Genomic DNA, 56,922 nt, shown 5'->3' with positions numbered 1-56,922 from the left:
TATTTTAAGTTCCATCGAATTTTCCTCTTCTGTTAAGGAAATAATGCGTCAATTTCTTTGTAAGAAAAGTGGTATTTTTGTCCGCAAAATTCGCATTTTACTTTGATTCTGCCGTTAGCTTCGAGAGCGGCGCGGGCTTCGTTTTCACCAAGTCCTTGCAACATTGCGGCGACTTTTTCGCGTGAACAGGAGCAGCCAAAGCGGAGCTGACGTTTTTCTAGTTGTTGTGGATTTTCTTTGTGAAACAAACGATGTAACAGAACTTGTCCGGAGAGTTCGAGCAGTTCAGATGCTTGCAGGGTGTCGAATAGGTCGCAAATGCGTGGCCAGCCATCCACATCGTCAGTATGACTAGGCAATTTTTGCAATAATAGCCCCGCCGCCCGCTTTCCTTCGGCTCCCAGTAAGATCCTGATTGGCGTCTGTTCAGAATCGCGGCAATAAATTTCGAATGCTTCAGTCAAGTTGGCTGCATCCAGTGCGATGAGGCTTTGGTGACGCTGTAGCTCATCTGGATTGAGTCCTGAACTTTCGACAGTGATTGCCAGCAGGGCATTGTGATCTAATTCGCGTAAACTGGTTGGTGCTTCGGAGTGAGAAATGTCCTCGGCCATATGGACAGTGCCGCGCAAGGTGCCGGATGTCGTGCATTCGGCAAACAATGTGCGTAACGCTGTTTTGCTGTGTAATGCCACTGAGAGGCGTCCATTTACCTTGGTGTGATTGGCAAATAGCGCCGCCGCTACTACAGCTTCACCAAGTAGCCTGCTTACAAATGCAGGATAGTGGTTTTTTTCCTGGATATTGCTCCAAGTTTCGTTAAGACTGACATGGATACCGCGCACTACGGCATGAGGTAACAGAAAGCGCGTCAGGGAGTCGTGATCGGTCATGAGTTGATTGTCGAGAACGCCTGCTTGGAGATAGAAAGAGCAGATTTAAGTGTTCAATGGATGATGGGGAAGCATGGGGATGTATCAGTGGATTCAAAGAGATAGTGACGTCCATCAACGGTGGATCTGGTGCCGTCGTCTGCTCATAGTGTCGCTAGTGTCAGCGTTAATGAGTGTGTTACAGGTGATTGTTTTTCGGTTTGTCGATCCACCGTTGAGTATGACGATGGTGGGGCGTTACTTGGAAGCCTGGAGCGATAGGCAGTGGAATTTTCGTCTGCATTATGTCTGGTGTGATTTGGAGCAGATTGCACCAAGTGTACCCATCTCGTTGGTTGCCGCTGAGGATCAGAGATTCCCTTTTCACCACGGTTTCGACTTTGATGCAATCAAGAAGGCACTTGGCCGTCACTCGCGTGGTGGGCATCTGCGTGGCGCCAGCACAATCAGTCAGCAGGTAGCAAAGAATCTGTTTCTCTGGAGTGGCCGCAGTTTCGTACGTAAGGGATTGGAAGGTTGGTACACGTTTTGGATCGAACTTTTTTGGCCTAAGCGTCGTATTTTAGAGATCTATGCCAACATTGCTGAGTTTGGTGATGGTGTGTATGGCGTGCAGGCTGCAGCACGGCGTTACTTAGGCAAGGGCGCTGCTGATTTGGATGAGAGCGATGCGGCTCAACTGGCTGCGGTGTTGCCTTCGCCGCGACATTATAATATTCAGCATCCCGGCCCTTATATACGGTGGCGAAGTTCATGGATTCAACGTCAAGCAAAACAGCTTGGCGGGTCGGCATACCTTGATATGCATTAGGATGCACTGGCGTTCGTTTTCTATATGCTTTGATGATGTGTCGCCGATTCCAAATTGGGCCATTGTTGGCCCTTGGTCGCTATACAACAGTTACGCAGCACCGTAGCGTGGTTGGCGCTGTTTGGTCATGCCTGCAAATAGATGTTGATGGATTTCTGGAAACATAGAGAGCAGCAATGTTTCGATCTCTTCGTGAATTCAATCTGAAGGCGGCCATGCTTTGTATAAGACATGGCAATCTGATAGAAAACACGCCAATTTACGGAAGCTGATCAAGGGCAAGCCCCTACGCATAATAGTTCCGAAAGCGCCTTAATATTTATAAGGTTGCATATCGAGTCTAGCCACGACTATCTGATTCAAACCCAAAGCACCTCCTAGACATTCGTGACGGTTCATACTCTGGAAGGACGTTTCTTGCAAAACATTGACATGAGAGAAAAGCCCGAAGGTGGGAAGGGCATGGCAGAACATACCCCACTGATGAAGCAATACTTCGCCGCCAAGGCTGAGTATCCAGACTTACTTTTGTTCTTCCGTATGGGAGATTTTTACGAGCTTTTTCATCAAGATGCCCGCAAGGCAGCGCGGTTACTCGATATCACTTTGACTCAGCGGGGTAGTTCCGGTGGTACTCCTATCCCAATGGCCGGTGTACCCGTTCATGCCTATGAAGGCTATTTGGCGCGGCTCATTGCCCTGGGTGAATCCGTTGCGATTTGCGAACAAATTGGAGATCCAGGGCTTGCTAAAGGGTTGGTTGAACGTAAGGTGGTACGCATCGTCACTCCAGGTACGATCACTGAGGAGGCGTTACTGGAGGAGCGTCGCGACACTCTATTGATGGCCTTATCACGCACTAAAAACTGTTATGGCTTGGCTTGGGCTGACTTAGCCGGTGGCCGTTTCCTGGTGAACGAAGTCGATAGCGAGGAGGCATTAGAAGCCGAACTCGCACGTCTGGAGCCAGCTGAGCTGTTACTCCCTGACGAGGATGCCTGGCCAGAGTATCTACAGCAGCGCAACGGTGTGCGTCGCCGTCCCCCATGGTTGTTTGATGCTGACAGCGGCCGCCGTAAATTACTAGCGTTTTTCAAACTGCACGATTTATCCGGCTTCGGTATCGAAAATAATCCACAAGCTACTGCGGCGGCGGGTGCACTTCTTGGCTACATTGAGGAGACACAGAAGCAGCGTCTGCCGCATCTGACTTCAATTACGATGGAGACTGTTGGCGAAGCGATTACGATGAACGCTGCCACACGTCGCCATTTGGAGCTGGACACCCGTGTGGATGGGGAGAGCCGCCACACCCTGCTTGGGGTGCTCGATAGTACGGTGACCCCGATGGGCGGACGGTTGCTGCGGCGGTGGCTGCATCGGCCGCTGCGGCTGCGCGAGGTGGTAAGACAACGTCATGCCGCCGTTGGGAGCATGATCGATAGCGATCTCGATAACAAACTCAGGGAGACTTTCCGTAGGCTTGGCGACATGGAGCGGATTTTGACCCGCGTGGCATTGCGCTCAGCACGTCCACGTGACATCTCCACATTACGGGATAGCCTCAGCCTCCTGCCACGTTTACGTGAGCTTCTCAATGCATCGGATTCGCCGCGCTTGCGCGTGTTGTACGCCGAGCTGGGTGAGCATGACAGCACCGCGTCTTTATTGGTAAAAGCCGTCGCAGAACAGCCACCCTTAAAGCTGACTGATGGCGGTGTGATTGCCCCAGAATACGATGTTGAATTGGACGAACTGCGTAAGCTCTCCAACAACGCGGATCAGTTCTTGATTGATCTTGAGACACGCGAGCGTGAATCCAGTGGTATTTCTACGCTGAAAGTCGGTTACAACCGTGTGCATGGTTACTATATTGAGATCAGCAAGGGCCAAGCCGACAAAGCACCGGTGCATTACACGCGGCGCCAGACACTGACTAACGCCGAGCGCTACATCACGGAGGAACTGAAAGCGTTCGAAGACAAAGTATTATCCGCGCGTGATCGTGCGTTGGCGCGGGAAAAATTGTTGTACGAACAGCTGCTGGACACCGTCGGGGCGCAACTGGAACCGCTGAAGCGTTGTGCCGCTGCGCTATCTGAGCTAGATGTACTTGTCTGCTTTGCCGAGCGCGCACAGACATTGGATTGGGTGCGTCCGGAGTTGGAGCACACATCATGCTTGCATATTGAGGGTGGCCGTCACCCGGTTGTGGAAGCTGTGCGTGAACAGCGATTCGAGCCGAATGACCTCTATCTTCACCCTGAGCGTCGCATGTTGGTTATCACCGGCCCCAATATGGGAGGCAAGTCGACCTACATGCGCCAGAATGCCTTGATTGTCCTGCTTGCTTATATCGGCAGCTACGTTCCGGCCAGCCGCGCGCTGATTGGACCGATTGACCGCATCATGACCCGTATCGGTGCTGGTGATGACCTGGCCCGAGGTCAGTCTACATTTATGCTTGAGATGACAGAGACCAGCTACATTCTGCACCATGCGACCGCGCAGTCGCTGGTACTGATGGACGAAATTGGTCGGGGGACCTCGACTTACGATGGCTTGGCGTTGGCGGATGCAGTCGCACGCCACTTAGCTCATATCAACCGTTGTTATACGCTGTTTGCCACGCATTATTTTGAGCTGACTGCACTAGCCGAGGAAACATATGAGGGAGGTCTGAGCGGTATCGCTAACGTGCATTTCGATGCTGTTGAGCATAGTGAACGCTTGGTCTTCATGCACACAGTGAAGGATGGTCCGGCCAATCGCAGTTTTGGCCTACAGGTGGCTGCTTTGGCTGGTCTACCAGCTGCGACCGTCGCACAGGCACGGCGGCGTTTAGCTGAACTGGAGCAGCGAGGCCGCGAAAGTCATGTTTCAGAAATAACACAGCTGGAATTGGATGCACCGCAGCAGTGCAATTTATTTGCGTCGGCGCCCTCAGCAGCTCAGGAAGCATTGGTTGCATTGCATCCTGATGAGTTGACCCCTAAGCAAGCATTAGAAGCGCTCTACCGACTCAAAGCGCTGCTATAACCAACACCAGTTTCAGAGAGGAGTTAATCGCGGCGCTTAAACAGTATGGTGAAAGTGGAGGTTGGGTAGGGCACGTGCACCGTAGATTGCCTGTCCTACACGTACCACCGTCGCCCCTTCTTCTATAGCTATTTCCAAATCTCCTGACATGCCCATGGATAGCTCGGTTATGTGGTGGCCCTGGGGTGATGCTTGTTGGATGCGATCTCGTAGGATGCGCAGCTGTGTAAAGCATTGCCGCACCCGCGAGGTGTCACCAGAGAGCATTGCCAACGTCATCAAACCGCGTACCCGAAGCGCTGGATATGCGGAGAGTGCCTGTACGAAACGGACAACTTCTTCGGGAGGTAATCCGTATTTGTTTGTTTCGCCAGAGGTATTGACTTGAATCAACACGTCGAGGCTACGTCCCTCTATCTGAAGACGTCGCTCCAATGCTTCTGCAACACGAAAACTATCGAGTGCCTGGAATTCCGAGGCAAACCGTGCAACTAGCTTGGCTTTATTGGTTTGCAGGTGCCCAATGACCGACCAATACAGATCAGTGAGATCGCTCATCGCTTCCCACTTGTGGTAAGCATCCTGAGCTTTGTTCTCTCCGAGCTTCCTGCATCCGGCTTCGTAGGATAATCGGATATGCACTTCATCCGCGGTTTTGCTGACTGGCAACAGCGTCACGCTGCTGGGATCGCGGTCAACACTTTGGCAGGCAGCAACGATACGGCTATACACCTTGGTTAGATTGCTGCGAATATCTTCCACGGTCAGTGTTTGCAAGCCGCGTATTGGATCGGCAGCATGTTTCACAGATAAGGCAGTCATTTGATTCCCCCTCACAGAATTTGTCCGACATAGTGCGCGTTTATTGCCTTGCTCAGATTATCTGAAACTCCGCTAAGGATATTCTGTATGTGCTTAAGCTAATTGTGTTTCGAATTTCAATCTCAATATTCAATTCTTTCTGCAATGCCATATGGAGCTGCATCGCAGGCATAAGAAACGAGTAGCTCTTCAGTTGGACTAGAGACAGTAGCCCTATCCGTGAATGTGTCTCAAAGGCTTGGCAAATCCTAAATGTGGTCTACAATACCTAACACAACGTGCAATGTGCGGGAATAGCTCAGTTGGTAGAGCGCAACCTTGCCAAGGTTGAGGTCGCGAGTTCGAGCCTCGTTTCCCGCTCCAATACAATCAATAGGTTGCGCAATTTTCTCAATATTTGATTTATTAATTGGCGCGCAGCTTGCCCATATAGGCGTCAATAACGCGAACAGCATCGGCCATATTATTAGGCGGGTGCTTGGCGTAAACGTCCGTAATCCCACTATATGCACGGTGCCCAAGCATCCCTTGAATGTTCTCCGCAGCCATGCCCTCCGAGCGTAGCTCGGTAGCCATATCGGCGGTGTAGGCGATCACTACTTTAATGGCCATCTGCATGGCCTAGGCTTTTTCAATTGATCGCGGCACAGTACGAATTATTAACAAAAAGAGACCTGGCGGCCATTAACGGCCTTGTGTTTGGCTTGCGATTCGGCACTGTCGGCAAAAACACGGTTCCTAATCTTGTGAACGACCAAATCGCCTGTGTGCTCTCTGGATCGCCAGATTACGCTCAAGCGCGTATCTGAATGTTTCCGGCAGCGGTAGTGAGCGCGATGCCGGAGGCGAATTCCGGAAATTCCCTACATGCGATCACGGGATTTTCTGAGACTTATCTCTCTTTTTTCCTGATACGTTAGAAAAAATAACGCTGCCTGGTTCAAGTGTTTTAGAGATGTCTAATTTATTTATCCTATTAAACCGATTGAATCGTTAGTAGCACACTTTCAAAGATTAGGGGAATTTTTATGGAAAAGAGACAACAAGGCTTCACCCTGTTAGAGGTCATGATCGCGCTTATAGTGGTCCCTGTTCTCGCGGCAATTACGTTACCGCTATATCAGAATTACATCGCTAAAGCGCAAGTGACGGTAGCACTAGCGGATATCACGCCGGGGAGGGTGGGCGTTGAAATGCAGCTCATTAAAGGACAGCGCACCCAAAGCCCAAGCGATATCAGTTTGCACGCGCCTACAACGCGCTGCCGGAGTATTACGGTTGATGTAGAGGCACCGAGAACGCGATCCTTTATTGATCCGAACGGAAAAGAAAGAGTAGTGCCCGCTAATAGCCCAATGCCATCTATCACATGCGTTATCAACGGCACTAGCGCAGTTGATGGCAAATTCATCCAATGGCTGCGTATATCCGATGTAGGTTTGCATGGCTCAAGCGCCGATACCAACGGCAATAACATAGTAGGTAAATGGTTTTGCCTAACAAACGTCGACGAAGAATTAAGGCCGATAGCATGTAAAGACTCATTTCCCGATGTGCCTGCATATTCTTAACCGAACGAGTAATGAGCGCCGATGTGTTCGGCAGTCCCGCGCCGCCGCCACTCCCATATAAAAGGTGTCCACGCGGCGGAGCGTTCGGACAATGGCTAAGTAAGGGCCGCGTGTTCACCTTCTCCGGCGTTGTGTGCCTTGATTTTCTGCGCATAAAACGCCTGGATAAGTGCGTTATCTATCACCAAGCGCTCGGCATCCATCACATTCTCGTTAAGCTCCTTCCATGTCGTCCACCACGGCGAGCCTTCCGCAGGAGTGATCGGCCCCTAATTCAACGTTGTTGTAGTGCCTGTAAGCAGTCCAGACTCTAGCTAAGATGGCTGCTGTGGTTGCCGTCAATCTTCGAAGCAATGCCTCACGAAAACCAACGCACAGTCAGTAACTTGGTAACACCGCTGCTGCCGTACTGTTTAATCGCGTTATACAGTGAGCGAATGACTGGACCCGCCCGCCACGCTTTCAATTAATTGGTGCTTATGAAGTGACTCCGTACCGCTGCCAGTGATGGCACACTTAAACACATGCTACGGAACCGCGGCGCATTGGGCGGAAACTCGCTGCCTTCAGCAATGCACGCCGCCAACTCTTCCACAAACTGAGCCGCCTCCAGCCCAACCAGCATCTTGCGTCAGGTTTCACAGGCCACGGTCAGGGTGACATCTTCGTTCTGGGATGACTGCCCAGCACGTTCACCAAGGCGCCGTCATCCGTTCCCACAAGCGGCGTAGCCAATGCGACGGGATCACCGCGGTTTGCGCAAGCGTGGCGGTGCTACTGCAATCCTTCCTGTCTATCAAATTGTTTATGGAAGGCGGCGGCTTGGTCTGCAAGGCAGTATCGCATAGGTCTGTGATGGTATTTATGGGGTTGATATCCGTGCTTCATGGAGCTGATTTTGTCTTCGGCAGTGCGGCGAATCCAGTTACGCCAGGTGGCCTCCAAATCCTGTTTGCGCGCCTTGGCTTCGGACAGCCTCCCTTTTCCCGATTCTCAAGCGATAAGAGGTTTGTATCGCGCAAGTAGTCGCCTGGATAGCGTCAAAATAATTCACAGCCTACCTCCGAGATGAATGCGCCAGTAAAACAAATGCATCACACCCTGTTGTCTATTGAGCACCGCCTGCCGGATATCTACACCTTCCACGACTTGCAGTTGCTTTGTGGCAGAGGAAAAAAAGTTAAACGTGCGCGCGTCGAAGAATGGGCGCGGCGACAAGGCATCCCCTACAAGTACGACGGAGAGGGTGGAATCTGGACCACACTCCAAGCACTCAATGCCGCACTGGGGATCGGTACAGACTTAGCCGACGCACCATATCGACCAGAAGACATCGTGTAATGCCTCGGCCACGCAAGTATCACCCGTCGATTCCGCCACACATTGATCAATCCAAAATCCCAAAAGGAATCTATTGGGGGGATGGACGCTGGTATACGCTGATACCTCACCCAGAGGGCGGGCGGCACCAGAAACGAACCATCGCAGGTCGCGCAGCGCGCTTATCTGACCTGCACGCCATCATTGAACAGCAACACACGGGCAACGTGAAAGGAACCGTTGGTGACGTGTTTAATCAGTTTCATCACTCAAGCGAGTTTGCAGGGTTGGCGAAAGCCACCCAGAAAGACTATCAATGGTGCGCACAAGCCATCCAAAGTTTTCTACTCAAAGACAACACCACATTAGGAAGCAAAGCCGTTAACAGGCTCAATGTGCCCACGTGGCAGCGTTTGGTTGAAGTCATCGCGCAAGGCCGCCCTGCACAGGGAGACAGTGAAGCGATTCAGCCGGCACCATCCAAGGCAAACCATATGCTGCGTTATGCACGCCGCGCTTTCGCCTGGGGTATTCGGCACGGTCATTGCACGACCAATCCCGCACATGGAGTCAAACAGGCCAAGGAACGCGCCAGATATCGTATGCCAGATTTAAAAACCTTTGCTGCAATACATGCATTTGCCGCCGAACGAGGCCAGCGCCAAGCACATAGCATTGGCTCAGTGGCTCCCTACTTGGCCGCCGCTATGACATTTGCTTACGGCTTACGCCTACGAGGCATTGAGGTATGTACCCTCACCGATGCCCACCACAAACCGGAAGGCATCTTATCCAATCGGAGAAAAGGCAGCCGTGACAACATCACTCGTTGGAATGACGAATTACGCTCAGCGTGGGATTGGCTTGTTCAGTATCGGGCTGCCCGCTGGGCATCTCACAAGCGCGCTACACCCCTACGGCCTGAAAATCGGTTCTTGTTCGTCAACCAATCCGGCGCACGGTTAAGCAAGTCATCACTGGACACTGCATGGCAGCGGATGATTGTCATGGCCATCATGGAAGGTGTCATCACAGAAGAAGAACGCTTCTCGCTGCACGGGCTCAAGCACCGAGGGATCACCGATAGTGAAGATAAGCGCTCCGGCGGACACCGCACTGAAGTGATGCGCGAGCGTTACGACCATGAAATACCTATCGTGGAACCTCCAAAAAAACCAGGGTTTTCCAGATCGCTTCACCGGCGCTATAAATAAATGCTTTTGGCATCATATTAAGGTATTGATTTATATGGTGCCGCTTCACAGATTCGAACTGTGGACCTACTGATTACAAATCAGTTGCTCTACCAACTGAGCTAAAGCGGCAATTTCTTACATGCATGTCTATTGTTGAACGCACATGGAATTTAACACGAACTCTTCAACGTTGCCTTGTCTAGGATCAATCCTACCATTTGTATTTCAAGAGCACTTACCAATTACAACAACATCAAAGCACAATCGGGTATAACGCGATACGGTTCGATTCTAGCGTAAGGTTGCACAATCCAATGATCCAATACCAATATGATACCCGTTCAATCGCACTTGCAAAGCGGCAAATTCAATTGCGCTACGTAGACGAATTTCCCAGCCAGACACATCACCTGATAGTACATTTGCCTGGAAACCAGCATCGGCAAGATCAGCACGCATTCGCTTAGCACCTTCACGGTTGCGATACTGACCTAAGATCACTTCATTCCCTAGCACATAATAGTCGCGAAAACCAGCCCCAACAATGCGTTTGGCGAGTGCTTGTGCTGAGGCATGATCGCTTGCTGACATGACTACTCGATAGTTGTTTGAATCGCCACTTTGGAGTGCACGAATCATTCCCTTGTCTACATCCTTCCCTAACGTGGCCAACACCGTGCGTGCATCAGCTTCACTGGTAAACGGGCCAACGTTATAACAGTAAGTGGAATCCTTATGTATGGGAGTATCCAAGGACTTTGGTTTTTCAACTTGGATCATCGGTAGCAACTCCAGTTGAGGAACGCCAACAGGCGATGACGCTGCCACGGGAACAGGCACCTTTGGTGCCGACTGGTTCCTCCACCAGAGTGCTACGCCAAAATTGAGGACAACCAAAACTAAAATGAGCGCACGCACAAGCATAGAGACGATTCTAAACGTTAGCCGCAACGGCAGCCCAGATCGCCAGGCCATCCAATACTAATTTAGGACGATGTACCACGTCGCCCAACCAAGGCAATAAAGATGCTACACCTCCACCATGCAACAATAATCGAACCGACTGGTCCAAACGTTGATGTGCCTCATACAGGCTACGTTCGATCAATGCCACCGCTGCACCATTGCACCCTGACACCAACGCATCCTCTGTATCTTCCGCAAACTCCAAGTAGTTCCCACCACTGAGGGGGAGTTGCTCGGCGCGTGCATGCAACGCTTGGCGCATCAATGTCGGTGAAGCACTGATACGCCCTCCGAGATGACAACCATTGGCAGCCAACAAATCAATAGTCAATGCTGTCCCCACACCCACTACCAGGACATTGCCCTCACCATACGAACCAAGCAACGCTAAGAACCTATCCACTCCAAAACGTTCCGGGTGAGCATAGGCAATTCGTACTCCAGCACATGCAGCGACGGTTGCTGCCACCTGGACTTTCTCGAAGTGGATTTTTAATACTTCGAGTACATGTGTAGTAATAGCCGGAGCAGCGACACTCGCCAAGTAAGCCACACGACCACGTGGTAGCTCCTGTAACGCAAACGCGTCCATGGTTTCTGTTAAGTACGGCAAAACCGTTACAGGACCAATCACACCCTCCCTGAGAGATGCACATTTAAAACGCGAATTACCTAGATCGAATAACCAATCATTCATATCGGTCTGACCGAAACTTGGCCAGTATGAAAAGGACGCAACACGCCGTTAATTTCTACCAAGAGTGCACCATCGGCGGCCAAACCACGCGCAATACCAACATATTTTAGATTAGCCTCTTCAATCCATACCGCACACCCAACAAGACAATCCAACTTGGCATAGCGCGGCAAAAACGGTGCCAAGCCCTCAAGTTGAAACAAATGTAGTGCAGGCAGCAATGCCGACAACAATAGTGCAACCAATGCATTACGCTCTACTGCACTGCCCGCAAGAGTCTCCAAATCGACCCAAGGCTGGTCAATCTGCTCAGCAAAATTTTTTGGCATCCGCACATTCAACCCTAATCCGATCACTGCACGTGCCACTCCCTGTCGTTCAACTAACACGCCGCCAAGCTTCCGACCATTATCAACGAGATCATTAGGCCATTTTAGTCGGACGTGGGAGAAGCCAGCGGCAATTAATGCTTCAGCAATTGCTACGCCAACCGCCACGCTCAACCCCATCACTTGTGACGCGCCGCCAGAAAAAACTCTTGACAATGACAAATAAATATTTGCTGCTAATGGAGAAATCCAGCTCCTACCACGCTGGCCGCGACCACCCGTCTGACGCTCTGCCAGCAATACTTCTACACCATCGGCCAACGCCGGACGTGCTAACAAGGAAGTATTTGTTGATTCAAGCGTCCAAGCCACATCCAACACACGAAGCTCGGCAGCAATAGAGTGGGATAACTCTGCACGGATACGCTCAGCAGTCAGTAAGGATAACGGTGCAGCTAAAGCATACCCCTGCTCTGCACGTGACTTGATAGGAATGCCGACGGCACGAAGTGCTTGAATACACGACGCAATTGTAGCCTCTGTCATTCCAGTCATGCTGGCCAAAACATTGCCAGAGACATAACTACACCCCAAGCAGGTCAGCAGTACACGCTCGTCCACATTAAATTTCCAACCACGGAATCACCATTATGCGAGATGCTGCCAAGGGTGCTCAAACAAAATTTGAAAACTACATCAAATTAGATATTTTTCGAAAATCCTGTTGATTCAACTTACAAATCCGGACAGCTATAAACGCTTAAACACTTTTAGCAACGACTCGGGAACACTGATTTACACAAAAGAAAATGGAGCGAGAAACGAGACTCGAACTTCTGCGTCCTATACGTCCGCGACGCAGGTTGGTGTCCTTATCAGAACTGATCGACATAAAGCATCATGATTGGGGCGTAGTGCTACAACACAAGAATCTGCTGTATGCAACGCGATTTGTGTAGTCTGTTACTAGTTACCGCATTTGTTAAAGACAAATGGTGAATTGTTAAGGTTATGCGACGTATGTTTCAACTAGAGGACGGATGATATAAACGCAACGCGTTTGCGTAGCATTCTTGTGCATGGACCGTATCACCCTGGGCTGCGTAGTTGTGGCCAAGTTCCTCCCAAGTTTCTGCGTTCGTCTCTTTGTCAATGGCACGGCGCAAAAACGTTTCCGCCTGACTATACTCCTGCTGCCGGAGTGCTAATCGTCCCAAAGTCAGTAATAAATTTGGGCTATCGGGGTGTAGCGTTAGCCAGTGTTCTGCGCGGTTTTGGCGTGTCTGATATTCCTTCAATGGTAAAAAGCCATATAGGCGTATCAAATTCTCGTCCCAGGATCTTTCTAGAGTTTGTTCCAGGCTCAGCATTGCTGCATTTTCCAAGTGCAGTACCGTTGCTCGGATAGCGTATGTGCCGACGATGTTTGGGTGCGTTTTTAGTGCCTGGGGCAACGCTTCCCAATGTTCAGTCAGAACGTTAGCGTCTTTAGCTTGACGTATCACATTCTCAATCGTCTCTTTTTCAAAGCGCACATACTCAGGATCTGAGAGTAATCTCTGTTCGCGCAACGTGCCGAGGTAGCTGTAGGCTTCGTCGGCACGTCCGATCTGTATCAGTGTGCGTGCGCGTATCAGTAAACCTCGTGGGGGTAGGCGGTGTGTTTCTAGAGCATCCAGGACATTAATCGCATCATTAGGGCGCTGTAGTGCCAGCAATCGTTCACTTTGCAGTAGTGCATGTGTAGTTGGATCTTGTTTGGCGAGTTTGTTTGTCAATACGTTGGCTGTATCAAAATCGCCGCGCATATCAGCCATGCGGATTGCTGTTGTTAGTGCGATTGCACTGACTTCTGTGTCTTCGCTGGCTGCTATCAATAACCGTTCGGCAAGTTGCCAATACCCATGATCGACATTGCGCAGGCCTTCGATTAAGTGTGTATGTCCTTGCTTGTATTTGTAGCGCTTCCAAATCCGGATCGGTAGTACCAGCAGTGATCGTAGCGACCACAGTAGCAGTACTATTATCAGTAGTAGGATTGTTGCTTGTGGCACTGTCGTGATGTAATCATTGCCTCCGATCCGGATCACTACATCACCCAAGTCGCGGTTTGGCTGCTGCAATAGCCATTGTGCGCTGAATATGCCCAGGATTAATAGGAAGAACCACAGGGCGAGGTTACGCAAAATATTCATTGGTGGTGACTTCCCAGGCGGATGCTTTGTAATTGCATAAGCGTGGTACCCAGTTCAGACATTGTGGGACGTAATTCCGCTTTAGCGAGTAAAGCGAGTTCTGCATGCCGTGCACGCCGCGCAGCTGAATCTGGCCACAGTCGTTGCATCAGTGCATCAATCCGATGTAATGCTGTGACGTAGCTGCTTGGGTCATTACGTTCGACTGCTGCGCGGACCAAGCTCAATTCAATCTGCAATGCGTCTTGTGCACTCTGGCGTTTAGACTCGGCGAGTAATACCGGGCTATGGGATGGAGTGATAAGCACCAGCGGGGACAGTACCTTATGCCACCATGGCTGTATATTGGTGGCCTTAGGATTACGGTTTTGGGGAAGTTGTTGTAATGCTTTGTCGAAACGTTCCAGTGCCGCATTGACTCGTTTTTGTGGGCTCTCGCCCAGAGTATCCAGTGCATTGCGTTCCTGCATCAATGTTTGGCGCAGATTGAGGTAACCTGGATCGTCGAGGCCTTCCAAGGTGGAGGCGGCTAGCGAATAAGCGTGGCGTGCTCCATCCACATCACTAGCGATTGTCAAAAGCTGTTGGCCCAAGCGTAGTAGGGTCTCGGTTTCATCCAGGCGTAATGCTTGAGTGCCATGTCGGTTCGGATCCGACAATCGCGCCACGGTCTGTTCCAACAGGGCACTGCGTTGGCTTAAGCCAAGTATTTCATCGCGCAACACGCGGTTGGTATCGTCCAAGTCGCGCAGACGTTTGTACGCAAAATCTTGCCCGCTACGTAGTATTTGAAGTGTCTGGTTCAGGCTTTGCCAGTGTTGTTGTTCTTCCAGTTTTGCTTGCTGTGCAGCATTGGACTGAGCCTGCCAGTATCGCCAGCCATACCAGCTCATCATCCCAAGCCCTGTCAGTGTTAGTAGCAGTAGCAGCCAGAGCCAGGGAATACGGCGCAGGGTAGGGGGCGAGGTCTCGTTCATTATTGGTGGCTTCCTTAGGGTACTTTGGCATTGCCGCAAGCTGGATGTCATTGTGCTGTTTTATCGGGTCGAAAAGCCGCTGCTGTTGCTGCTAACTGGCGCGGCAATGGTCCTGTGGCGCGATAAACGCTGATAAATCCTCGCGCGCATGCTAGATCTTCTAGCCGTTTGCTTGTTGCAATCACTGGACGCTGGTACAGGATCCTTCGCAGGTTATCCGGCCATTGTGGCAGTAAGAGTGCTAAAGCTTCGGCACTGCTCAGTGCAAGCAGGCTACGTGTGGCATTACGCTGGAGTGTATCCAATGTGGCTGTGCGCAGACGTAACGGTTGACGTTCGTAGACATCGGCACGATGTAACCGTATGCCATTTTCTAAAAGCTTCTGCTGGAGTAAATCACGTCCTCCTGGTGCGGTAATAAGTCCAACTTCGGTTGGGGGTTGCTGTGCCAGTAATGTGAGTAACCCTTCACTGTTCATTTGTGTTGGGTGCAACACGCGTGTAATACCGCACTGTTGTAGCACGCGTGCAGTGCTTGCGCCAACGCACAACCATACTTGTCCAGGTGAAGTGCGTAGCGTTTGCAGAGCATGTGCCGCACGTACTGCCTCTGGACTGGTGAAAACCAGGGTTGATGCCGTCAATGCTGATGCTAATGCAGAGCGTGTCTCTGGACTGTCTAGACGCTTTAATCGCCACGGGGATAGTGCGATTAATCCTCCTCCGTAACGCGCGACGGCACGGCGCAGTGCGGCGTGGTTGTTTGCCGGACGTAGTGACAACAAATACCATGGGGTGCGGGCTTGGTCTGGTCTTGTCATGGTGTGCATTATGGATCGGATATTCGTTGAATGGCGTTTGTCAATACCTAATGGAGTGAAGATGGCGTGCGAGGCTCGATTTAAATACCCATGGGTATGGTTGCTGCTAGCAGCCCTAGTCTTAGTTGACGATGTCATGGCCATGGATCGTGTGCAGAGACGGTCTTGGGAGGCGACTATAGATGCTTATGTTGTTGCAGTGCGTTGGAGCAACTTTGAGGACGTTGAGGAAATGCTTGATTCAGCTTACCGTCTTACCCATTCGCTGACTGATTTGGAGCGTGCACGCTACGCACAGATAAAGGTCTCTAGCTATCGTGAGTTGCGTAGCAGTCTGCAGGCAGATGGCATGGTGCTACGTGAGGTGGAGATCGGGGTGATTGGGCGCAATAGTCAAGCTGAGCGTACCGTCCGCTGTACTGAACGCTGGCGCTGGGACCCAGGGCGTAAACAATGGTGGCTTGTCTCTGGGTTGCCGGACTTATGGCAGGGGGAGTGAACTTACTTTGACTTCCCCTGATTGCCATTGAGTTATGCGACAATCCCCAGTTCACTTCTCCATTAATCCTGTAGATCCGTGAATTTTGAAGAGCTACAGGCCTTCGCTGGCCGCAACCCGATCCTTTCGCTGGCTTTCGTTGGTCTGACCATTGCGATTGTCGTTACAGAAACTGCACTTCTGTTTCGTCGTTATACCGCGTTGAAGCCGGCTGATCTGACTAGGCTGATCAATAGTGAGAATGCTTTAGTCGTAGATTTGTCGCCTAGCAGCGATTTCGAAAAAGGACATATTGCTGGTAGTCGCAGTGTGGTTGAGAGTAAGTTTGATCCTGAAAGTAATAAGCTGCTACTGAGTGCTAAACAATCCCCATTGGTTGTTGTGTGTCGTAATGGACATATTTCTGCTGCGGCAGCCAAGCGTCTTAAGAATGCTGGCTTTGAGAAAGTCTATTGGCTTGACGGTGGTATCGCTACTTGGAAAATGGCTGAAATGCCGCTCATCAAGGGACGTACCTGAATCCACGGACTTTATTGGCATGGAGTCATCCATCATCAGGTACATCACTCATGTGATACTCACAACGTGTTTGCTAATCCTCACATCTATTTACCCAAATCATCAAATCATTTCTGGAGTTAGAAATGTCCGACGAAATTACCAACGGCGCTGCTAAACCGACTGAAGCAATCTCTGGTCCTACCTTTACTATCGAGAAGATTTACATCAAGGATGTTTCTTTTGAGGCTCCGAATTCACCGGCAGTTTTCAATGAGGCTGGCCAACCGGAATTACAGCTGAATCTGAACCAAAGAGTCCAACGTCTAAATGAAAACGCCTTCGAACTGGTGTTACATGTGACTTTAACCTGTACTGCTGCAGGAAAAACCGCTTATGTAGTTGAAGTACAGCAGGCTGGTGTGTTTGGCTTATTTGGGTTGGATCAACATGCAATCGGTGTGTTACTTGGCACCCAATGTCCGAACATTCTGTTCCCTTATGTACGTTCATTGGTGAGCGATCTTATCCAGATAGGTGGTTTCCCACCATTTTATTTGCAACCAATTAATTTCGACGCGCTGTACGCTGAAACCCTCCGCCAACGTGCTCAAAATGAAAAGGAAGGTTCGCAGATCAGTTCCCAGCCAGCTGGTAACGCTTAGTTTTGGTGAATGTTACAAGGATGATCGATTCTAAGCAGAAAATTGCCGTTCTTGGTGCCGGCTCTTGGGGAACTGCTCTTGCGGCATTGGTTGCGAGGCATGACTATCCGACCATATTGTGGGGTCGTGATGTGCGAGTGATACAGAGCATTGATATCCAGCACCAGAACTTCCGTTATTTACCTAGCATTATGCTTCCTCAGACGCTGCGTGCCACTACCGATTTGGCTGCAGCGGTCTCAGGTGCCGACTGGGTTTTGGTGGCGGTTCCCTCTTACGCCTTCACTGAAACTCTATGTCGATTGGCTCCATTGCTGTCAATCGGCGTTGGTGTTGCTTGGGCAACCAAAGGATTTGAACCGGGGTCTGGTCGTTTCCTACACGAGGTGGCTCGTGAAATCCTGGGAGGTGATGCACCATTGGCAGTGGTGACGGGTCCTTCTTTTGCTAAAGAAGTGACTCTGGGCCTGCCTACAGCGGTCACCGTACATGGTGAAGATGCGTGTTTTACTCAGATGGTGGCCAATGCGATGCATGGCCCGATGTTCCGTGCCTATACCGGCAACGACGTGATTGGTGCTGAGCTTGGTGGGGCAATGAAGAACGTACTGGCAGTGGCTATTGGCGTGGCTGATGGCATGCAGTTAGGCATGAACGCGCGTGCTGGTTTAATTACTCGTGGACTGAATGAAATGTTACGTTTGTCTGCGGTTATCGGTGCTCGGCCGGAAACGCTAATGGGGTTGGCTGGTCTCGGTGATCTAGTATTGACTTGTACTGGTGACTTGTCGCGTAATCGTCGCCTAGGCTTTGCTCTGGGGCGAGGACAGAGTTTGTCGGATGCAATACGTGAGATTGGTCAAGTCGTTGAGTCTGTACAAACTTCCGACGAGGTAATGCGCCATGCTGAACAGAATGGTGTCGAGTTGCCGATTTCCGAAGCTGTGCGTGCTGTTCTACGTGAAGAGATAACTCCATATGCTGGGATGAAAGTCTTGCTTGCACGAGAGCAAAAGCCTGAATATCTTGATATTCTGTTTAAGGCAAACTGTTCTTTATAAGATCTGGTCACTCTAGCTTTAAGCGGCGGATCATGAACCTACACAGCCCGCCTATGGCACAAAAGCCCGATCCATCGGATGGATCGGGCTGTGATATGTGCGAAGACAAGTAGTAGAAATGTACTTACTGATTAAGTTAATAATCAGGTTACCAGGTGAAGCGTGGGCCAATTGACCACTCTTTGGCACCTTGCTTGCCAAGCTTCATTTCTCCGTTCAGTGCCCAATGCCCATCAAAATTTACTTGTCCGCCAAGGAGACCATAGACCTGGCTGTCTCGTTTCACGCTGTCCTTTTTAAAGAATCTCTCATAACCAGCTAGTGTATATACTAATGCATGATCACCAAACGCAGTGTTCAAGCCTACTTCGGGATTGATGCCATTAGAATTCGGGTTTGAGCCGCTGAGATTGATCCTTTTATAGGCGATACGGGCTAAGAGATCACTGTGATCAGCGATGGAATAGTTATAGCCCAAACCCAAGCGCCATTGCTGTTGTTTCAGATCAATGCTACGGAACTTTTGTTTATTGTAGTCACCGAACACGCTCCAATTTGGTTGAAAGGCGAAGGAGCCTTTTAAGGCCCAACCCTTGGCATTTTGATCGGCTTTCGTCCTTACGTAGTCACTCCCGACATAGTTGTAAGACAAACCTTGAGCAGCCGAAGCGACGAACGGAATAGCTGAAAGAAGGCTGAGAGCCAAGAGGGAAGTCTTCATATTGATTACCTGTAATTTAAAAGGTGATGTAGCGAACTAAACTCTTATTTTAACGCCAGCGCCTAAGTGTGATATTTTCTATATAACAGAACGATCACTGAATGCAAGAACGCAAATCCTATAAGTTGAAAATAATTAAGTCAAGTTTTTGATCTCAATGAGATCAAAATTAGATTGGTTGTGATGTGTTGTATACTTTACATACAATTTACTACATCTCAAAATATTAATAATTAAATATTAATGGTACTGTCGACTTGACAGCTAATCGCCATTGTTTTAGAGCGCTGAATTACTTAGAAAGTGAACCTATTTTTCAGATTGTAAGATCCTGTCCAGTAGATATGGAAAATCAAAGGAATCAATCTGGAAGTTTTCTTGTTATCTGTGAGGGGTAACTTATTTCGACTGCATTCTTCCTAGAAACTCTCTACAGCGAAAGTTACCTATTCTTAGTTGCACAAAATAATTACCGTGAAATACAAGTTTTCTAAATAAGAATCGGAATTATCTCAGAAAAAATTATGATCAAAATAATCAGTAATTTCCGCTGTGCCATTAATGCAATAAACGATTTTTTTACAAAATTTATGTTGTGCTTGGAGTTTTGCAACTGAAAAGAAGAACATCCTATTCTGCTGTATCAAAATCATTTCGAGGAATGCGAAGTGATCAGGTAAATCGTATGAAGAATGGTCTGAAGATAAAGATAATGAGGTGCTTGGTTGCTATGAAGTACGTGTATGCTGCGTTTCGAGTGATTGAAATAGATCACATGCTGAGTGCTTCATCAGTCTTGCGCTGTCACTTCTCACTGCGTACTTGCATGTAGAGAAGCGTTCCCTATTGGTTGCTCTGCATTCGTTGTGTCTCGTCTCCACGGCTTAAAGTAAACATATCATTAATTTTAGCTTGATGGACAGATTCGTTTGAACTGATAACAAGACCCGTATGATCTGGAAAATAGGGATGGCAAAGAAGCTCCCTCACCCGATTCCTTATCAAGGTAGCAAGCGAATGCTCGCGCCAATGATCTATCCATTGCTCCCTTCAGATGTCGTCTCGTTTTATGAACCTTTTGCGGGATCAGCGGCAATGATCTTGTTTGTGGCGCATCATGCTTGAGCCCATCGTTGATCCTTGGGCTTCAATTATTGAGCAGACTTCTAAAAGTGTAAAAAGGTATTCGCAGGTTTGGCATGGGCAAACGACTGCTTCAACGGACTATTTCAACTTCAACCGTGTTCGCGAACGTTATAACAATGAGAATGATCCGGTTGATTGGTTGTATTTGGTTTGTCGCTGTGTCAAGAACGCAGTGCGTTTCAATGTAGGAGGGCCGTTTACCCAATCGCACGACAAGCGGCGCCTGGGAATGGCGCCAGATAAAATGGCTTTAGCAGTCGAGGGAGTATAGGCTCTGCTTCGCGGTAAGACGAAGTTTCGGAAAGGAGGTCGGTTAGAAATCACTTCCAATGCGATAGCACGTGATTTCGTTTATATGGACCCACCTTACATGGGTACAAGCATCGGATGCGATAAGTGCTATCACCAGTAGCTTATGCCTGATGATCTAGTCGCTGGTCTCGAACCGATGAATGCGAGAGATATACGTTTTGCGTTCTCTTACGATGGAATGATTGGCAAAAAAGAGTATCGACCAGAACTTCCGGCGACCTTGGGAATGACTCGATTGTTCCTACATGCAGGTAGGTCAAGTTAAGCCACGCTTCAGGGGAAAGTGGAAAAAACCATTGAAAGCCTTTACCTGACAATAAAGTGTTTTGATCGTCAGAAAGATCTGTATCAAGTCCTGGGTGTAGCTTTCTAGCTTGTATTTGCTGATCTCTGTAGATGCGAAGGTCTATTCTAGTTTTGCTGCGCATGGGGCTCATACTGAGAATACATAAATTAGCCTGTCCAGATTGACACGGAGGGCGTATGCCTAAGAGAGTTGCTGAAGGTTTATTGCTTACTGCTGAAGCGGTGCTGGCGCAACTAGGTGCATTTATGTGCAGGTGGCATTAATCATGCCACCTGCACATATAGGTAGGTATTTTCTGCGGCAGAGTATCGTACCCCCGTCAAGGTATCGGCGCGGCCAGGTAAAGGTGCCTTACAGAGCTGCTATAACCACCTTTCTGCTTTGAAGCGCTGCATTTCAAGATATTGAGGCTAGATTGCACTTCTTTGACAATCTAATGAGTGATTTTGAGTTACGACGGGCGTTATAGTCTTTGAAGACGCAGATTCTAAATTTTTATTATTTAAACCGGTCGCTTGAAATCATCATGTAGGCTTTGAAAGTGAATTCTTTGAGGCTTTCGGCTTATCAAGCTTCTTCATCGCTTTATCCACGTTTTTCAGCCGTTTTTGCACTCCTTTGACGTCCTCTTCTAGCGCAAGATGCTCTGGCCCTGCGCCGCTGTTTTCAATCATCATGCGTCGAACCTCTGTACCGACCTGTTGGGCAGTGCTTGAGAGTGGTTGTAGTCCTTATCACATCCTTATTTCTGATGCGGGCCGCTGTTTGTGTCACGCGGAATAGGTTACCTGCCAGCTCTTCTAAGCCCATGAAGTCGTACAGCGTCTTGCCGTTCGGTAGGCGTTTATAGTGCTGCAACTCCCGTAGGCTCATGTTATACATGCCGCGGAAGCCAGCATCCTTGAAGATTCCAAACTCGGCATTTTGTAGTCCGCCATCTTTCGCCGCGCTAGTCATTGCCTTCTCGCCGAACTTAAGATCTTCGCGGGTTTCGAGACGTGCCAAGTCTTCCGACTGAATGCGTTGTTCAATTAGCGTGTTAGCGATGGCAGCAAGAATTGTCTTCGCCCGAGCCACTTCAGGTTTTTTTGAGTCTGCGGTCATGGACACAAGAAGACATGCGAAGCGGCTCAACTGATACGTCTTGATTGCTTTGCCATCTTGCACGATTTCCTCACGAACGAAAGCTTCCGTTGGGTCAAGCCCTAACCGACTACACGCCCCCATCGCCTTGGTGATGACGTTTTAGAATGCTTGCCATGATTCGTAGCCCAACCATTGCATGAGTTGGTGGGCGTACCAAAAACGGGTTTCGCCTTCTTGGCCACCTTTTTCAAATATTTCGATGGAAAGATTGCTCATTTGAAGTCTCGTGATGTGCTGTCTACTCTCTATGAATAGGGGATTACGGCAAGTCAGAAGATGCGGCGTATCAAAATGAGAAAGGCCGCCTCAATAGACGGCCTTCTCGCAATACGCCCACTACATCGGACGTAGCAGGCTTTGGAACAATGTATTTTGAGAATGGCTTAGCCAAAGCCACTACCTATTGGATAACTGGCGGAGAGAGGGGGATTCGAACCCCCGAAGCGCGGTTTAGACGCTTACACACTTTCCAGGCGTGCTCCTTCAACCACTCGGACACCTCTCCTAAATTTTTACCAAGTTGTTACTTGGATAAAGGCGGAGGAATCTTAGCGCCGCTTAGCATTCTTCACAAGTTTAATTACGCTATATATGGGGTCCCTGCATCTGAGCATGGCACAATGGCAAACCACATGAAGATGATCGCCTAATGTCCTATCTTGTTCTTGCTCGCAAATGGCGCCCCAAGCGGTTTGCTGAGCTGGTGGGTCAAGAGCATGTGGTCCGTGCGCTGAGTAATGCATTGGAAAGTGGCCGTCTCCATCACGCCTTTCTGTTTACTGGCACCCGTGGTGTAGGCAAAACGACGATTGCGCGTATCTTCGCTAAATCATTGAACTGCGAGCAGGGTACCAGTGCCGATCCATGTGGCCGGTGTACAGCCTGCTTGGATATTGATGTTGGTCGCTATATTGACTTGCTGGAGATCGACGCTGCCTCCAATACCGGTGTGGATGATGTGCGCGAGATGATAGAAAACGCGCAATACATGCCCTCCAGAGGCAAGTTTAAGGTCTACCTGATTGATGAAGTGCATATGCTCTCTAAAGCAGCGTTTAACGCGCTGCTGAAGACGCTAGAGGAGCCACCGCCACACGTAAAATTTCTTCTGGCAACGACTGATCCTCAGAAATTGCCGGTGACTGTGTTGTCTCGCTGCTTGCAGTTTAACTTGAAGCGCTTGGATGAGGAACAGATCCAGCGTCAAATCGCTAAGATCCTCACTGCTGAGCAAATCACAGCCGACGATACGGCGATCATAGAGCTTTCTAAGGCTGCTGACGGTTCATTACGCGATGGTTTGTCTTTGCTGGACCAGGCCATTGCTTATGCTGGAGGGACGTTACGCGAGGGCGCAGTACGTGACATGCTCGGTACGGTTGATCGTACTCAGGTTGAGGTGATGTTGGCTGCATTAATCGCAGGTGACGGTGATCGACTATTGCGGGTGATAGCAACCTTGGCTGAGTTTTCGCCGGACTGGGGCGGGGTGTTGGAGGCCCTGGCTGAAGCTTTGCACAGGATTCAGGTACAGCAACTAGTGCCTTCGGTGGTGTTTGCAGGTGATGGATTAAATGTTGCCTTATTGGCCGAACAAACACAGCCGGAGGTTGTGCAACTTTGGTACCAGATGGCAATCAATGGACGTCACGACTTACATTTGGCACCGAGTCCACGTGTAGGATTTGAGATGGCAGTGCTGCGGATGCTCGCTTTCCGACCTGTTCCTGTGGTTGTACCGGGTATGGTTTCGACTGAGGGGCAGGGGCAGAGTGTTAATGCCCCACTAATGGCGTCTGTTGGTAGGAATGCACATGGGGCTAATGGATATACGATGTCCCAATCCCGTTCTGATCTCCAGAAAGTCCGAGTTGGTTCTTTGGATGGGAAGATCACTGATGTTGGGCAATGGCTTGCGTTGGTCGAGCGCATTGAGTTAAGTGGTCCTTCTAAGCAATTAGCTGCTCATGCCGCTTTTGTCTCTCATGAGAACAACGTCCTGTCTTTAGCCTTAGCCCCTGAGTTTGAATATCTACAGTCGACACGTTCTGTGGCCGATTTGACCCAGGGGTTGACCCGGTTGCTGGGTCAGGCCCCCGAAGTGAAGATTGAGGCCAGAAACATTCAAGTTGAAACTCTTCATGAGCGCACCTATCGTCAGAAGAGTGAGCGCCAACAGTTGGCCGAAGAAGCCTTCATGAGCGATCATGTAGTGCAGCATCTGATCTATCAGCAGGCTGCCAAAGTTGTTACCGATTCCATACGCCCTTACGATGAGTAATGAATGATGCGAGGCAATATTGCCCAATTGATGCAGCAAGCACAGAAGATGCAGGAGAATCTGCAGCGTGCCCAAGAAGAATTAGCCAAGTTGGAGGTCACTGGTAGCGCAGGTGGTAGCATGGTGAGCGTGATCCTCAGCGGTACCAAAGAGTGTCGCAAAGTACGTATTGACCCCAGCATATTGAACGATCAGGAAATGATTGAAGATTTGATCGCGGCGGCCTTTAATGATGCCTCCAACAAGGTAGATGCTGAATCTAAGGAAAGGATGGGATCAGCCACTCTGGGTATGTCGCTTCCGCCCGGTTTTAAGTTACCGTTCTAAGCGTATTTGGAAGGGTGTGGGGCTGATGCTTTGTGTAGGAAGGCATCAGCGTGGTTTGCGATGTTTTATTGCAAACCATTCTTGTCGTTTTTGTATCCTTTATCCGCCTGTCGTCATTAACAGAGTTTCAGAGTTTACCCGCTTGATTGCTGGCTTCTTGGGCACGTCTCGGGCTTGGGATCGTAGGCATGTTATGAGTACACATTTGCTTGAGCAATTAATTGACGCCTTCCGTATCTTGCCAGGTGTCGGTCAGAAGACCGCGCAGCGTATGGCCTACCATATGCTTGAGCGCGAGCGTGAAGGTGGACAGCGCTTGGCTGATGTGCTGAGCCGTGCGATTGAGAAAATTGGTCATTGTACGGAGTGTCGTGACTTCAGTGAGACCCAAATCTGTGCGATCTGTGCTAACTCCAGCCGTGACCGTCATCAGTTGTGCGTGGTCGAGTCCCCCCCTGATCGGCTGGCGATTGAGCAAGCCACTGGCTATCGTGGACTATATTTTATTTTGCAGGGGCGCTTGTCCCCGCTGGATGGGATCGGCCCTCATGAACTTGGGTTGGACCATTTAGGACAACGTCTTGCTGCAGGTGAGGTGACGGAGCTTATCATTGCGACTAATGCGACGGTGGAAGGTGAGACGACAGCGCACTACTTAGCGCTCCTGGCGCGCCAACACGGTATACGCCCCAGCCGACTGGCACAAGGTTTGCCCTTGGGTGGGGAGCTGGAATACTTAGACCGCGGCACTCTTTCGCACGCGTTCGGCACCCGTACTGAAGTGGTCTGAACCACATCAAAGTACCCTAAGGCCTTAAGCTTGGTGTATTGCTATTTCTGTGAGTGTCTGTATGTCTATGTCTGAAGAGACTATCTTCGCTAAAATTATCCGTCGTGAAGTTCCGGCTACGATTGTCTATGAAGATGAGGAAGTGCTGGGTTTCAAGGACATCATGCCGCGAGCACCGGTGCATGTATTGTTTATTCCCAAACGACAGATCATCCCAACTTTGGATGACTTGCACCCAGAGCAAGGCCCATTGATTGGCAAGCTAGTATTGGCCGCAGCAGAATACGCCAGAAGTGAGGGCTTTGCGCAGGATGGCTACCGTATTGTCATGAATTGTCGGGAGCATGGTGGGCAGACAGTCTTTCACCTCCACCTTCACTTACTTGCTGGCGCGCCATTGGGAACGTCGTGGTAATGCTTGAAACATGCGCCGCCTTGGTGGTCAGCGGCGCGTATCTTGCTCTGGAGTGGGTAGCTCCCTTCACCACCACCAGCGAGGATAGTTCCAGCCCCATGGCCCCGGTGGTCCCCAAGGGCCATACGGATAGATGGGGACAACCTCAACATGGCGTATGACTGGCCATAAATAGATCACATCGGCGCTAACTTTAGGGAGTTTGTAATCGTATTCGCCGATGTACTTATTTTCGTAGCTCTCGATTTTTCCAATGAAAGTCACTTCACGGCCAGGCGCAAAGATCGCTGGATCGTAAAACCCGCTACGGCAGGCGATAAACCGACCGCCATTGGTGTCGCCGGTATCACTGTCCGGACGGCCTGATGGCCCGAGCTGTCGTGAAATCATTTCGAAGCAAGTCTGGCTATGGGAGGGTATGGTTTTGATAATCTTTCCGCCCCATCGGACCAAACTACCGATTTGGGGATTGGTGACAGAGTCACTTGGTGTGATTGCGCTGAATTGCCCTTGAAGTGGTTTTGGCACTGTCGTGCAAGCAGCCAACATCAAGAGAACGGTGAATCGAACAAGTAAACGTGTTCTCAATGTTGGATACTGCGGTATGCGGGCGATGTTGCAACAAAGCATTGATGAGATTCCTATCAAAATCTTTGGAACTATAACGTGCATCAGTGAAACGCTGGCTGAGTATATATAAGCCGATGCCCTGATACTGTTGTTCGATTCGTTTTGCCCAAACCAGTGCCGGTTCGTGCCGTGTACGTCCTAGCCCCAGACGCGCGTAGTGGCGATCGAGCCGATGCCAAGCGCGTAGTAGCGCATCGCGTTCTCGCTCTCCACGGGCCAGCCACCATGCCATCAAGCCAAGTGATACTGATGTAAATGCAATGAACAGCATCATCAGTTGCGATACATACAGATGGTTGATGCCAAAGGAGTGCAGCAATTGCTGCTGGCGTTTGGCATCAAAACCCAATACCAAATTATTCCAACTGTGTCGCAACCAGTCTCCGATGTCAGCCAATCTCCAGTGACTGTCTATGCTGGCATCGTTGTTGTTTTGTGCTAAGCGATCTTCCAACGTATCGCGAATGCGTTCAGGTGCCACAGCGGCGGTTGGGTCAACTCGTACCCAGCCACGTTGCGGTAGCCAGACTTCAGCCCAAGCGTGCGCGTCCATACGCCGTATCACCCAATAATGGCCCAAATTGTTATAGATGCCACCGACATAGCCGGTGACCACGCGTGCAGGAATCCCTGAGGCACGCATCAATACGACGAATGAAGAACTGAACTGTTCGCAAAAACCTGCTTTGTCACGAAATAGAAATTCGTCTACGGTGTGAAGCCCAGGACGTTTTGTGGCGGCCAGGGTGTAAGTAAATTCTGTGCGTACCCAGTTCAATGCACGCTGCACAATTGCTGCATCGTCAGCACCGGCTTCCTGTCGCCATTGCGCACCCAATGCGACTGTACGTGGATTCAATCTAAGAGGAAGAGCAAGTGCACGTTGGCGCTGTCTTGGTGGCAGTGTTTCCTGAAAACTGGCTGGTGATGCTGATTGCAATTCCCAGCGTGTGATTGCACTCAGGCGGCGATCAGCTACCAAGCTACGTTCGGTGGTGAGGCGTGTGCCTGCAGGTGCGGTGAGCGGCAGATCCAGGGCGACTAAGTACTTCTGATCAGTGGGTTCGTAATCGATCCGGTAGTTGAAGTGTTGTGTTACTGGCACAAATTCTGTCGGTGGTATTAAAGAAGCGGCAAACGGTAGTGCTTGCCAGCTGTGGCCATCAAAGTCCCACATGACTGGCCCTCGCCAGTAACGCTGCCCCGCTGGTGGTGTTGGGCCATTGAAACTGACTCGCAGGGCTGGGGTTTCGTCGCTCATCAGATCGATCCAGGCACCGGGTGCCATGTTGTCTGAGAGTCCAGGACGTACTTGTGCGCGCTCGGGAACACCCCATAGCGGCGCATCCAGGCGTGGCAGTAGCCAGAATCCTGCTAAAGTCAGTGGTACTCCCAGTATAGTGAGTTGCCCAATGCTCGATAGTTGGGAACGTCCTAGACGTGCTGGAACCTGGCTTTGATCTTGCGTTAAGCATTGCATTGACAGCAGCGTGGCAGGCACAACGAGCAGGGCGAGTACCATCGTTGTTGGCCCTTGGTCGAGTATGAGTGCGGAAAACGGTGTGAACAGCGCAAAGCCCAGTAGACTGCGTGCATCGCGCACGCTGTGTAATTCTGATGTTTTGAGTGCCATCATTGCTGCCAGCACCGCACATCCAGTATCTCGGTCAAAGCGTATTTCCATTTGCCACGACACCATGCCCAGCATCGTTAACACCAGTAATAGCCGCAGAGGTGCCCCAAACGCTTTGCGCCAACTAAGTGCGTTAACGGCCAGTGCGATTGCCACGATGCCTAGCGACAGTAGAGCAGGCATCTGTAGTAATAACGGTGTCAGTGCGAGCCATGCTGTGATCAGCGCACAGACACGGCTTGTGAAAGAAGGTAAAGGCAAACCCGGTTTAGACATGTGGTAAGAGAGCTAGTAGGCGCAAGCAGCGGTGGTGATGGACGGCACCGTGGCCATAGTCCAACTCAGGATGACCGGGAAGAGATAAGCGATAGCGCCAGCCTTCCCGCTCGGCTTCGTTGATCCAACGCGTCAAGCGTTTGATGCGATGCTCGTAGGGGAGGGTGTGCAGCTGCTTCCAATCCAGCAACACTTCCAATGCGGCAGGTTGTTGATATTCATGGACTAACAGTGCGCTGCATCGTGCTGAGTGTTTCCAGGCGATGGTACGGGCAGCATCGCCAGCCCTATACGAGCGTAATTGATGCATTTCTTCACTCTGCGAGCTGTGTCGCCACCGATGCGCCTTATTGCTATCGCTGATCGGAGGTGGTGGACCGCTTTGCTCGGCAGTTGGGTACACCAGCAGCGGCTGTTCTGGCCATACCCAGGACCAAGCCGTGATCAACCCCAGTGGTTGTACCGTGGAGATCCGAATACGTGACAAGCTGCGCCAGCCACGCTGCGTGTTAGTGATCTTCAAATCGACTTCGACAGGGATTCCTGGAAGCAGCGAGCAATACGTCTGTGCGTCTTCATGCTTAAGCTGCAGCCCTGGACGTGAGCGTAGCTGGGTGCTATCTAGCAGAAGTCGCAATTGCAATGGTTGCCCCGCTGCGACCGGCTTGGATGGGAGTATTTCCAAACGAAGTCCAGCAAGCTGTAGGTGCGTGGCTAATGCACTACCAATGCCAGTTCCACTGAGCAGGAGTGCCAATAGGAGTGTCATGTTGTTGTTGTAGTTCAGTCCTCCTGCCAGCATCGCTAGCATGACTATGGCGAAGAATAGGCCGAAAGGAGTGGGCAGCATGTAAATGCGCTGGCTATTTAGTGTGACCGGCAGGGATTCAGGAGCACGCGGGCGTGCCAGCATCGCAGCGCGTTGAATCCAGTGGCGTAGGAAGGTACGCACGTTCAATCCACCGGTACGGTGTATAGCAATGTCTGAGCCAGCGCTGCGCCGGTGGAAGAGGTTTCAGCCTCTGGCACGAGACGGTGTCCAGCAACTGAAACGAATAGTTCCTGAATGTCTTCAGGGAGCACGTGTTCACGGCCTGACAGCAATGCGTAGGCTTTGGCTGCACGTAGTAGGGCGATGCCGGCCCGCGGTGATAAACCGACACGCACGCCACTTTGCTGGCGACTGCGCAGCAACAGGGCTTGTACGTATTCGATGAGTGCATCGCTGACGTGTACCCCAAGCACCGTTTTGCGCAACAAGATCACCTCGGCTTCTGTCAGTCGTGGCAAGGTATGGGTCAGTAACTCCCGTCGATCCATGCCGGAGAGTAGAGTGCGTTCAGCCTCGGCATTGGGGTAACCTAGGCTGAGTCTCAGTAGAAAGCGATCTAATTGCGAATCCGGTAATGGAAAAGTGCCGTACAGATCGACAGGATTTTGAGTGGCAATCACGAAGAAGGGGTCCGACAGTGATCGGGTGATCCCATCAAGGGTGACTTGTTGTTCAGCCATTGCTTCCAGCAGTGCACTTTGTGTGCGTGGCGGTGCCCGGTTGATCTCGTCAGCTAGCAATACATGGGTGAACACGGGACCTGGATGGAATTCGAACTGCTGAGTCTGCGTGTTGTACACCGATATTCCGAGCACATCAGCGGGCAGCAGGTCGGAGGTGAATTGCACACGTCGGAACGTCAGCCCCAAGCTTGAGGCTAAGGCGTGCGCTAGTGTGGTCTTACCCAGGCCGGGGAGATCTTCCAGTAACAAATGACCGCCAGACAGCAGTGCGACGAAGGCAAGACGTACTTCTTGCTCTTTCCCCAGTAAGAGGGTGTTCACTTGATTCTGCGCTTCGTCAAGCGAGAGACGTAGCGTATCGGTTAGCATTCCTTGAGTTGACGATGTAGGCATTACGATCCAATGTCTAAAAAAGGGGTGGGGGCCATCCAGGAAAATCAGCGTGCCTATCGGATATTTGTGATCCTGTGGGCGCTGGTAACTGCCGTCAAAGTAGTGATTGCGGTGCGGTTGCCGCTGTTTGTTGACGAAGCATTCTATTGGCAGGAAGGCCAACATTTTGCATTAGCTTATTCTGATCTTCCAGGCATGACAGCATGGCTGAGCAGATTAGGTGTCATGCTGGGCGGCTATCATTTGCTGGCGTTGCGCTTGCCATTTTTGCTGATCGCCGCGTTGTTGCCGTGGTTGGTTGCACGTATTGCCGCGCGTTGGTTTGGTCCTTTATTGGGTTGGCGTGCTGGCGTGTTGGTCTTGTTAATGCCGTTATCGGCCACGCTCGGTATTCTAGCTCTTCCTGATGTGCCGATGGCGTTGGCTGTGGTGCTTTGCCTGGATGCTGGGGCACGTCTGTTGCATGAGATCGATGCGATCAGTGTTCTGGAATTGGCGACTGGTTTGCTCTTGGGTGCGTTGAGTCACTATCGCTTTGTAGGCGTTATCGGGATCGGATTAATCGCGTTGTTGTGTATGCCACAGGGACGTGCCTTGCTGCGTGACCCGAGGCTATGTGTCGCATTGATTATCGGTGCATTGGGTTGGTTGCCTCTGTTGCTGTGGAACGTCGACAATCATGAGGCTGGATTGCGTTTCCAGTTTATTGAACGTCATCCATGGAATTTCCAAGTCAAAGGTGCCTTGTTCTTACTGATCCAGACACTGTTGGTCACACCGTTGCTTGCCTATGCAATGACGCGGGTAGCTTGGCTTGCCGTGTATGGCAACGAGCGTGTTCAGTGGCGTTACTTCGGTTTGCTCGGTGGTATCTCCACTGTGGGGATCTTTTTGCTTGGGTTCTTTACCGATAATGAGCGCGTCAGTTTTCATTGGACTCTCCCTGGCTATTTCGCTTTGCTGATCGTTGTGCCGCAGGTACTGATGGGCTGGCCGCGGCGCTGGCGGCGCTTGGCCTGGGGAATGGCGGTGATTGGGGGATTCAGTGTCTACGCTTATTACTTCGCCGTGTCTGTACCGGGGTTGCGGGAATTCAGTGCTGGAATGGGGTATTACCCACGCAATTTTGCTGGTTGGGATGAACTCACTGAGGCAGTACGTTCCGAACTGCGGCAGCAGCCAGGTACACGTATCTTGGCGGGTAATTTTAAGGTGGGTGCTGAACTTGGTTTCCGGTTGCGTGATCCGCGCATTGAGGTGATGCCGTCTTCAGTGAATGATCGTCACGGACGCACTGCACAGATACAGCAGTGGGGGTTGTTGAATCAGAGTGCAGGTGAAGGCAGGCGCCTATTGATACTTAATGGTGTGCGTTACCGTGATTTGCTACAGCATTATCATGAAGTCTGCGCGATGGTGGGTCCATTGCCGCCGCCACGCGTTGTTTCGATCGATCATGGTTACCAACGTTTCTTATTGTTCAGGTTACCTGCGCAGCGCGTGTCCGGAGAATGTGTGACACCTGCAATGGCTTGGATCGATCAGCCGTTGCCCGATGCAGTGCTATCTGATGCAGTCGAGGTAACTGGTTGGGCTTTCAAGGATGGTGTGGGTTTAGCGGGAGTGGATATTTTGCTTGATGGTCACGTTGTGGCTAACGCTGATTACGGTCTGTTGCGTGACGTGCGCGATTACTGGGGTATCTCGACGGATCCCAATCACCCAGGTGTGGGTTTTCGTGCACAAGTGAATTTCCATAGGTTACCTCCGGGAAGGCATTGGCTTGGGCTACGTCTCTATGGGAGTGATGGTAGTATCGAAGATTGGACAGAGCAGCCGTTGCGCATCTGTCGTTAATACAAATATTGTTTTAGCCTGCATCTGTTAGCCTGCATCTGTTAGCCTGCATCTGTTAGCCTGCATCTGTTAGCCTGCATCTGTTAGCCTGCATCTGTTAGCCTGCATCTGTGTGCGTAGTTACAATGCTGATTTTTAAAAAACCTCTGAATATTTAAGTCGAATATTTCTCCACCATATCAATCTCTATGAGTATCTCGTCATTTATTTACGTACATTTTTTGATTGACCGCACGTGATTGCTTCATCGGTGGTTTTTCACCACGCTAGTTTGCAGGCAAGAATTGTCCTGATTTGACAATACTTGCCTCTATCCTTAGGATTCGGTTCCTCATGCTTGAACCCGGACCTCATGCTTGAAAACGTGCCAGAGTGGCTAGATGCTTGGCGCACTGTTGCTGCCCGTGGCCGTTTTGGAGGGCAGATTCCCCTAAATAAGATGCAGCGGCTTAGGGATGCGTTACTCGATAGCGAAGGTGAGTGTGTTTACTTACTTGAGTTCGGTTACGATGAAGAACTGCGAGTGGCTTATGTGGCTTTGACTGTGGAAGCACAGTTGCCGCTTGAATGTCAGCGAAGCTTGAGGCGTTTTCTGTTTCCAGTGCGTGTTGTCCAGCGCATTGGCCTAATTCGCAGTGAGGCTGAGGAGTCTACACTCCCCCCGGATTACGAGGTATTTCTTGTGCCTAGTGATGCCGTGTTGCGGCCTGCTGATCTTGTTGAGGATGAGCTGTTGTTAGCAATCCCATTGGTGCCAGTGGCCCCAGATACAGAAGTAGTGGAAACCAAATGGCCACCTATTGATCTAGAAACGAATAAGATCAATCCGTTTGCAGTGTTGGCTTCGTTTAAGAAGCAATAGTCATCGTGAAAGGTTTAGGGCAGAAAATGAATTTGAGGCGTATTTGAATTTGATACGTGTTTTTTTATGTGCAATGAAACAATAAAGTGATAGCAATAAATTTGGAGTATTCCCATGGCTGTGCAAAAATCTCGCGTTACCCCTTCCCGTCGTGGTCAGCGCCGTTCTCATGATGCGTTGACTGCTAAAAAGCTGTCGATTGATCCAACGAGCGGTGAGGTGCATATACGTCACCACGTGACTGCTGATGGTTACTACCGTGGCAAGAAGGTAATTGTGATTAAAGCTTCGGTCGTCGAAGAAGATTAATTGAAGAGTAAAAAATCCTACTTGTTTACTGCATGTGCTTTGAAAGTCGCGTCCGTCCCGGCGCGGCTTTTTTAATAAATTTAGGAACTTCGATATGAGCAAGCGAATCTACGCTAGAATCGCAGGCACAGGCGGTTATTTGCCGGAAAAAGTGCTAACTAATGACGATCTGGCCCATATCGTCGATACCAGCGATGAATGGATCCGCACTCGCACTGGTATCCGTGAGCGACATATTGCTGCCGAAGGCGAAACGACCAGTGATTTGGCTTATGAGGCTGCGATACGTGCACTTGAAGCTGCTGAGGTGCGGTCCGCTGATTTGGATTTGATTGTTGTCGGGACCACAACGCCGGACTTGATTTTTCCGTCTACTGCTTGCTTGTTACAGGCACGTCTTGGAGCTGTTGGTTGTGGTGCGTTCGACGTGAATGCTGCATGTTCCGGTTTTGTATATGCGTTGAGCGTGGCAGAAAAATTTGTGTCTTCAGGTTGCTCCAAAACAGTGTTAGTTGTGGGGGCCGATACCTTGACCCGAATTATCGACTGGAGTGACCGCACGACTTGCGTACTATTCGGGGATGGCGCCGGAGCGGTGGTGCTCAAGGCTGATGAAGATACAGGGATTCTCAGTACCCATCTGCATGCTGATGGAAGCAAAAAAGAATTGTTGTGGGATCCTGTTGGTGTATCAGTTGGTTTTGGTGAAGGTAAAGATTGCGGCGCGCTGTTGATGAAGGGAAATGAGGTGTTTAAATATGCCGTTAAAGCCCTTGATAGAGTGGTTGATGAGACGTTGGAAGCGAATCATCTGGATAAGCACGAACTCGATTGGTTAATTCCTCACCAAGCAAACTTACGCATTATCGAAGCCACCGCAAGGCGTTTAGATATGTCGATGAATCAGGTGGTGGTCACGGTTGATCGTCACGGCAACACTTCCACGGCTTCGGTGCCACTCGCGCTTGACGAGGCTATCCGTTCTGGTCGTGTGCAGCGTGGTCAGTTACTGCTCCTGGAAGCATTCGGCGGTGGTTTTACTTGGGGATCGGCGTTACTGCGCTATTAATCCAATTTGCCAGCGTTTTTGGGTGGGACCTTTATCATAGTTAACGGCCACTAATCAACAATGAACAAATGTCCAGGGAATGTTTAGGGCGAGTTCCGCAATTGGATCATGGCCATATCTTTTCACCTGTGACTTCGGCGCACGATACCTGAGCAATGCGTTCACTATTGAAATGATCAAAGGTTCATTGGATAAGCATTTCATTGTGCATGAAGACTCGACCAACTTTATCCGTTATTGAAAGTGTGGATCGCCCACTTTTTAAAGCTGAAAAATGCAAACCGTGGATCACGGGGGCTGCCGCTCATTCATCAGCTACCACTAAAACCAGATCACAATTTGTACACGCTTTACTTTAATGATCTCAAGGGTTTTTCAATTCCTGAGGGAAGCCCATAGAGCTTCAGTTTGTACCTGAATCTCTATGTTTCGGAGAGGAACTATGATCAAGATGTGTAATGCATCGAATCAGGCCAGTGCTGTGTTTTGTTTATTTTGCATATTTTCGGGGTTACGTAGCAAACGGTTGGCGACCTCTAGCCAAGCAAGCGCACTGGCTTCGATAATGTCTTTACTGGTCCCTGTACCTTCGTACTGAGTATCGTTGTGGCGTACACTGAGGTTTGCTTCACCACGTGCATCGGCCCCGATACCAACACTGTGTACCTGATAGCTGTCCAACTCCAGTTTGACCCCAGTTGCTGCAGCCAGCGCTCCGAACAGTGCATCTACTGGGCCGTTGCCTTGCGCAGTTTCGGCAACACGCTGACCTTGGGGATCGGACAATTCCACCAGTGCGTTGGCCCGGTTACCAACATCACTGATTGTCATTGAGGCCAAGCGATAGCCATGCTGTACTGTTGTATCTTGCATCAGTACTTGCAGGTCGACATCGGTGACCAAACGCTGTTTCTCACAAAGCTGTTTGAATTCTTCAAATACCAGTTTTAGATCTTCTTCCTCCAGCAAGTAGCCCAGTGCGCGTAGACGCTGTTCGACCGCAGCACGGCCGCTATGGCGGCCGAGCACCATATGCGAACATACCCAACCGACTTCTTGTGGACGCATGATTTCGTAGGTGCCGCGATGGCGCAGCATACCGTGCTGGTGGATACCCGATTCATGTGCAAAGGCATTGGCACCTACTACTGCCTTGTTACGTTGCACGGGCATGCCAACCAATCGTTGCAGTAACTGGGAGGTGGAGACGATACGTGATGTGTGGATTGAAGTATCAATGTTGTAAAACGCGTTGCGTACTTTCAACACCATAGTGAGTTCTTCCAGCGCGCAGTTACCAGCGCGCTCACCAATGCCATTGATAGTACATTCGATTTGGCGTGCACCGCCCTCAATGGCTGCCAGCGAGTTAGCAACGGCCAAACCCAGATCGTCGTGGCAGTGCGCACTAAAGATCACTTTGTTTGCACCTTCGACGTTCGCGATGACGCGCGTAAACATGTTGCGGATTTCTTCAGGCGTGCTGAACCCTACGGTGTCTGGCAGGTTGATCGTGGTTGCACCAGCGGCGATTGCCACGCGGGTAACCTCTATCAGGAAATCCTCCTCTGTGCGCGTCGCATCCTCGGCCGAGAATTCCACATCGTCAATCAAGGTTCGACTGAGACTCACATGCTTGTGCACTGACTCCAGCACCTGTTCCTTGCTCATGCGTAGCTTGTGCTCGCGGTGTAATGGGCTGGTTGACAGAAATACATGCAAGCGTGGTTTGGTTGCTGATTCCAGTGCGCGTGCTGAAGTTTCGATATCGGCTTGCAGACAACGTGACAGTACTGCCAGAGTTGGTCTACGTAACTCGCGTGCGATCAGCGTCATGGCTTCGTAGTCGGATTGGGAACTGGCTGGGAAACCAGTCTCGATAATGTCTACGCCCAATGCATCTAATGCGCGTGCCATGACCAGTTTTTGTTGTGCAGGCATACTGCAACCGGGAGATTGCTCACCGTCCCGCAGGGTGGTATCAAAAATCCGGATACAGGGCGGCTGGCTGGATATGCTCGTGTTCACCAGTGAATACTCCTCTACAGCAGTGCTATTGGCAGGCGTGGATATGGGGTGGAATCAGTTAAAAGGTAGCGGTAAATTGCCGCAATTGTTGGGGCGATCTGCACTACGCCTACGTGGTTTGCGGGGTGGCCGTGGTCTTACTTCGGACAACAGTTTGGCCAGTACTGCAGCGTCAATATTACCTCCGGAGACCACTGCACACTTGCGCTTACCTGCAACGCGGCGGCCAGCGGCCAATGCCAGTGCGCCTGCCCCTTCGGCGATCAGGTGTTCTTCCAATACTAAACGCACCAATGTTTCGCGCAGTTCAGCCTCACGCACGATTACTACATCGTCTAACAAGTTGGCACACAGATGGCGGGTAATGAAACCAGGAATCTTGACTTTCACCCCGTCAGCTAAGGTCGAAACTGGAGCGATCTCGCGTGTGTCGCCACGGATTGCACGCGCCATCGCATCCACGCCCTCGACCTGAGCGCCAATGACACGTACTCCCTGCGAGCGCAGCACCAAAGCAATGCCTGAAGCAAGGCCGCCGCCGCCGATCGGCACAATGACTACATCCGGTTCATGCGCGGTGATCTCTATGCCAACAGTTCCCTGACCGGCAATCACATCCGGATCATCGAATGCTGATAGAAAGCGGTAATCGTTTTGCTCAGCCAACTCACATGCGAACGTATAGGCCTCGTCATAGCTTTGGCCGTGTTGGCGTACCGTTGCCCCCCAATGTGAAACACCTGCAACCTTTGTGGCCGGAGCACCGTGAGGCATGACAGTGATTGCTTGTATACCAAGCCGGTAAGCTGACCAAGCTACGCCTTGGGCGTGGTTACCGGCTGATGCGCAAATGACAGGGCGGTTATCGCCGCGTTCCAGCGCAACTAACATTGCGTTCAGTGCGCCGCGCACTTTATAGGATCCGGTGCGTTGCAGATTTTCTAACTTCAGCATCACTCCGAAACGCTCGGCATAGTGAATTGGAGTAGGCATTAGATAACGACGTAAGCGGGCTTGTGCAGCCAACACATCGGCCACACTCACGGTATTGACGTTACTTGCATTGGGTTGCTTGACAACTGTGTGCCCTACATCAGGTATATCCATATAGCTATACTTCCTGATGATCTGCACACATCCTGATGGCATGCCATGCTGACTCGTGCCCGCTAAGAAAATCCAGCGGTAGTATTGCGCGTGGTATATCGCGTCGTACGCTGCAGTTCATGCGGCTTCCAAAACAGTAATAGATACTGATTCGCAGTCGTACACTTTCTCCAGTTGCAAACGCAGTGTCTCTGGTGAGCGCGAGCCGTCCACAACCATTTGAAGATGCCAACGGCCCGCATCGTTGACGACAGTACTGCCGTGGATCGCGCAGGCGCGGAAGCCCCGACGTTCAGTCATGCCTAGCACACGTAATACTGCACCTTCGGCGGGTCTGAGGATCAGATCAAGCCGGTATTGCATGGGGCGTTTCCTTCTGAACGTGGGCCGGATTGCTTTCCAGCATGGTGCTGTTGGCGGTGTTCGGTGGCACAAGGGGCCATACGTTGGCGCGTGCATCAATCTGCACGTGCAGTAATGCTGGACCTGGTTGTGCTAGTAAATAGGCTAAGCCTTGTTCGACGTCGCTGCGAACCGTGATGCGTTTTGCAGGAATTCCAAATACCTGTACCAATGCAGTGAAATCGGGATTGTCAGACAGGTCAATTTCACTGTATCGCTCCGCGAAGAACAGCTCTTGCCATTGCCGAACCATGCCTAGCGAGTTGTTATCAAGCAGGACAATCTTCAAAGGTAGCTTGCACCGTGCGATTGTGGTCAGTTCTTGTACATTCATCATGAAACTGCCATCGCCAGAAACCAGTACTACAGTGCGTTCCGGATAGGCAAACTGCGCACCCATTGCCGCAGGCAAGCCGAACCCCATTGTGCCTAGCCCACCGCTGGTCAGGTGATTACGTGGATCTTCGAATTTGCAGTGTTGCGCCACCCACATTTGATGCTGGCCAACATCGCAAGCAATGATGGTATCAACGGGCGCCATTTCGCTCAGGCGTTTAAGTAGGGCCGGTGCGTAGATATCATTGCCTGGCGCATCGTAACGCACGCCAAAACGTTCGCGGTTGCCTATGCAGCGCTCGTGCCATTCATATCTGGATGAGCTTATGTGTGGGTCGGCTGTACTGGGTGACAGCAAGGCGCTAAGGGCAGTGAGTGTTGTGGCTAAGTTGCCTGGTACCGCGATGTCGGCATTACGTAGCTTATTGATTTCGTAAGCGTCTGCATCAAGGTGGACAATTCGAGCGAACGGAGCGAATTCGTTCACCTTCCCGGTTGCACGGTCGTCGAAACGGGCGCCAATGACAAGTAGTAGATCGCACTCCTGGATTGCCATGTTGGCCGCGCGGGTGCCATGCATGCCCAGCATGCCCAAGTAATGAGGATGAGCGTGTGGCAGCGCCCCCAAACCGCGTAGTGTCAATGTGGTCGGGATACTAGTGGTATCAACGAAGGTACGGAAGACGTTAACTGCATCGGCGAGGGCGATGCCGCCGCCGCCATAGATCACTGGTTTCTCAGCAGAGGCGATTGCTGCTGCAGCTTCGATGATCATCGCTGCTTCTGCTTGCGGCGGTGCCATCACGGCGGCCGACACATGGTCCTGTAGGTGCGAAGCATCAGTCATTTGGACATCTTTAGGTAAATCGATCAGGACAGGGCCGGGGCGGCCTTCTCGTGCGATACGGAATGCGTCCTGCACCATGCTTGGCAGATCCTGTATCGAACGCACCAAGAAGCTATGTTTGACGATCGGCATGGTTAGGCCAAATACGTCCAATTCCTGAAATGCATCGGTCCCCAGCAACGAGCTAGCGACTTGGCCAGTCAAGCAGACCATGGGGACTGAATCTAGCATCGCGTCGGCAATGCCAGTGATCAGATTGGAGGCACCTGGACCTGACGTCGCTACGCATACACCGACACGTCCGCTAGCGCGGGCATAGCCATTTGCAGCTAAAGCTGCACCCTGTTCATGGCGGACCAGAATATGTGTGAGGCGAGAATCGACCAGGGCGTCATAAAACGGCATGATCGTGCCACCCGGATAGCCGAAGAGTGTATCAACTCCTTCTGCTTCCAGAGCATGCGTCAACCAGCTCGCACCATTGCGGGTTGCGCTGTGTGCGGATCTGTTCATGTGGTAGCGGCCTTCTATATGTTGCAGTGAGAGGAGGGCGGAAGGTTTAAACCACCTTCGAACTCATGGGATGCGTTGTGTCATTTGTTTTTTCGCTGTTTAACCAGACCATCTTGGCACGCAGTTGCTTACCGACTTTTTCAATGGGGTGTTCCAGGTCGGCTTGCTTATATTTCTTGTAGTTTGGTAAGCCGGCTTGGTATTCGGCAATCCAATGTTTGGTGAAGGTGCCATCTTGGATATCCTTCAGCACAGCTTTCATACGTTCCTTGGTGCTGCGGTCGATCACGCGTGGGCCACTGACATAGTCGCCATACTGTGCGGTTTCAGAGACAAATTCCAGCATTCGGGTGATGCCACCTTCGTAGAACAGATCCACGATTAACTTCAATTCGTGCAGTACTTCGTAATAGGCGATTTCCGGCTGGTAACCGGCTTCAACCAAGGTTTCAAAGCCGGCTTGCACTAGCGAGGAAACACCGCCGCACAGCACAGCTTGCTCACCGAACAAGTCGGTCTCAGTTTCTTCCTTGAAAGTTGTTTTGATGATGTTGGCACGGGCACCACCTAGGCCACCAGCGTAGGTTAAAGCCAGCTGCTCGGCATGGCTGCTGAGATCTTGATGTACTGCATAGATACATGGCACCCCACGTCCGATTTCGTATTCGCGGCGTACCAGTGCACCAGGACCCTTGGGGGCAACGAGCACCACATCTAGATCGCTCCGTGGGGTAATCAAGCTGTAGTGGACGTTTAGGCCATGTGCGAATAATAGGCAAGCACCTTGCTTTATGTTTGGTGCTAAAACCTCTTCGTAGAGTTTCTTTTGGACCATGTCTGGGGTCAGTACAGCAACTAAATCGGCATGTTTCGCTGCTTGGTCCGGAGACTGCACTGTGAAACCGTCAGCCTGAGCTTTAGCTTCGGTTGCTCCACCTGGACGCAGGCCGACGATAATGTCAAAACCAGAGTCACGCAGGTTCAGAGCATGTGCCCGACCCTGACTTCCATAACCGATGATTGCAATTTTCAAAGTGGACTTTGTGTTTCTCATAAATAGCATCCTTGAATAATCTGTGGTGATGGAAACGTTAACCAACAGTGCATAGCATATGTTGGCTGTTTATTAATGTCTGAGAACGAGATGCGCAACGTATGGAATCTACGGTTGCCATCGTATTCTGGTAGGTACGAAAGAGGTGTTTTTCATCGGATTTAGTACTTTTGTTCATGTCATATCGAAATTTTTAGGGGCCATACTAAAAAACAAAACCCCGCAAGGTTGCCAATGCGGGGTTTGATCAAAGCCTGAGTGTATGTTGTTTACACGCTGGCCTGTCCCCCACTGTTTGGGCAGGCAATAAGCACGAGTATAAGAAGAAAGGCTACCGTAATAGCAGAATTGGGAAGACAGTTGGAAGAAGCCAGGAAGGAAATCATAAGCGGCAGATAAACATTGAATGGCGGTCCTGTCAACCCTTAAGGCCGTCCGCGTCCAATTGAAAAAACTGAAGGTTCCAGCACTGGCTATCTATAAATAAATGGGAGTACCAAATTTTAAGAGCCGTTATCTGGCAAAGCATCTAAGCAAGTCAAAAAGGCTGTAGTGTTGGGCTGGTTTACCCAACACTACTGGCAATTCAATTGGCCCAGTGTCCCGGTGTGGTGGACTGTAAAAGTACCTGTGCCGATAGTATCTGGTCCTTTTCCAGTAGGTTAATTGTATCGGTCAGAATTGCGGCTGATTCATGCAATAAAGGGTCAGGACGCTTGTCGGCCAGCTTTTCGCGCGCAGTGTCCTTGGCGATATCACGCTCGTTGCCAATCAATCCGTCGTCACTCTCCTCAGACAAAGGATCTAGCTGCAAGCCAAGGTTTTTCCGAATAGTTTGGCGTTCTCTATGTTGAGTTTCTTGTTTTCTACGTTCTGCAAGACGTTCGGCTTCGTTGAGTATGACGTACTTCTTTTCCTTTTCCAGACTGAAATTATGTACATCCTCTTGCCACCATTTGAATTCAATGTCATTGGCAGTGCGACTGATATGAATTTTTTTCAGTTTCGATAATATTGGGCTGAAATTGCCATATTGGGTGTGTTGGAGCGAGGCAATTCGAGTCCAAGGCAAGGCATTTTCATAAGTGCTCTCCCCAAACTCAGTTGCACCTACGCTTGCTGGGAACGCAATGTCTGGTAACACTCCTTTGTGCTGGGTGCTGGATCCGCTGATACGGAAGAATTGAGCAATGGTCAATTTGACTTGGCCAAATCGTCTGCTTTCGTTTGCCGGCCAACGATCCAGATCAACAATATTTTGGACTGTGCCTTTACCAAAGCTGGTTTCTCCAATCACCAAACCACGCCCATAGTCTTGGATGGCACCTGCAAAAATTTCTGATGCAGAAGCGGAGCCACGATTGATCAATACTGCCAGCGGGCCGTCCCAGGTGACTTTGTCGTCTCGATCACCGTTGATAGTGACACGGCCCCCGGATTCACGTACTTGCACCACAGGACCTTGTTCGATGAATAGACCAGTGAGCTGAATGGCTTCATCCAGCGATCCGCCGCCGTTGTTACGCAGATCGAGTACCACGCCATCGACTTTGTCAGTTTTGAAGTTGGTTAAAAGCTTCGCTACATCTCGTGTTGCAGACGTATAGTTGGCGAGGTTGCGGCGACGCCCTTCGAAATCCTCGTAGAACGTTGGCAGCTTGATGATGCCGATGCGGCGCTGTGCGTCGCCGTTGCTACCCTCTATGGTAATGGTTTCGCCCTTCGCGGCCTGCTCAGCTAAGCGTACCTTCTGTCGTGTAAGAGTCACGATACGGTGTGCGCCGTCGATTCCAGATTCGGCTGGAATATATTCAAGTCGTACCTGGGTGTCTTTCTTGCCGCGGATCTTGGAGACGACATCGTCGATGCGTAAGCCGATGACATCTTCAATTGGGCCGCCTTTGCCCTGACCAACGCCGACGATGCGATCACCAGGTTTCAGTGTGCCATCCAACGCAGTGGGGCCTCCAGGAATCACCTCACGGATGATCACCATGTCTTCCTGCTTTTGCAGCTGGGCACCGATACCTTCTAGTGACAATGACATCTGCTGGTTGAAAGCATCGGCTGTGCGTGGAGTGAAGTAGTCGGTATGAGGATCGATCGAATTAGTGTAGGCGTTCAGATACAACTGAAAGACGTCTTCACCTTTTAGTTCGTTCACTGTCTTAAGAAGGTTGGCGTAGCGTTTTTTAAGAGTTTTCCGAATGTCTTCGGGCTTTTTTCCGGCCAACTTCAGGCGTAGCCAGTCGTTCATTATTGATCGTCGCCAGATGTCGTCCAGATCTTGCGGGCTGGCTGGCCATGGCGCTTTGCTACGATCGTATTCGTATTTTTCTTGCCCGGAAAAATCGAAGTTTTGTTTCAGTAACTGATTTGCATAGGTAACACGTTCAGCAACGCGCTTTTTATACACCGTAAATATACTAAACGCTGGCTTGAGATTGCCGTTGCGGATTGAATCAGGTATCTCAGCTTTGAATGCTGAGAAGTTGTCGATATCGGCTTCAGTAAAAAATTGCTTATTGTTGTCTAGGGCTTCCAAGTAGCGCTTGAAAATGTCTTTGGACATCGTTTCGTCAAGCGGGCGCAGCCGATAAGCATAACGACTATCTGAAAGCAGACCATACACCAGCTTGGTCGCTGTGGTTTGATCTGGCGTCGCCACTTGAGGAGATGCACTGTCCGATTTGGCCATCAACGCTGGAGCGGTAGTGATAGCCAGGGTTAGTAGGGCAACTTTCAAGGAGTTAAGGATTCGTAAGCTCATTAATTTACTCTAAGAGGACAAGGCCGTTTTAGGTCAAGCAAATTGCAAACCAGACTAACGCCACGATTGCCGAAAAATATGAACGGGAAGGTACAGGGCGTAAACACACCCGTTATGAATCAGTGCATTAGGTGCCCATCCTGGATTATAAAACTGTTAAGGATCTAGAACCTTACAATTTTATCCAATTTATTGATGTATATAGATTTATTGATCCTGTTGATTGAAATCGCAACCGAAGGCAACGTCGTCATTGGTGAAACAGATTGAAGTGTTGACCGAATGAAAACAGAACGGCCATTTTTACGCCTGCTATCAAGTTAGTTCAATAGAAACCCCAGAGATGAAGTTGCTGGTATTGCTGCACAGATACATCAACAAGTAACACGCGTTTCGGACAGCAAACGTACCAAGCCCTCTTCAATGGACACGCGCGGCACGTACCCGAAGTCACGCTTCGCTGGTTCTATGCTGTACCAATGAGGAGTAGACATCTGCTCAACGAGAAAACGCGTTAGTAGTGGTTCTCCAGGGAGGGGTAGTAACGACCATAGCATCTCGCAAAATGCACCAATGCAGTAACCCGTCTTAAATGACAGTGATTGAGTCACCGGTGGAGCGTTGGTAGTGGCCAGTAGCTTGTTGATCAATTCGCGCATCTGCAACGGCTCGCCGTTGGAGATGAAATAAGCCTTGCCAGCACACGCTGCTCCAGGCATGAGATGCTCAAACGCATCGAAATGTGCTTGTGCGGCATTGTCAATGTAGGTGCTATCTACTAAGTTACGACCATCGCCTATCAGACGCAGTCGCCCAGCGCGGGCGCGCGCCACTAAGCGAGGCATCAAGTGAGGGTCGCCTGGGCCCCATATCATGCGTGGGCGTAGTGCTACGGTGGTTAAGTCGACACTGTTGGCTGCTAACACCGCCTGTTCAGCCATTGCTTTAGTCGCAGCGTATGGCACTTTAACGGCGTTGCTATATGGCACTTGATCTGCATCTAAACCCTCAACCGGGTAGTTTGAGCGATGAATCACACTCGGGGTTGAGGTGTACACTAACTTGTTAATGTTCTCAGCACGACAGGCATCCAGAACGTGTTGTGTGCCGATCACATTGATTTGGTGGTAACTAGTGTAGGAACCCCATGCACCTACCTTGGCAGCATTATGGAAAACCGCATCCACACCACGCACCGCGTGCCGCACCGCGTGAAAATCGCTCAGATCTCCGCAAATCTGCACAACGCCTAGTGCTTGCAGTGCTTGGTAGTGACTACGTTGGAAACTAACTACTTGGTAGCCACGCTTAAGTAATCCTCGGCATAGTGCTTCGCCGAGGAACCCACTCCCTCCGGTAACGAGGATTCTCATAAAAATGTCAGCATTATTATCAGTGGAGAGGCGGGAAGATTAACCTGCTGTGGCCAAACTGACTGTAGTGCTGCCACCTTCATATACCAGCACCAACACGCAAGGGCGTTGGTGTCAGGGTTGAACTTGTATTGAAGACGATCCAGGAGGCATGCAAGTGGCTATGGCTAATAGCAACCTGTTTACCAGCGGACATACTCTGCGCCGACCGACAGTAATCTCCCGCTTAGATGCATCTCGTCATCTGGTTTAGTCAATCAGAATCAAAACGACGTCGATATTTCCACGGGTTGCATTAGAGTACGGACAAACGCGATGCGCTTTGTCAACTAAGTTCTGCAACATGCTGCGTTCCATACCTGATACCGCAATACGCAGTTCTACGACTAGGCCGAAACCACCAGGGATTTCACCAATTCCAACACGGCCTTCAACACGTGGTTCGGCTGGTAAATCTACTTTCTCCTTATTAGCAACGAACTTCAGGGCGCCAATGAAGCAGGCAGAATAACCCGCAGCAAACAGTTGTTCTGGATTGGTACCAGAGCCACCCGGGCCACCCAATCCCTGTGGAACGGATAGCTTGACGTTCAACACGTTGTCCGAAGATACGACGCTGCCATCACGGCCACCAGTTGCTGTGACGATTGCGGTGTAAAGAACCTTCTCCGGTGAATTCATGAATAGTGCTCCAGTCAGATGAGGTGGTAATCGTGTCAGAAGAACTTCATTTTTTGCAATACATGATGTTGGGTGCGATAGAGCGATACTATGCCAACATTGATGTGTTTTTCAATAAACATCGCTCAGCCAGAAATATATCTTCATTTGTACTGTTTGTACTGCGGTTACATTAGCGCAAAGAAAGGTCAGGCACGATGTGCAGTGGCTATATATTCAGCACTTTGCATTTCATTTAAGCGTGAAGCAGTACGTTCAAATGCCTTTGCTAAGCGCTCACCCTGATACAGCTGTATCGGGGTGCCGAATGCGGTGCAAACCAAGTTAACTTGGCGATCATATAGTTCGTCAATCAGATTGACGAAGCGTTGTGCTGCATCCTCATTTAGAAAATTGAATTGAGGAATCCCACCGATCAGTACTGTATTGAATTCACGTGCTAGCTCAATGTAGTCAGTCGTACTGCGTGGACCTTCGCATAACACGGCGAAATCAAACCACGCAATGCTTTTACCGCGGGCACGTGCCGGAATCTTGCGTCCGTCAATGGCAATGTTGCCGGGATGAGGTGTTTCACCACAGCTCAGCTCACCCCAACGCTGGGTTAACCAAGAATCGGCGTGCGCGTCCAACGGTGTACGGTATACAGGCGAACCTGTTAATGCGCGCATCCGGTAGTCCTCAGTCCCTTCAGCATATAACTCCACGCAATAATTTTTTAGCAAGTCAATTGCCGGTAGGAAGCTATCACGCTGTAGACCGTTTAAATAAAGCTTGTCTGGTGCAGTATTGGAAGTAGTGACAAGGATGATTCCTTCTGCAAACAGGTGTTCCAGCAGACGTGCAAGTAACATTGCGTCGCCAATGTCGGTAACAAAAAACTCGTCCAATACCAACACACGTAAATTGCCACGCCATTCTTTTGCAATCTTGGCAAGTGGGGCACTGTGTCCGACATGCGCACGCAAGCGTTGGTGTATACCACGCATGAAGCGATGGAAGTGAGTGCGGTACTTACCGCCTTGGGAGGTAGGGTTTGAGAAAGGGTATTTGGTTCTTTGAATATTCTCGTTCTGCTGAGGTTCGGCGATAAATTTATTAAGAGGTAAGCCATCGTAGAACAGGTCTACCAAAAAAGTCTTACCGCGGCCTACACCACCCCAAAAGTAGAACCCTTGCACGAATTCTGGCTTTCTCCACAATGCTGTAAAACTGTCCCACCAGCGATTCTGCGGGCTGTGAATGATTGCGTTATGGATTCGATCTAATTCTGCCAAGGCTGCATGTTGAGTAACATCGTCATTCCAATGGCCACGTTCGACGCCGGCGGCATAGCGTTGTGAGGGAGTCATTTCGGTCACATCAAATCCTATAGCTGCAGTATGTGCAACGTCCTTATAAATCTATGCCAGCTGTGGTAGCCAGCTGCGCACACCATCTTGGATGGCATCGCGTAAATGAATCAACTTGCGGTGAAAAAAGTGGCTGGTCTCAGGCATGCGTATCAGTTTAGGCTGACGCGGTAATGTGGAGATCCAGTCATAGACAGCTTGAGGGTCAACAACTTCGTCAGCATCACCTTGGATTAACAGCCAATGTTCAGGGGGGTGTACGTGACTGAGGTCCCAGCGCCCAGCTGGTGGTGAGATTGAAATCAACACTTGCGTTTCCAATTCTTCAGCAACAAGCAACGATATGTAAGCTCCAAAGCTGAAACCGGCTAACCACAATGTACTGTCAGGTCGCTGTGCACGTACCCAAGCCGCTATTGCACGCAAGTCCTCGCGTTCACCATGGCCGTTATCAAACATGCCATCTGAGGCACCAACACTACGGAAATTAAAGCGCACAGTCATCATGCCTAATTCACGCAATGCGCGTGCAGTCATGGTGACAACTTTGTTATCCATGCTCCCTCCCTCGGTAGAGAGCGGATGGCAAATAATCGCAACAGGTGACTGTGTAGTGACATTGAACGCTGGAAAGTCCACTGCAACTTCAAGGCAACCCACTGGACCTTCTAAAAATAGAGTGCCGGACGTGTTGGGGAGTACTGGATTAGGCATAGCCATATGATAGCCGCCTTACGGTCTACCTTCATCATTGATATAGCCCAGGTCAGGGTGAGTGCACTGTTACGACACTATTACAGCATAAGGAGTGTTTCATGGACTGCATTATCAGGCGGACCTAACGGACAACGTAATATTCAGCGGCGCCACTGTGGGAATGGATCTGGTAGTGCGCTCCAATACATTGGCCCCATCCTCAGCTCTTCGTTGCTGAGCAGGCAAGCATCTAATTCATTACGTGCAACATCCTTATCCATATCCAACCCAATGACCGCCAATTCTTGTCGGCGGTCGCCCCATTGTGGATGCCATAGACGCTGCATCGCCACATATTCGCCAGGATCGCTCACCTCATGCGGCGCAGGCAATGGTGCGGTCCAACAATCATTCTGTTGACGTTGCCAACCTAGTTCGGTGTAGGGCAGTGGGGCGATGCCAATCTGCGGTGGCATATTTTCCTCATGTACGTCGACACGGTGCCGTGCGGCATACCAAAACCCGGCTGCTTGAGTGCGCGTGGCACTACCAACGCTGGATAATTCGCCAACCCAATCCATACGACTTGCTAACCAGAAGAAGCCCTTGCTGCGAATCACACCAGACAACCCATGAGCAAGCAAATGGTTGAAGCGTAATGGGTGGAATGGACGGCGCGCGCGGTAAACAAAGCTGGTGATCCCGTACTCTTCGGTCTCAGGAGTATGTTCGCCACGTAGCTCGCGCATCCAACCTGGCGCAAGTTGCGCGCGAGTGAAATCGAAACGCCCAGTACCAACGAGTTGGGGCAGGGGTACTTCTCCAAGATGTGCTTCAATGATCTGTGCGTCACGGTTAAGCCCGCGCACCACTGCACGCACGCGCGCAAGTTGCGTCGCATCAATCAGATCACATTTGCTGATGACAATGGTGTCAGCAAACTCGATCTGTTGGCCAAGCAGGTCGGCAAGGCTGCGAGTATCGTCGGAATCTGCTTGCTGACCTAAGTCAGCTAATGTATTCATTGAGCTGAATAGCGCAGTAAATTGGCTACCATCAACGACCGTGACCATGGTATCCAAACGCGCTACATCTGAAAGACAAAAGCCGTCGGCATCCCGCACAGCAAATGTTGCCGCGACAGGCATTGGCTCGCCAATGCCTGTGGATTCGATCAACAGGTAATCGTAGCGTTGCTCCAACGCAAGACGTTTGACCTCCTTGGATAAATCATCGCGTAGAGTGCAGCAGATACATCCGTTGCTGAATTCAACCAATGTTTCATCGGTACGGCTGAGAGCAGCACCGCCATCACGTACCAACTGTGCATCAATGTTGACTTCGCTCATGTCGTTAACGATCACTGCCACACGCAGACCATCACGATTATTCAAGAGGCGATTCAGTAGGGTTGTCTTACCGGCACCAAGGAAACCCGAGAAAACGGTGACAGGTAAGCGGAGATCGGAGGGGAGCGTCAGCGTTGACATAGCAAACCATCACCTTTGTTATGTAGTTGTCGATTTACAAGTCTGATCTTGTCGATATCTGGGATGCTTGGCGGGCTAGCCAAGGAATTTGATACTTTATATCATTATTCTCGGGAAAAAGAAGAAATCATGTGATGAAGGATATGCTTAGATAACTAAGCAGCGGTGTAGTATTTGTTTGGGCTGGCTCGATTGAGTTTTCAGCTCTGGATCTGCGTCATTTGTGCTTGCTGCAAGTGACCCGAAGACTCGATTTAGCATCGCTGATGGCCCATCTACAATCCACCAAACCGGCTGGCTCACAGTGCATAAGGAGTTCTAGCGAAACACCACTGTCCGATGACCGTTAAGCAAGATCCGATGTTCGATATGGCGACTCACTGCACGTGCTAAGACCAGCGACTCGATATCACTGCCTATACGCACCAAATCATGTGCCGTCATTGAATGATCAACCCGTGCTACGTCCTGTTCGATGATGGGACCTTCGTCCAAATCATGGGTGACATAGTGTGCAGTGGCACCGATGATTTTTACCCCGCGTGCGTGTGCTTGATGGTAAGGTTGGGCACCCTTGAAACTGGGCAAGAAACTGTGATGAATGTTGATCGCACGCCCAAGCAGTGCCTCACACAACGCAGGTGAAAGTATTTGCATATAGCGCGCCAAAATCACCAAGTCGATCTGTTCACGCTCGACCATTTGTATGATCCGAGCCTCTTGTTCAGTACGGTTGTCTGCATTCACGGGTAAGTGCTGGAATGGAACACCGTATGAGGCCGTTAAAGGGGCAAACTCATTGTGGTTGGAAACGACAGTGACGATTTTTGCTTGCAATTGCCGACTGTGTATACGGAACAATAAATCGTTAAGGCAGTGACCTTGCTTACTGACCATTACCAGCAGGCGGGAACGTCGGCGCGCATCGTGCAATTGCCACTGCATTGCATAGGCTTTGGCAAGTATGCTGATCTGGTTTTGCAGTTCTGCCAATGAACTACTATCAGCCACATCAAAATGCACGCGAAGAAAAAACTGATGACTTTCCTTGTCAACAAATTGTTGCGCATCAAGAATATTGCAGCCCGCTCGAAACAACTCGCCACTGATCCGATACACAAGGCCAGTACAGTCGGGACAGGATAAAGTGAGGATATAGTCGTGACGCATTTTTATGGTGCTAATGCAACTCTACTGCAATCGGATGGTCATTATTTAATGGTAGCAATGTGTAGTTCATCTAAGCTGCGCTTATTAAATCGAACTGAAAGTAATATTGAGGTAATGATAATGATACGACCCAGGATAGAATGGAGTAATGCCTTCCTCACTATTCCCTTCCTTTCTTAAACCTTTAGCCGCCCACGCTCTGGAACTGGCATTAAATCGTCTCTTGACGCTTGATCCGGATACCTCGCAAGCACTACGTACACTTGATGGCCAATGCATTGCACTGTCCCTCAAAACGCCTGCTGTAGAGTTACAGATTCGTGTTGATGGGGAATGTTTGCGCGTTGGTCCGGTCGATGCAGCGTATGAGATGGACCTAAAAGTACATGGGACGTTGGCCGGGTTTCTTGGGCAATTACCGTGGCTGGAGCAGGTGCGTCGGGCTGGTGGGGCACAGACTGGGCGTCTGCGTGTGGCGGGTGATGCTGAACTGGCACAACGTTTGCAACAGTTAGCCAGACGTTTTGATCCTGATTGGCAACAACCATTTATTGTTGTGTTTGGTGAATTGCTTGGCGTACAGATTGCTGGTGTGTTGCGTATGACTTTGCGGCAGCTGCAACGCAGCGCAGTGGACTTGGCACAGAGTGCGGCCGAGTTCATTACTGAAGAATCCAGCAGCGTGGTGCCGCGTGCTGAGTTGGAAGCGTTCTACGAGGATGTTGATGTGCTACGTGATGATGTCGAGCGCTTGGCTACTCGACTGATGAAATTGTGTTCGGAAATGGCAGCATGAAGGCGTTATTCCGGGCCTGCCGCATTGGCAAGGTCATGCTGCGCTACCGCCTGGATACGTTGCTGGACGGTACAGCCGTAGAGCGCTGGTTGCGTTTGGCTAAGCCTTTTGTACCTCGCATCAGCGCTGAAATTGTTGAGCAGTCCAGAGGGCGTCGGTTGCGTTTGGCACTGCAGGAATTGGGGCCTATTTTTGTGAAGTTTGGGCAGATTCTGTCCACTCGCAGGGACTTGGTACCCCAGGATATCGGTGATGAGCTGGTCATGCTACAAGACCGAGTAGAGCCTTTCGAGGGGCAGACTGCGCGCAGTATCATCGAAACTGCGCTAGGCAAGTCGGTTGAAAGTGCATTCGCACACTTCGATACTGTGCCACTGGCCAGTGCTTCAATCTCGCAGGTCCATGCAGCTACGCTGCATGACCGACGTGCAGTTGTGGTCAAAGTGTTGCGTCCTGATATTGAGCATCAGATCAGTGACGACATCGCCTTGCTTAAATCGCTGGCTACGTTGGTCGAGCATACTCACCCTAATGCGGATAAAATCCGTCCGCGCGAGATTGTGGCGGAGATAGAAACCACCTTGGCGGCTGAGTTGGATTTGCAACGTGAAGGTGCCAACGCCAGTGTGTTGCGTCGCTTCTGGGAGGCGTCCGACGACATATATGTACCTGAAGTAATTTGGTCGCACACCGCCGAACGGGTGCTGACTCTGGAACGTATGTATGGCATTCCCTCGGACGATATTGCGTTGCTTGATGCCTCGGGTATTGATCGTAAAGCTCTTTCGAGCAAGGGAATCCGCGTGTTTTATACCCAGGTGTTCCGCGATAATTTTTTCCATGCCGATGCGCACTCTGGAAACATTTGGGTCGACAGTGATCCGGCACGCAAATCCAATCCACGTTTTATTGTGCTGGATTTCGGCATCATGGGCCAACTGTCGCAGAAAGATCAGTACTATTTGGCAGAGAATTTCATGGCCATCTTCCATAAAGACTACCGGCGAATCGCTGAGTTGCATGTGGAAGCAGGCTGGATACCTCCGCATGTCCGCATTGAGGAGTTGGAAGCAGCGGCACGTTCAGTCTGTGAACCATACTTTACGAGGCCTTTATCCCAGATCTCGCTTGCTGAAGTAATGATGAAATTGTTCCATGTTGCCCGACGTTACCAGCTTACGTTACAGCCTCAATTGATTTTGCTTCAAAAGACGCTGCTCAATATTGAGGGTGTAGGTCGTCAACTCGATCCTGAATTGGATATCTGGGTCGTAGCGCGCCCAGTGCTCGAACGCATTCTACGTGCCCGTTACAGTCCGCGTCATGCGTTGAAGGAGTTAAATAAACGCTTGCCTGAGATCATGACTCATGCCCCAGACACACCGCGCCTCATACATACCTGGTTAGTACAGCAGGTCGAAAGCCGGAAACAGAATGACGTTTATTTGCAACAAATACGCGCGTTAGCTATGACTTTGCAAGGCTTGCAGCGCCGTGTGGTCAATGCGATTGTGGGTAGCGGCTTGCTGGTGGCGGCTGCGGTATTGTATGGCCTACATCCGGATGGTTTGTACTTGGGAACGATTCCAGTGTGGAGCTTGATTAGTGGGTGCATCGGCGCGTTGGCCTTGTTCAGTGCTTGGTGGCGAAGCTAATGGCGTCGGACTGCAGGTAGCACCCAGTTGGTCACTGGGAAGAATCCCAGTGTGGACCGAGATCAGCTTGGCTTTACTTCACAGTGCTTGGTGGTGAGGGTGAGTGCAACAGGAATCCTGTGATCGAAGCAAATAAGTCATTTATCATACGATGTCATGTTCCACTTCTCTTGGAACCGTCATAGATATTCAGTGGGATACCCCCCTTGTCTCCGTAATCTTGGCAAAGAAATCATATATTCCTTGGTCACTCATTTTGCGTGCGTTTGCCAACTCTCCACCCTTTGTGGTGTAGCGCACTTTGCCATCCGAATTCACCACAACTACTGCCGGAATGCCATCCTGGATTGGGTCGCCATAGGCCTGACTTAACTCCAAATTGCGGTCAAAATTGCCCACGTCGATCTTGACCACTTCAAAGTGCTTTGCAATCAGCGCCGTGTTCTTTTGGTTACGCAATGATTTATCGAGTGCTCGACAGTCGGTGCACCAGTTGGCACCGAAAACTAAGAGGGTTGGTTTGTGTGTACGCTTGCCAGCAGCTAACGCTTTTTTGACCTGAGTCCAGGCATCGGCATGCTCGTCATAAGGAAGGTTTAGCGCTTGCGCCTGAAGGATTAACACAATTAGGAGCAGTGGTAACCATCGCTTCATGAACGGAACTCTAGTAACAGACTATGGATATCCTGCATCTTCTAATCTTGTTGGTGTGTTGGTCAACACAGATTGCAAGGATCAATGAGAGCGAGTGAACACGTGTTAATAAATTAAGAGAAAACCAAAAAATCCAAAGGAACATGGGTAAACTAGAGGCATGTACCCATGTTCCACAGTCACATCAGACTTGGTCGATTACAATTCGATCACGTCGAATGCAACTTCCGGATTGACGTCAGCATCATAATCAACATCTGCGCGTTCGAAGCCGAATAGCTTGAGAAAATCCCGTTTGTAGTTAGCATAGTCAGTCAACTGGAACAGGTTTTCGTTGGTTACTTGCTCCCAGATCACTTTGCATGCCGCTTGCACATCTTCACGTAGTTCCCAATCGTCCAAACGCAGGCGATGCTCCTCGTCGATTGCAGCGGGCTGACCGTCTTCCCGATACAGACGTTCGCGCAGTAGGCGATCCGCCTGTTCGATCGTCCCTTCATGCAATCCTTTCTCTTTCATCACCTTGAACACAATCGCGATGTATAGCGGTAGTGCAGGAATTGCTGCACTTGCTTGAGTCACTACTGATTTTAGTACTGCTACGTTGGCACCACCGCCTAGGAACTGCAAACGTGCATCCAAGCGTCGTGACGTTGCATCTAGGTCAGCTTTTGCCTTACCTAAGGCACCATGCCAATAGATTGGCCAAGTGATTTCGGTTCCGATGTAACTGAAGGCTACCGTGCGTGTCTGCGGCGCTAGCACATCCGCTTGCGCTAACGCATTGATCCATAATTCCCAGTCCTGGCCGCCCATCACTGCAACTGTATCGGCAATTTCTTGCTCAGTTGCTGGCTCAACTGTGGCCTGGATAATCTGGTCCTTGTTAGTGTCAATCGCATTAGAGGTGTGAGCAACACCAATGGGTTTAAGTACCGAGCGCTTTATTTCACCAGTAGACGGCATCTTGCGCAGTGGTGAAGCAAGCGAGTACACCACCAAATCAACGTGGCCTCCCATCTCGCTCTTGATGATCTCAATGACCTTGGCGCGCATTTCGTCCGAAAATGCGTCACCGTTGATCGAACGGCTGTAAAGACCTGCATTCTTAGCGGATTTGTCGAATGCAGCAGCGTTGTACCACCCAGCGGTTCCAGGTTTTTTTTCGGTGCCAGGCTTTTCAAAAAACACTCCTAGCGTATCGGCACCAAAGCCGAATGCAGCACTAATTCTTGTGGCCAAACCGTAACCGCTGGAAGCACCAATTACCACAACCTTCTTTGGACCGTTACTGCGCACGCCTCGTGCACGAGTGGATTGAATCTGCTCCAGAACGTTGTACTCACAACCGACTGGATGAGTGGTGGTGCAGATGAAACCGCGGGTTTTTGGATGAATGATCAACAGAAGGATCTCCTGGGAATGCTGTAATTGCAGCATGTTATATGTTATGGAACGTACTACCCAGTCCATCCGTGACGGTATGTAAAGTTCGGCGACGGGGCACTAAGTGTGGTCTTTTAGTTGGATATGCTGCTCCATCCACAGTTTCTAATACCCATGTCAATGCGTCTATTGATACAAGCGTCTTGAAATCGTCTTTACACATGATCCTGACCCTATATCAGTAGGGGAGTGCTGATATGTATTGGCCTGTCATCCAGAACCTGAGTAAATAAAATGCAGGGCTTGTTATTTATAGCGTATGGGTTATGGCTCTAATTCAAGTGAATAAAATCAGCGTCCCTAGATCACGCATTGCGTGATCTAGGATTGGTCGTCATCGTTAGGCATTGCCGCTGCCATGCATCTACGTCGCTCTGTCGGCTTACCCCTGATAGATCACTTTAATGTCTCGCTGAAGACGTGATTTGCGGCTGTCGCTGTCGGCACGAATGCCAATGTTTCTTCCTGTGTGGAGCGTACAGTCCAGCCAATGCCATTCTTATTGGGTTGGAAATGGACGAGTTCGCCAACCTTGAATCCTGCGGTGGGATTGTCTTGGCGTGCTGGCCAACGTAACTCTGCTTGGTTCTCTGGGGCCTTAGGATCCTGCAATTTCACTTGATATCCACCATCTTGCTGAATTTCAACCGACTTAACCTGCATTGGCGGCGGTGACTTCAGCTTGTTGTTGGTCTGATACTGTTTGTGGGCACTGCCATGTTCTTGACTCAGTTTTGTTGCGGTCATTGATGCGCCATCAATGAATCCCCCAACAGAGATGAGAGGCATGCTGACAACCAGCATTGCGCTGGCTCCTGCGGCCCGTCCACTGGCTGAGACTGCAGCGCCACTGGCTGATATAGCGTCACTGGCATGCACAGAGGGACTCGAAAAAATCATTCCGAATGATCCCAATGAAAAGAAAGCGCCTAAAAGGCGTGAATAATTCATGGTGAAGCTCCACTGTTTGAAGAGGAAGGAGGAGGTTGATGCGCAATGGATTGATCGCCGATCAATACGCCGCGTTCTGATAAAAAGTTGAATATGGATTCAACGGTGACTACGGAATAATTGCCAGAAATACGCTCTCCCCAAGGATGATCTGTGGTCGTTGCGTTGGTAACGGTGAAACGCGCACCAAACCGTTGTCCGAGGCTTAGATGCAAGCTGCTAGGTTTGTAATGTGCCTTGCGTAGCCATGCTTGGACTTTGTTGCGGTTGTCTGGTATTGGGCCATCAGCAGCGGCAAGTGCTGCGGCGATGATCTCCAGTACCCATTGGTTGGAGTTCTGGTAGCCAGTAGTAAAAGGATAGGCCACCGCACTGTAGCGCGGCTCGTGCAAGCGTTGCATCAGGCCGTTTTGAGTGGTCAGCAGTGGATACAAACGCTGCTGTAGCGATGGCGCCAGAACACCCAGACGCAGATCCCCGGTTTGTGCGGTTTCGCCGATAAAGTTAGCCAACCCCTCACGGTACAATTCCGAATAACGGCTCTTGCAATGATTCAGCAAGTGGCGGACACGCCATTGTCTATCCGCTTCGCGGACGACGAAGGCCACGTGACTGTGACGCAAGCCATAGCGGCTTAAATCCTGGCCATAGCGGGCGATGATTGCCACCTGTGTGCCCGGTAACGCATCCAGTTGCTGGGCGGTGCGATCAGCCATGGTCAACATGGCTTCGGTTGCAGCGGGTGATGGGTAGTGTGATTGGCAGACTGGTGTTGCTGCTGTTGCTATTGTCACTACTAAGCTTAAGAGCAGCAGGAAAAGGCAGACGCGCGTAAACTTATTTTTCATTTTGAGATCACTTCGTCCTTGGATTGAAAGCTCTCTTATACGACTCCAAACCATGCACGCACTTCATTGGCGATGCGTTCGGTCTCTCGTAGAGGCTGCGCCAGTGTATCGATAGTGAGTAAATTTTCAACTGTGCATAAACGTGCACCTAGGGCATCAATGAAACACCGTATGCGGCCACGGGTTTGATTGGCGAATGCGGCAGTGACTGGAACACGGGTGGCACAGGCTTCCGATAGAAGGTTGACCGAGTCGGCCGTGGCGATGATTGCATCTGCCCAGCCGAGGATCCCTGGATAGGGGTTGGCGCCTTTGTCAGTGTTGTTCCAAAACAAACCTGGTATTGTCGTTAAGTGTTTGCGTAGTTGCGTTGCCAACTCTGGTGGGGTGCGTCGTGAAGTGGT

Annotated in this window: 56 protein-coding genes, 3 tRNA genes and 1 pseudogene (1 of these 60 cut by a window edge); 23 read left to right on the top strand and 37 right to left on the bottom strand. The window is 50.4% G+C overall.

Going from position 1 to position 56,922, the window contains the following annotated elements; all coding sequences use genetic code 11:
• Positions 1-32: 32 nt before the first annotated feature.
• Complete coding sequence (locus F7G16_RS09200; RefSeq protein ID WP_004087365.1) at positions 33-893, bottom strand: Hsp33 family molecular chaperone HslO; 861 nt, start codon at positions 891-893, stop codon at positions 33-35.
• A 79-nt stretch (positions 894-972) separates the two neighbouring features.
• Here F7G16_RS09200 and mtgA point away from each other — a divergent pair, with 79 nt between their 5' ends.
• A complete protein-coding gene (gene mtgA / locus F7G16_RS09195) occupies positions 973-1,704 on the top strand; it encodes a monofunctional biosynthetic peptidoglycan transglycosylase (protein WP_012382616.1) in 732 nt (243 codons plus the stop codon).
• Positions 1,705-2,136: 432 nt separating this feature from the next.
• Positions 2,137-4,743, top strand: coding sequence for a DNA mismatch repair protein MutS (gene mutS, locus F7G16_RS09190; protein WP_004087363.1), 2,607 nt, complete (start codon positions 2,137-2,139; stop codon positions 4,741-4,743).
• Between the two features lie 36 nt (positions 4,744-4,779).
• Here the strand turns inward: mutS and F7G16_RS09185 are convergent, their stop codons facing one another.
• Entirely contained in the window at positions 4,780-5,565 is a 786-nt protein-coding gene (locus tag F7G16_RS09185; RefSeq protein ID WP_004087362.1) for a YggS family pyridoxal phosphate-dependent enzyme, read from the bottom strand.
• Positions 5,566-5,852: 287 nt separating this feature from the next.
• Here F7G16_RS09185 and F7G16_RS09180 point away from each other — a divergent pair.
• Positions 5,853-5,928 (top strand) — tRNA-Gly (locus tag F7G16_RS09180).
• 42 nt (positions 5,929-5,970) lie between these two features.
• Here the strand turns inward: F7G16_RS09180 and F7G16_RS09175 are convergent.
• Positions 5,971-6,183, bottom strand: coding sequence for a hypothetical protein (locus tag F7G16_RS09175; RefSeq protein ID WP_004087360.1), 213 nt, complete (start codon positions 6,181-6,183; stop codon positions 5,971-5,973).
• A 410-nt stretch (positions 6,184-6,593) separates the two neighbouring features.
• Here F7G16_RS09175 and F7G16_RS09170 point away from each other — a divergent pair, with 410 nt between their 5' ends.
• Positions 6,594-7,136, top strand: coding sequence for a pilin (locus F7G16_RS09170; RefSeq protein WP_004087359.1), 543 nt, complete (start codon positions 6,594-6,596; stop codon positions 7,134-7,136).
• A 466-nt stretch (positions 7,137-7,602) separates the two neighbouring features.
• Here F7G16_RS09170 and F7G16_RS09165 read toward each other — a convergent pair whose 3' ends face one another.
• Both F7G16_RS09165 and F7G16_RS12330 read right to left on the bottom strand, forming a co-directional pair.
• Positions 7,603-7,761, bottom strand: coding sequence for a hypothetical protein (locus F7G16_RS09165; protein WP_012382613.1), 159 nt, complete (start codon positions 7,759-7,761; stop codon positions 7,603-7,605).
• Between the two features lie 149 nt (positions 7,762-7,910).
• Positions 7,911-8,102: pseudogene (locus F7G16_RS12330) on the bottom strand (YdaU family protein); the annotation flags it as partial.
• A gap of 102 nt (positions 8,103-8,204) precedes the next feature.
• Here F7G16_RS12330 and F7G16_RS09160 point away from each other — a divergent pair.
• Complete coding sequence (locus F7G16_RS09160; RefSeq protein ID WP_011097923.1) at positions 8,205-8,477, top strand: hypothetical protein; 273 nt, start codon at positions 8,205-8,207, stop codon at positions 8,475-8,477.
• Complete coding sequence (locus F7G16_RS09155; protein WP_011097922.1) at positions 8,477-9,670, top strand: site-specific integrase; 1,194 nt, start codon at positions 8,477-8,479, stop codon at positions 9,668-9,670. The genes F7G16_RS09160 and F7G16_RS09155 overlap by 1 nt, the downstream gene beginning before the upstream one ends.
• Before the next feature lie 35 nt (positions 9,671-9,705).
• Here the strand turns inward: F7G16_RS09155 and F7G16_RS09150 are convergent.
• The 7 genes from F7G16_RS09150 to F7G16_RS09120 all read right to left on the bottom strand — a co-directional run bounded on the left by F7G16_RS09150 (position 9,706) and on the right by F7G16_RS09120 (position 15,637).
• Positions 9,706-9,781, bottom strand: a tRNA-Thr gene (locus tag F7G16_RS09150).
• A 162-nt stretch (positions 9,782-9,943) separates the two neighbouring features.
• Complete coding sequence (locus F7G16_RS09145) at positions 9,944-10,432, bottom strand: SPOR domain-containing protein (RefSeq protein ID WP_225621658.1); 489 nt, start codon at positions 10,430-10,432, stop codon at positions 9,944-9,946.
• 154 nt (positions 10,433-10,586) lie between these two features.
• Positions 10,587-11,315: a type III pantothenate kinase gene (locus F7G16_RS09140; RefSeq protein WP_004089400.1), complete on the bottom strand. Its 729-nt coding sequence runs from the start codon at positions 11,313-11,315 to the stop codon at positions 10,587-10,589.
• The gene (gene birA, locus F7G16_RS09135) at positions 11,312-12,265 is read right to left on the bottom strand and encodes a bifunctional biotin--[acetyl-CoA-carboxylase] ligase/biotin operon repressor BirA (RefSeq protein WP_011097921.1); all 954 of its coding nucleotides are present in this window, start codon (positions 12,263-12,265) and stop codon (positions 11,312-11,314) included. The genes F7G16_RS09140 and birA overlap by 4 nt, the downstream gene beginning before the upstream one ends.
• Positions 12,266-12,669: 404 nt before the next feature.
• Positions 12,670-13,839, bottom strand: a complete 1,170-nt coding sequence (locus F7G16_RS09130; protein ID WP_004089406.1) for a heme biosynthesis protein HemY — start codon at positions 13,837-13,839, stop codon at positions 12,670-12,672.
• Positions 13,836-14,816 carry a uroporphyrinogen-III C-methyltransferase gene (locus F7G16_RS09125; RefSeq protein ID WP_004089407.1) on the bottom strand — a complete coding sequence of 327 codons (981 nt, stop codon included), beginning with the start codon at positions 14,814-14,816 and terminating at the stop codon, positions 13,836-13,838. Before F7G16_RS09125 ends, F7G16_RS09130 begins: the two co-directional genes overlap by 4 nt.
• Before the next feature lie 47 nt (positions 14,817-14,863).
• Complete coding sequence (locus tag F7G16_RS09120; protein WP_004089411.1) at positions 14,864-15,637, bottom strand: uroporphyrinogen-III synthase; 774 nt, start codon at positions 15,635-15,637, stop codon at positions 14,864-14,866.
• Positions 15,638-15,698: 61 nt separating this feature from the next.
• Between F7G16_RS09120 and F7G16_RS09115 the strand changes: the two genes are divergently transcribed.
• The 4 genes from F7G16_RS09115 to F7G16_RS09100 all read left to right on the top strand — a co-directional run bounded on the left by F7G16_RS09115 (position 15,699) and on the right by F7G16_RS09100 (position 18,360).
• Positions 15,699-16,136 carry a hypothetical protein gene (locus tag F7G16_RS09115; RefSeq protein ID WP_011097919.1) on the top strand — a complete coding sequence of 146 codons (438 nt, stop codon included), beginning with the start codon at positions 15,699-15,701 and terminating at the stop codon, positions 16,134-16,136.
• Between the two features lie 78 nt (positions 16,137-16,214).
• The gene (locus F7G16_RS09110) at positions 16,215-16,655 is read left to right on the top strand and encodes a rhodanese-like domain-containing protein (protein ID WP_004084894.1); all 441 of its coding nucleotides are present in this window, start codon (positions 16,215-16,217) and stop codon (positions 16,653-16,655) included.
• Positions 16,656-16,780: 125 nt separating this feature from the next.
• Complete coding sequence (gene secB, locus F7G16_RS09105) at positions 16,781-17,299, top strand: protein-export chaperone SecB (protein ID WP_004084893.1); 519 nt, start codon at positions 16,781-16,783, stop codon at positions 17,297-17,299.
• A 20-nt stretch (positions 17,300-17,319) separates the two neighbouring features.
• The gene (locus F7G16_RS09100) at positions 17,320-18,360 is read left to right on the top strand and encodes an NAD(P)H-dependent glycerol-3-phosphate dehydrogenase (RefSeq protein WP_004572788.1); all 1,041 of its coding nucleotides are present in this window, start codon (positions 17,320-17,322) and stop codon (positions 18,358-18,360) included.
• A gap of 148 nt (positions 18,361-18,508) precedes the next feature.
• Here the strand turns inward: F7G16_RS09100 and F7G16_RS09095 are convergent, their stop codons facing one another.
• Entirely contained in the window at positions 18,509-19,081 is a 573-nt protein-coding gene (locus F7G16_RS09095) for an OmpO family porin (RefSeq protein WP_004572789.1), read from the bottom strand.
• A 951-nt stretch (positions 19,082-20,032) separates the two neighbouring features.
• Between F7G16_RS09095 and F7G16_RS12675 the strand changes: the two genes are divergently transcribed.
• Positions 20,033-20,206 (top strand): DNA adenine methylase, encoded by a 174-nt coding sequence (locus F7G16_RS12675; RefSeq protein WP_306308839.1) that lies wholly within the window; start codon positions 20,033-20,035, stop codon positions 20,204-20,206.
• On the top strand, positions 20,199-20,498 hold the full coding sequence (locus F7G16_RS09090; RefSeq protein WP_004572790.1) for a DNA adenine methylase: 300 nt from the start codon (positions 20,199-20,201) through the stop codon (positions 20,496-20,498). The genes F7G16_RS12675 and F7G16_RS09090 overlap by 8 nt, the downstream gene beginning before the upstream one ends.
• An 872-nt stretch (positions 20,499-21,370) precedes the next feature.
• Here the strand turns inward: F7G16_RS09090 and F7G16_RS09085 are convergent.
• From F7G16_RS09085 to F7G16_RS09075, 3 genes are all read right to left on the bottom strand, one after another.
• Positions 21,371-21,523 (bottom strand): hypothetical protein, encoded by a 153-nt coding sequence (locus F7G16_RS09085; protein ID WP_012382609.1) that lies wholly within the window; start codon positions 21,521-21,523, stop codon positions 21,371-21,373.
• Entirely contained in the window at positions 21,513-22,013 is a 501-nt protein-coding gene (locus tag F7G16_RS09080) for a DNA replication protein DnaD (protein ID WP_228446137.1), read from the bottom strand. The genes F7G16_RS09085 and F7G16_RS09080 overlap by 11 nt, the downstream gene beginning before the upstream one ends.
• Before the next feature lie 391 nt (positions 22,014-22,404).
• A tRNA-Ser gene (locus F7G16_RS09075) sits at positions 22,405-22,497 on the bottom strand.
• Positions 22,498-22,641: 144 nt separating this feature from the next.
• On the opposite strand from F7G16_RS09075, the gene dnaX reads away from it, so the two are divergent.
• The 4 genes from dnaX (at position 22,642) to F7G16_RS09055 (ending at position 25,805) form a co-directional block, all read left to right on the top strand.
• Positions 22,642-24,273 (top strand): DNA polymerase III subunit gamma/tau, encoded by a 1,632-nt coding sequence (gene dnaX, locus F7G16_RS09070; protein ID WP_004572793.1) that lies wholly within the window; start codon positions 22,642-22,644, stop codon positions 24,271-24,273.
• 6 nt (positions 24,274-24,279) lie between these two features.
• Complete coding sequence (locus F7G16_RS09065) at positions 24,280-24,600, top strand: YbaB/EbfC family nucleoid-associated protein (RefSeq protein WP_004572794.1); 321 nt, start codon at positions 24,280-24,282, stop codon at positions 24,598-24,600.
• Between the two features lie 193 nt (positions 24,601-24,793).
• A complete protein-coding gene (recR, locus tag F7G16_RS09060; RefSeq protein ID WP_038231933.1) occupies positions 24,794-25,390 on the top strand; it encodes a recombination mediator RecR in 597 nt (198 codons plus the stop codon).
• A gap of 67 nt (positions 25,391-25,457) precedes the next feature.
• Positions 25,458-25,805 (top strand): histidine triad nucleotide-binding protein, encoded by a 348-nt coding sequence (locus F7G16_RS09055; protein WP_038231935.1) that lies wholly within the window; start codon positions 25,458-25,460, stop codon positions 25,803-25,805.
• 66 nt (positions 25,806-25,871) lie between these two features.
• Here the strand turns inward: F7G16_RS09055 and F7G16_RS09050 are convergent, their stop codons facing one another.
• The 4 genes from F7G16_RS09050 to F7G16_RS09035 are packed head-to-tail and all read right to left on the bottom strand — an operon-like array spanning position 25,872 to position 30,252.
• Positions 25,872-26,393, bottom strand: a complete 522-nt coding sequence (locus F7G16_RS09050) for a Slp family lipoprotein (protein ID WP_038231940.1) — start codon at positions 26,391-26,393, stop codon at positions 25,872-25,874.
• Positions 26,287-28,344, bottom strand: coding sequence for a transglutaminase TgpA family protein (locus tag F7G16_RS09045; RefSeq protein ID WP_004572798.1), 2,058 nt, complete (start codon positions 28,342-28,344; stop codon positions 26,287-26,289). The genes F7G16_RS09050 and F7G16_RS09045 overlap by 107 nt, the downstream gene beginning before the upstream one ends.
• On the bottom strand, positions 28,337-29,296 hold the full coding sequence (locus tag F7G16_RS09040; protein ID WP_038231942.1) for a DUF58 domain-containing protein: 960 nt from the start codon (positions 29,294-29,296) through the stop codon (positions 28,337-28,339). The genes F7G16_RS09045 and F7G16_RS09040 overlap by 8 nt, the downstream gene beginning before the upstream one ends.
• A gap of 2 nt (positions 29,297-29,298) precedes the next feature.
• Complete coding sequence (locus F7G16_RS09035) at positions 29,299-30,252, bottom strand: AAA family ATPase (RefSeq protein WP_004572800.1); 954 nt, start codon at positions 30,250-30,252, stop codon at positions 29,299-29,301.
• A 9-nt stretch (positions 30,253-30,261) separates the two neighbouring features.
• Here F7G16_RS09035 and F7G16_RS09030 point away from each other — a divergent pair, with 9 nt between their 5' ends.
• The 4 genes from F7G16_RS09030 (at position 30,262) to F7G16_RS09015 (ending at position 34,349) form a co-directional block, all read left to right on the top strand.
• Complete coding sequence (locus F7G16_RS09030; RefSeq protein ID WP_038233026.1) at positions 30,262-32,109, top strand: ArnT family glycosyltransferase; 1,848 nt, start codon at positions 30,262-30,264, stop codon at positions 32,107-32,109.
• 352 nt (positions 32,110-32,461) lie between these two features.
• A complete protein-coding gene (locus F7G16_RS09025) occupies positions 32,462-32,971 on the top strand; it encodes a YceD family protein (protein WP_004572803.1) in 510 nt (169 codons plus the stop codon).
• Between the two features lie 114 nt (positions 32,972-33,085).
• On the top strand, positions 33,086-33,280 hold the full coding sequence (gene rpmF, locus F7G16_RS09020) for a 50S ribosomal protein L32 (protein WP_004572804.1): 195 nt from the start codon (positions 33,086-33,088) through the stop codon (positions 33,278-33,280).
• 94 nt (positions 33,281-33,374) lie between these two features.
• Positions 33,375-34,349, top strand: coding sequence for a beta-ketoacyl-ACP synthase III (locus tag F7G16_RS09015; RefSeq protein WP_004572805.1), 975 nt, complete (start codon positions 33,375-33,377; stop codon positions 34,347-34,349).
• 468 nt (positions 34,350-34,817) lie between these two features.
• Here F7G16_RS09015 and F7G16_RS09010 read toward each other — a convergent pair whose 3' ends face one another.
• The 12 genes from F7G16_RS09010 to purU form a co-directional block, all read right to left on the bottom strand.
• Positions 34,818-36,377, bottom strand: a complete 1,560-nt coding sequence (locus tag F7G16_RS09010) for a 2-isopropylmalate synthase (protein ID WP_011097913.1) — start codon at positions 36,375-36,377, stop codon at positions 34,818-34,820.
• 54 nt (positions 36,378-36,431) lie between these two features.
• Entirely contained in the window at positions 36,432-37,484 is a 1,053-nt protein-coding gene (locus tag F7G16_RS09005) for a threonine dehydratase (RefSeq protein ID WP_004572807.1), read from the bottom strand.
• 117 nt (positions 37,485-37,601) lie between these two features.
• Positions 37,602-37,847: an ACT domain-containing protein gene (locus F7G16_RS09000; protein WP_004572808.1), complete on the bottom strand. Its 246-nt coding sequence runs from the start codon at positions 37,845-37,847 to the stop codon at positions 37,602-37,604.
• A complete protein-coding gene (gene ilvG / locus F7G16_RS08995) occupies positions 37,831-39,582 on the bottom strand; it encodes an acetolactate synthase 2 catalytic subunit (protein WP_004572809.1) in 1,752 nt (583 codons plus the stop codon). The genes F7G16_RS09000 and ilvG overlap by 17 nt, the downstream gene beginning before the upstream one ends.
• 46 nt (positions 39,583-39,628) lie before the next feature.
• Complete coding sequence (ilvC, locus tag F7G16_RS08990; protein ID WP_004572810.1) at positions 39,629-40,636, bottom strand: ketol-acid reductoisomerase; 1,008 nt, start codon at positions 40,634-40,636, stop codon at positions 39,629-39,631.
• 586 nt (positions 40,637-41,222) lie between these two features.
• Positions 41,223-43,406: a carboxy terminal-processing peptidase gene (locus F7G16_RS08985; RefSeq protein ID WP_038233023.1), complete on the bottom strand. Its 2,184-nt coding sequence runs from the start codon at positions 43,404-43,406 to the stop codon at positions 41,223-41,225.
• A 374-nt stretch (positions 43,407-43,780) separates the two neighbouring features.
• Positions 43,781-44,779: a 2-alkyl-3-oxoalkanoate reductase gene (gene oleD, locus F7G16_RS08980; protein ID WP_004572812.1), complete on the bottom strand. Its 999-nt coding sequence runs from the start codon at positions 44,777-44,779 to the stop codon at positions 43,781-43,783.
• A 249-nt stretch (positions 44,780-45,028) separates the two neighbouring features.
• Positions 45,029-45,460, bottom strand: coding sequence for an organic hydroperoxide resistance protein (locus tag F7G16_RS08975; protein ID WP_004572813.1), 432 nt, complete (start codon positions 45,458-45,460; stop codon positions 45,029-45,031).
• 188 nt (positions 45,461-45,648) lie between these two features.
• Entirely contained in the window at positions 45,649-46,821 is a 1,173-nt protein-coding gene (gene zapE, locus F7G16_RS08970) for a cell division protein ZapE (RefSeq protein WP_011097911.1), read from the bottom strand.
• Between the two features lie 42 nt (positions 46,822-46,863).
• Positions 46,864-47,526, bottom strand: a complete 663-nt coding sequence (locus F7G16_RS08965) for an alpha/beta hydrolase (RefSeq protein ID WP_038231945.1) — start codon at positions 47,524-47,526, stop codon at positions 46,864-46,866.
• 143 nt (positions 47,527-47,669) lie between these two features.
• The gene (locus F7G16_RS08960; RefSeq protein WP_004572816.1) at positions 47,670-48,998 is read right to left on the bottom strand and encodes a GTP-binding protein; all 1,329 of its coding nucleotides are present in this window, start codon (positions 48,996-48,998) and stop codon (positions 47,670-47,672) included.
• 318 nt (positions 48,999-49,316) lie between these two features.
• Positions 49,317-50,168: a formyltetrahydrofolate deformylase gene (purU, locus tag F7G16_RS08955; RefSeq protein WP_004572817.1), complete on the bottom strand. Its 852-nt coding sequence runs from the start codon at positions 50,166-50,168 to the stop codon at positions 49,317-49,319.
• A gap of 148 nt (positions 50,169-50,316) precedes the next feature.
• Here purU and F7G16_RS08950 point away from each other — a divergent pair, with 148 nt between their 5' ends.
• Together F7G16_RS08950 and ubiB are read left to right on the top strand one after the other, a co-directional pair.
• On the top strand, positions 50,317-50,964 hold the full coding sequence (locus F7G16_RS08950; RefSeq protein ID WP_004572818.1) for a ubiquinone biosynthesis accessory factor UbiJ: 648 nt from the start codon (positions 50,317-50,319) through the stop codon (positions 50,962-50,964).
• On the top strand, positions 50,961-52,619 hold the full coding sequence (gene ubiB / locus F7G16_RS08945; RefSeq protein WP_004572819.1) for a ubiquinone biosynthesis regulatory protein kinase UbiB: 1,659 nt from the start codon (positions 50,961-50,963) through the stop codon (positions 52,617-52,619). Before F7G16_RS08950 ends, ubiB begins: the two co-directional genes overlap by 4 nt.
• A 189-nt stretch (positions 52,620-52,808) precedes the next feature.
• Here ubiB and F7G16_RS08940 read toward each other — a convergent pair whose 3' ends face one another.
• The 3 genes from F7G16_RS08940 to F7G16_RS08930 form a co-directional block, all read right to left on the bottom strand.
• Positions 52,809-53,273 (bottom strand): thioredoxin family protein, encoded by a 465-nt coding sequence (locus tag F7G16_RS08940; RefSeq protein ID WP_004572820.1) that lies wholly within the window; start codon positions 53,271-53,273, stop codon positions 52,809-52,811.
• A 198-nt stretch (positions 53,274-53,471) separates the two neighbouring features.
• A complete protein-coding gene (gene fabV / locus F7G16_RS08935) occupies positions 53,472-54,677 on the bottom strand; it encodes an enoyl-ACP reductase FabV (protein ID WP_011097910.1) in 1,206 nt (401 codons plus the stop codon).
• Positions 54,678-55,115: 438 nt separating this feature from the next.
• Positions 55,116-55,508 (bottom strand): hypothetical protein, encoded by a 393-nt coding sequence (locus F7G16_RS08930; RefSeq protein WP_014607767.1) that lies wholly within the window; start codon positions 55,506-55,508, stop codon positions 55,116-55,118.
• Between F7G16_RS08930 and F7G16_RS12320 the strand changes: the two genes are divergently transcribed.
• Positions 55,507-55,665 carry a hypothetical protein gene (locus F7G16_RS12320; protein WP_014607766.1) on the top strand — a complete coding sequence of 53 codons (159 nt, stop codon included), beginning with the start codon at positions 55,507-55,509 and terminating at the stop codon, positions 55,663-55,665. The genes F7G16_RS08930 and F7G16_RS12320 overlap by 2 nt on opposite strands.
• 1 nt (position 55,666) lies before the next feature.
• Here F7G16_RS12320 and F7G16_RS08925 read toward each other — a convergent pair whose 3' ends face one another.
• On the bottom strand, positions 55,667-56,518 hold the full coding sequence (locus F7G16_RS08925; RefSeq protein WP_011097908.1) for a DUF2145 domain-containing protein: 852 nt from the start codon (positions 56,516-56,518) through the stop codon (positions 55,667-55,669).
• A 35-nt stretch (positions 56,519-56,553) separates the two neighbouring features.
• Positions 56,554-56,922 carry the final stretch of a mitochondrial fission ELM1 family protein gene (locus tag F7G16_RS08920; protein WP_004572824.1) on the bottom strand. It continues 591 nt past the right edge of the window, so 369 of the gene's 960 nt are visible here — the last part of the coding sequence; the start codon falls outside the window, past its right edge; the stop codon is at positions 56,554-56,556.

The sequence above is a fragment of the Xylella fastidiosa genome, assembly GCF_011801475.1.
In the GTDB taxonomy this organism is placed as follows: Bacteria; Pseudomonadota; Gammaproteobacteria; order Xanthomonadales; family Xanthomonadaceae; genus Xylella; species Xylella fastidiosa.
The sequence above is the reverse complement of the archived record's forward strand: the minus strand, read 5'-3'. Positions and strand labels throughout refer to the sequence as shown.

Excerpts from the sequence above, each read along its gene's own strand:
- purU (WP_004572817.1), bottom strand. The coding sequence starts at position 50,168 with ATGCGTCACGACTATATCCTCACTTTATCCTGTCCCGACTGTACTGGC.
- F7G16_RS09055 (WP_038231935.1), top strand. The coding sequence starts at position 25,458 with ATGTCTGAAGAGACTATCTTCGCTAAAATTATCCGTCGTGAAGTTCCG.
- F7G16_RS09130 (WP_004089406.1), bottom strand. The coding sequence starts at position 13,839 with ATGAATATTTTGCGTAACCTCGCCCTGTGGTTCTTCCTATTAATCCTG.
- F7G16_RS09100 (WP_004572788.1), top strand. The coding sequence starts at position 17,320 with ATGATCGATTCTAAGCAGAAAATTGCCGTTCTTGGTGCCGGCTCTTGG.
- F7G16_RS09005 (WP_004572807.1), bottom strand. The coding sequence starts at position 37,484 with ATGGATATACCTGATGTAGGGCACACAGTTGTCAAGCAACCCAATGCA.
- F7G16_RS08975 (WP_004572813.1), bottom strand. The coding sequence starts at position 45,460 with ATGAATTCACCGGAGAAGGTTCTTTACACCGCAATCGTCACAGCAACT.
- F7G16_RS09000 (WP_004572808.1), bottom strand. The coding sequence starts at position 37,847 with ATGCAATACCGGCTTGATCTGATCCTCAGACCCGCCGAAGGTGCAGTA.
- F7G16_RS08940 (WP_004572820.1), bottom strand. The coding sequence starts at position 53,273 with ATGAAGCGATGGTTACCACTGCTCCTAATTGTGTTAATCCTTCAGGCG.
- F7G16_RS09160 (WP_011097923.1), top strand. The coding sequence starts at position 8,205 with ATGAATGCGCCAGTAAAACAAATGCATCACACCCTGTTGTCTATTGAG.
- oleD (WP_004572812.1), bottom strand. The coding sequence starts at position 44,779 with ATGAGAATCCTCGTTACCGGAGGGAGTGGGTTCCTCGGCGAAGCACTA.
- F7G16_RS09030 (WP_038233026.1), top strand. The coding sequence starts at position 30,262 with ATGTCTAAAAAAGGGGTGGGGGCCATCCAGGAAAATCAGCGTGCCTAT.
- F7G16_RS09015 (WP_004572805.1), top strand. The coding sequence starts at position 33,375 with ATGAGCAAGCGAATCTACGCTAGAATCGCAGGCACAGGCGGTTATTTG.
- F7G16_RS09065 (WP_004572794.1), top strand. The coding sequence starts at position 24,280 with ATGCGAGGCAATATTGCCCAATTGATGCAGCAAGCACAGAAGATGCAG.
- F7G16_RS09185 (WP_004087362.1), bottom strand. The coding sequence starts at position 5,565 with ATGACTGCCTTATCTGTGAAACATGCTGCCGATCCAATACGCGGCTTG.
- recR (WP_038231933.1), top strand. The coding sequence starts at position 24,794 with ATGAGTACACATTTGCTTGAGCAATTAATTGACGCCTTCCGTATCTTG.
- F7G16_RS09155 (WP_011097922.1), top strand. The coding sequence starts at position 8,477 with ATGCCTCGGCCACGCAAGTATCACCCGTCGATTCCGCCACACATTGAT.
- F7G16_RS09140 (WP_004089400.1), bottom strand. The coding sequence starts at position 11,315 with ATGAATGATTGGTTATTCGATCTAGGTAATTCGCGTTTTAAATGTGCA.
- F7G16_RS09145 (WP_225621658.1), bottom strand. The coding sequence starts at position 10,432 with ATGATCCAAGTTGAAAAACCAAAGTCCTTGGATACTCCCATACATAAG.
- F7G16_RS08985 (WP_038233023.1), bottom strand. The coding sequence starts at position 43,406 with ATGAGCTTACGAATCCTTAACTCCTTGAAAGTTGCCCTACTAACCCTG.
- mutS (WP_004087363.1), top strand. The coding sequence starts at position 2,137 with ATGAGAGAAAAGCCCGAAGGTGGGAAGGGCATGGCAGAACATACCCCA.
- F7G16_RS09085 (WP_012382609.1), bottom strand. The coding sequence starts at position 21,523 with ATGATGATTGAAAACAGCGGCGCAGGGCCAGAGCATCTTGCGCTAGAA.
- F7G16_RS12320 (WP_014607766.1), top strand. The coding sequence starts at position 55,507 with ATGCTGACAACCAGCATTGCGCTGGCTCCTGCGGCCCGTCCACTGGCT.
- dnaX (WP_004572793.1), top strand. The coding sequence starts at position 22,642 with ATGTCCTATCTTGTTCTTGCTCGCAAATGGCGCCCCAAGCGGTTTGCT.
- F7G16_RS08965 (WP_038231945.1), bottom strand. The coding sequence starts at position 47,526 with ATGCCTAATCCAGTACTCCCCAACACGTCCGGCACTCTATTTTTAGAA.
- F7G16_RS09045 (WP_004572798.1), bottom strand. The coding sequence starts at position 28,344 with ATGTCTAAACCGGGTTTGCCTTTACCTTCTTTCACAAGCCGTGTCTGT.
- mtgA (WP_012382616.1), top strand. The coding sequence starts at position 973 with ATGTATCAGTGGATTCAAAGAGATAGTGACGTCCATCAACGGTGGATC.
- F7G16_RS09170 (WP_004087359.1), top strand. The coding sequence starts at position 6,594 with ATGGAAAAGAGACAACAAGGCTTCACCCTGTTAGAGGTCATGATCGCG.
- F7G16_RS08930 (WP_014607767.1), bottom strand. The coding sequence starts at position 55,508 with ATGCCTCTCATCTCTGTTGGGGGATTCATTGATGGCGCATCAATGACC.
- F7G16_RS09165 (WP_012382613.1), bottom strand. The coding sequence starts at position 7,761 with ATGCTGGTTGGGCTGGAGGCGGCTCAGTTTGTGGAAGAGTTGGCGGCG.
- F7G16_RS09125 (WP_004089407.1), bottom strand. The coding sequence starts at position 14,816 with ATGAACGAGACCTCGCCCCCTACCCTGCGCCGTATTCCCTGGCTCTGG.
- F7G16_RS09175 (WP_004087360.1), bottom strand. The coding sequence starts at position 6,183 with ATGCAGATGGCCATTAAAGTAGTGATCGCCTACACCGCCGATATGGCT.
- F7G16_RS12675 (WP_306308839.1), top strand. The coding sequence starts at position 20,033 with ATGATCTGGAAAATAGGGATGGCAAAGAAGCTCCCTCACCCGATTCCT.
- F7G16_RS09090 (WP_004572790.1), top strand. The coding sequence starts at position 20,199 with ATGCTTGAGCCCATCGTTGATCCTTGGGCTTCAATTATTGAGCAGACT.
- F7G16_RS08925 (WP_011097908.1), bottom strand. The coding sequence starts at position 56,518 with ATGAAAAATAAGTTTACGCGCGTCTGCCTTTTCCTGCTGCTCTTAAGC.
- F7G16_RS08950 (WP_004572818.1), top strand. The coding sequence starts at position 50,317 with ATGCCTTCCTCACTATTCCCTTCCTTTCTTAAACCTTTAGCCGCCCAC.
- F7G16_RS09025 (WP_004572803.1), top strand. The coding sequence starts at position 32,462 with ATGCTTGAAAACGTGCCAGAGTGGCTAGATGCTTGGCGCACTGTTGCT.
- F7G16_RS09115 (WP_011097919.1), top strand. The coding sequence starts at position 15,699 with ATGGCGTGCGAGGCTCGATTTAAATACCCATGGGTATGGTTGCTGCTA.
- ilvC (WP_004572810.1), bottom strand. The coding sequence starts at position 40,636 with ATGAGAAACACAAAGTCCACTTTGAAAATTGCAATCATCGGTTATGGA.
- F7G16_RS09035 (WP_004572800.1), bottom strand. The coding sequence starts at position 30,252 with ATGCCTACATCGTCAACTCAAGGAATGCTAACCGATACGCTACGTCTC.
- F7G16_RS09200 (WP_004087365.1), bottom strand. The coding sequence starts at position 893 with ATGACCGATCACGACTCCCTGACGCGCTTTCTGTTACCTCATGCCGTA.
- secB (WP_004084893.1), top strand. The coding sequence starts at position 16,781 with ATGTCCGACGAAATTACCAACGGCGCTGCTAAACCGACTGAAGCAATC.
- ilvG (WP_004572809.1), bottom strand. The coding sequence starts at position 39,582 with ATGAACAGATCCGCACACAGCGCAACCCGCAATGGTGCGAGCTGGTTG.
- F7G16_RS09095 (WP_004572789.1), bottom strand. The coding sequence starts at position 19,081 with ATGAAGACTTCCCTCTTGGCTCTCAGCCTTCTTTCAGCTATTCCGTTC.
- rpmF (WP_004572804.1), top strand. The coding sequence starts at position 33,086 with ATGGCTGTGCAAAAATCTCGCGTTACCCCTTCCCGTCGTGGTCAGCGC.
- ubiB (WP_004572819.1), top strand. The coding sequence starts at position 50,961 with ATGAAGGCGTTATTCCGGGCCTGCCGCATTGGCAAGGTCATGCTGCGC.
- F7G16_RS08960 (WP_004572816.1), bottom strand. The coding sequence starts at position 48,998 with ATGTCAACGCTGACGCTCCCCTCCGATCTCCGCTTACCTGTCACCGTT.
- F7G16_RS09120 (WP_004089411.1), bottom strand. The coding sequence starts at position 15,637 with ATGACAAGACCAGACCAAGCCCGCACCCCATGGTATTTGTTGTCACTA.